At 58.9% G+C, this 57,671-nt stretch carries 37 protein-coding genes and 1 tRNA gene (2 of these 38 running past the window's edge); 27 read left to right on the forward strand and 11 right to left on the reverse strand.

The window, feature by feature from the left end; all coding sequences use genetic code 11:
- The 5 genes from ACIX8_RS19875 to ACIX8_RS19895 all read right to left on the reverse strand — a co-directional run.
- Positions 1-1,025, reverse strand: the beginning of a protein-coding gene (locus ACIX8_RS19875; RefSeq protein WP_014267177.1) for an alpha-amylase family glycosyl hydrolase. 2,710 nt of this gene lie to the left of the window's left edge; only the first 1,025 of its 3,735 coding nucleotides appear in the window; the start codon lies at positions 1,023-1,025; its stop codon lies off the left edge, out of view.
- A gap of 339 nt (positions 1,026-1,364) precedes the next feature.
- Positions 1,365-4,523: an efflux RND transporter permease subunit gene (locus ACIX8_RS19880; RefSeq protein ID WP_014267178.1), complete on the reverse strand. Its 3,159-nt coding sequence runs from the start codon at positions 4,521-4,523 to the stop codon at positions 1,365-1,367.
- 61 nt (positions 4,524-4,584) lie between these two features.
- Positions 4,585-5,808 (reverse strand): efflux RND transporter periplasmic adaptor subunit, encoded by a 1,224-nt coding sequence (locus ACIX8_RS19885; RefSeq protein ID WP_014267179.1) that lies wholly within the window; start codon positions 5,806-5,808, stop codon positions 4,585-4,587.
- Positions 5,809-5,822: 14 nt separating this feature from the next.
- Positions 5,823-7,151 carry a TolC family protein gene (locus ACIX8_RS19890; RefSeq protein WP_014267180.1) on the reverse strand — a complete coding sequence of 443 codons (1,329 nt, stop codon included), beginning with the start codon at positions 7,149-7,151 and terminating at the stop codon, positions 5,823-5,825.
- A gap of 65 nt (positions 7,152-7,216) precedes the next feature.
- Entirely contained in the window at positions 7,217-8,008 is a 792-nt protein-coding gene (locus ACIX8_RS19895) for a hypothetical protein (RefSeq protein WP_014267181.1), read from the reverse strand.
- A gap of 125 nt (positions 8,009-8,133) precedes the next feature.
- Between ACIX8_RS19895 and ACIX8_RS19900 the strand changes: the two genes are divergently transcribed.
- The 13 genes from ACIX8_RS19900 to ACIX8_RS19960 all read left to right on the forward strand — a co-directional run bounded on the left by ACIX8_RS19900 (position 8,134) and on the right by ACIX8_RS19960 (position 31,150).
- Positions 8,134-8,841 (forward strand): response regulator transcription factor, encoded by a 708-nt coding sequence (locus ACIX8_RS19900; protein WP_014267182.1) that lies wholly within the window; start codon positions 8,134-8,136, stop codon positions 8,839-8,841.
- On the forward strand, positions 8,838-10,274 hold the full coding sequence (locus ACIX8_RS19905) for a sensor histidine kinase (RefSeq protein WP_014267183.1): 1,437 nt from the start codon (positions 8,838-8,840) through the stop codon (positions 10,272-10,274). Before ACIX8_RS19900 ends, ACIX8_RS19905 begins: the two co-directional genes overlap by 4 nt.
- 382 nt (positions 10,275-10,656) lie before the next feature.
- A complete protein-coding gene (locus tag ACIX8_RS19910) occupies positions 10,657-11,337 on the forward strand; it encodes a response regulator transcription factor (RefSeq protein ID WP_014267184.1) in 681 nt (226 codons plus the stop codon).
- 9 nt (positions 11,338-11,346) lie between these two features.
- A complete protein-coding gene (locus tag ACIX8_RS19915) occupies positions 11,347-12,771 on the forward strand; it encodes a sensor histidine kinase (RefSeq protein WP_014267185.1) in 1,425 nt (474 codons plus the stop codon).
- Between the two features lie 714 nt (positions 12,772-13,485).
- Entirely contained in the window at positions 13,486-16,062 is a 2,577-nt protein-coding gene (locus tag ACIX8_RS19920) for a TonB-dependent receptor (RefSeq protein ID WP_223295396.1), read from the forward strand.
- 276 nt (positions 16,063-16,338) lie between these two features.
- Complete coding sequence (locus ACIX8_RS19925; RefSeq protein ID WP_014267188.1) at positions 16,339-18,324, forward strand: virginiamycin B lyase family protein; 1,986 nt, start codon at positions 16,339-16,341, stop codon at positions 18,322-18,324.
- A 213-nt stretch (positions 18,325-18,537) separates the two neighbouring features.
- The gene (locus ACIX8_RS19930) at positions 18,538-20,475 is read left to right on the forward strand and encodes an NHL repeat-containing protein (protein ID WP_014267189.1); all 1,938 of its coding nucleotides are present in this window, start codon (positions 18,538-18,540) and stop codon (positions 20,473-20,475) included.
- A 215-nt stretch (positions 20,476-20,690) separates the two neighbouring features.
- The gene (locus ACIX8_RS19935; protein ID WP_014267190.1) at positions 20,691-22,664 is read left to right on the forward strand and encodes an NHL repeat-containing protein; all 1,974 of its coding nucleotides are present in this window, start codon (positions 20,691-20,693) and stop codon (positions 22,662-22,664) included.
- 213 nt (positions 22,665-22,877) lie between these two features.
- A complete protein-coding gene (locus ACIX8_RS19940; RefSeq protein ID WP_014267191.1) occupies positions 22,878-24,851 on the forward strand; it encodes an NHL repeat-containing protein in 1,974 nt (657 codons plus the stop codon).
- A gap of 257 nt (positions 24,852-25,108) precedes the next feature.
- Positions 25,109-27,073 carry an NHL repeat-containing protein gene (locus tag ACIX8_RS19945; protein ID WP_014267192.1) on the forward strand — a complete coding sequence of 655 codons (1,965 nt, stop codon included), beginning with the start codon at positions 25,109-25,111 and terminating at the stop codon, positions 27,071-27,073.
- Between the two features lie 215 nt (positions 27,074-27,288).
- A complete protein-coding gene (locus tag ACIX8_RS19950) occupies positions 27,289-29,268 on the forward strand; it encodes an NHL repeat-containing protein (RefSeq protein ID WP_014267193.1) in 1,980 nt (659 codons plus the stop codon).
- Positions 29,269-29,356: 88 nt separating this feature from the next.
- The gene (locus tag ACIX8_RS26430) at positions 29,357-29,701 is read left to right on the forward strand and encodes a hypothetical protein (RefSeq protein WP_317623990.1); all 345 of its coding nucleotides are present in this window, start codon (positions 29,357-29,359) and stop codon (positions 29,699-29,701) included.
- Positions 29,702-29,722: 21 nt separating this feature from the next.
- The gene (locus ACIX8_RS19960) at positions 29,723-31,150 is read left to right on the forward strand and encodes an NHL repeat-containing protein (RefSeq protein WP_014267195.1); all 1,428 of its coding nucleotides are present in this window, start codon (positions 29,723-29,725) and stop codon (positions 31,148-31,150) included.
- A 465-nt stretch (positions 31,151-31,615) separates the two neighbouring features.
- Here the strand turns inward: ACIX8_RS19960 and ACIX8_RS19965 are convergent, their stop codons facing one another.
- The 5 genes from ACIX8_RS19965 to hemE form a co-directional block, all read right to left on the reverse strand.
- Positions 31,616-32,623 carry a ferrochelatase gene (locus tag ACIX8_RS19965; RefSeq protein WP_014267196.1) on the reverse strand — a complete coding sequence of 336 codons (1,008 nt, stop codon included), beginning with the start codon at positions 32,621-32,623 and terminating at the stop codon, positions 31,616-31,618.
- A 459-nt stretch (positions 32,624-33,082) separates the two neighbouring features.
- Positions 33,083-33,916 (reverse strand): secretin N-terminal domain-containing protein, encoded by an 834-nt coding sequence (locus tag ACIX8_RS19970; protein WP_014267197.1) that lies wholly within the window; start codon positions 33,914-33,916, stop codon positions 33,083-33,085.
- A 22-nt stretch (positions 33,917-33,938) separates the two neighbouring features.
- Complete coding sequence (locus ACIX8_RS26035) at positions 33,939-34,664, reverse strand: hypothetical protein (RefSeq protein WP_014267198.1); 726 nt, start codon at positions 34,662-34,664, stop codon at positions 33,939-33,941.
- Positions 34,661-35,191 (reverse strand): RNA polymerase sigma factor, encoded by a 531-nt coding sequence (locus ACIX8_RS19980; protein ID WP_223295397.1) that lies wholly within the window; start codon positions 35,189-35,191, stop codon positions 34,661-34,663. The genes ACIX8_RS26035 and ACIX8_RS19980 overlap by 4 nt, the downstream gene beginning before the upstream one ends.
- 460 nt (positions 35,192-35,651) lie before the next feature.
- On the reverse strand, positions 35,652-36,779 hold the full coding sequence (gene hemE, locus ACIX8_RS19985; RefSeq protein WP_014267200.1) for a uroporphyrinogen decarboxylase: 1,128 nt from the start codon (positions 36,777-36,779) through the stop codon (positions 35,652-35,654).
- A 200-nt stretch (positions 36,780-36,979) separates the two neighbouring features.
- Here hemE and ACIX8_RS19990 point away from each other — a divergent pair, with 200 nt between their 5' ends.
- On the forward strand, positions 36,980-37,945 hold the full coding sequence (locus tag ACIX8_RS19990; RefSeq protein WP_044177150.1) for a hypothetical protein: 966 nt from the start codon (positions 36,980-36,982) through the stop codon (positions 37,943-37,945).
- Positions 37,946-38,078: 133 nt separating this feature from the next.
- Positions 38,079-38,612, forward strand: a complete 534-nt coding sequence (locus ACIX8_RS19995) for an inorganic diphosphatase (RefSeq protein WP_014267202.1) — start codon at positions 38,079-38,081, stop codon at positions 38,610-38,612.
- A 480-nt stretch (positions 38,613-39,092) separates the two neighbouring features.
- On the opposite strand, the gene ACIX8_RS20000 is transcribed toward ACIX8_RS19995, so the two are convergent.
- Positions 39,093-40,406: an APC family permease gene (locus tag ACIX8_RS20000; RefSeq protein ID WP_014267203.1), complete on the reverse strand. Its 1,314-nt coding sequence runs from the start codon at positions 40,404-40,406 to the stop codon at positions 39,093-39,095.
- 158 nt (positions 40,407-40,564) lie between these two features.
- On the opposite strand from ACIX8_RS20000, the gene ACIX8_RS20005 reads away from it, so the two are divergent.
- From ACIX8_RS20005 to ACIX8_RS24850, 12 genes are all read left to right on the forward strand, one after another.
- Positions 40,565-41,551, forward strand: coding sequence for an MBL fold metallo-hydrolase (locus tag ACIX8_RS20005; protein ID WP_014267204.1), 987 nt, complete (start codon positions 40,565-40,567; stop codon positions 41,549-41,551).
- 48 nt (positions 41,552-41,599) lie between these two features.
- Positions 41,600-41,692: transfer RNA gene (locus tag ACIX8_RS20010), tRNA-Ser, on the forward strand.
- A gap of 1,326 nt (positions 41,693-43,018) precedes the next feature.
- Entirely contained in the window at positions 43,019-47,044 is a 4,026-nt protein-coding gene (locus ACIX8_RS20015; protein WP_190273706.1) for a non-ribosomal peptide synthetase, read from the forward strand.
- The gene (locus tag ACIX8_RS20020; protein ID WP_223295398.1) at positions 46,986-48,377 is read left to right on the forward strand and encodes a glycosyltransferase; all 1,392 of its coding nucleotides are present in this window, start codon (positions 46,986-46,988) and stop codon (positions 48,375-48,377) included. The genes ACIX8_RS20015 and ACIX8_RS20020 overlap by 59 nt, the downstream gene beginning before the upstream one ends.
- The gene (locus ACIX8_RS20025) at positions 48,377-49,723 is read left to right on the forward strand and encodes a condensation domain-containing protein (RefSeq protein WP_014267207.1); all 1,347 of its coding nucleotides are present in this window, start codon (positions 48,377-48,379) and stop codon (positions 49,721-49,723) included. Before ACIX8_RS20020 ends, ACIX8_RS20025 begins: the two co-directional genes overlap by 1 nt.
- On the forward strand, positions 49,720-51,132 hold the full coding sequence (locus ACIX8_RS20030; protein ID WP_014267208.1) for a condensation domain-containing protein: 1,413 nt from the start codon (positions 49,720-49,722) through the stop codon (positions 51,130-51,132). The genes ACIX8_RS20025 and ACIX8_RS20030 overlap by 4 nt, the downstream gene beginning before the upstream one ends.
- Positions 51,129-52,115 (forward strand): glycosyltransferase family protein, encoded by a 987-nt coding sequence (locus tag ACIX8_RS20035; RefSeq protein ID WP_014267209.1) that lies wholly within the window; start codon positions 51,129-51,131, stop codon positions 52,113-52,115. The genes ACIX8_RS20030 and ACIX8_RS20035 overlap by 4 nt, the downstream gene beginning before the upstream one ends.
- The gene (locus ACIX8_RS20040; protein WP_014267210.1) at positions 52,112-53,410 is read left to right on the forward strand and encodes a condensation domain-containing protein; all 1,299 of its coding nucleotides are present in this window, start codon (positions 52,112-52,114) and stop codon (positions 53,408-53,410) included. Before ACIX8_RS20035 ends, ACIX8_RS20040 begins: the two co-directional genes overlap by 4 nt.
- A gap of 46 nt (positions 53,411-53,456) precedes the next feature.
- Positions 53,457-54,248 carry an ABC transporter ATP-binding protein gene (locus tag ACIX8_RS20045; RefSeq protein WP_014267211.1) on the forward strand — a complete coding sequence of 264 codons (792 nt, stop codon included), beginning with the start codon at positions 53,457-53,459 and terminating at the stop codon, positions 54,246-54,248.
- Positions 54,245-54,991 carry an ABC transporter permease gene (locus ACIX8_RS20050; protein WP_014267212.1) on the forward strand — a complete coding sequence of 249 codons (747 nt, stop codon included), beginning with the start codon at positions 54,245-54,247 and terminating at the stop codon, positions 54,989-54,991. Before ACIX8_RS20045 ends, ACIX8_RS20050 begins: the two co-directional genes overlap by 4 nt.
- A 78-nt stretch (positions 54,992-55,069) precedes the next feature.
- Complete coding sequence (locus tag ACIX8_RS20055) at positions 55,070-56,374, forward strand: glycosyltransferase (RefSeq protein ID WP_014267213.1); 1,305 nt, start codon at positions 55,070-55,072, stop codon at positions 56,372-56,374.
- Between the two features lie 331 nt (positions 56,375-56,705).
- Positions 56,706-57,671, forward strand: partial view of an alpha/beta fold hydrolase gene (locus tag ACIX8_RS24850; protein ID WP_014267214.1) — the 5' portion only. The gene runs 39 nt beyond the window's last position; only the first 966 of its 1,005 coding nucleotides appear in the window; the start codon lies at positions 56,706-56,708; its stop codon lies beyond the right edge, outside the window.

Genomic DNA, 57,671 nt, shown 5'->3' on the forward strand with positions numbered 1-57,671 from the left:
TACTTTTTGGACAACTGCTCCAGCCAGACATAGGTGCTCTTGGCAATCAGGACAACGGTGGGCATCCAGGCCTGATCGGCGCTGAAGGCTTCGTACTCGTTCAGGGGCGCTTGATAACCTTCCGCATAACGGCGACGCTTTGTGCCGTCCGGATCGGTGATGAACTCCGAGTCGAAGCCGATAAACTCGTCTCCGACGAAGCCTTCTCCGGTGCGACCATTAGGTCCGTGGCGATGCCTGTCCGGGCCGGCCGGATGGAACCTCATCCAAATGGCGACTTCTTCTTCGCGAAGAATATCGATCGCGAGCAACACCCTCTTTAAGTCTTCGCCAAGGTACTGAGACCAGTTCTCCCGGATGAAATCCAACTGGCCGGTAAGAGAATCGGGCGAGGCAAGCATCGGTGCCCGCAAAGCGTCCAACAGGCTTCCCAGGCCAGGAGCCATCGGAGGCCGGGTGACGAAGAAGTTCGGAAGATTCGTGGTGACACCTTTATAGGCTGTCTGCTGCTTAAGTTCCCGGTCCTCAAACAACAGGCGGAAGGAAGAAAGCGCCGGATTGCTGTTTGCCAGCCAGAGGAGCATCATCTCCTCGAAAGCGGCCTCCCGGTTGGGCATCCCTTCTGTACTTCCCTGCAGCCATTGGCTGGCAGTCAACTCACCCCGATACACGGCGACAGTCGGAAACTGCTCCGTGAAGGCAAGGAGCAGCCGTTCCAGTTGGATGGGGGTAACAACCTGCTTGCCAAACCAACGAACCGCTTCGGCAAGCACAGCCGGATCTTTCTCCAGGCGATAACGGGCAACGAGCGCATGGCTCAACTCGTCGATCAATCCCATTGCGAACAGCGCGCCGGCGTTGATGATCTTTTCGGGAGAAGCCTCCGCTCCCTGGAGTTCATTCAGCTGCTGGGCGAGCTTCCGGCTGGCAGCGACGTTCGCAAAAACCACATTCCCGGTAAAACTGAACAACAGATCGTCTAAATTCAATCGTTCTCGGGTCTTTTTGGAAATGTGAAATTCCATTCAGAATGGCCCTTCTGGCGATATTTCGCCTGCTAGCTGTTTAGAGCGTCTCAGAGTCAGAGATAGTTCGGTCGCGAAGTGGGCGCGCCATAGAGCGACATCTGAGTTCCGGACAGCGATACCTATAGGTTTGATGCAAAATATGGGCCCAGACATTTCCTTCCGGAAAGAGGCTCTCCATGAGCAGTCTCTTTTTTCTACTCGATCCGGCTGGATCGTTCAGCTTACCGGCAGCCACCATCCTAATCAAACGGATGCAAGGACTGCTCCATGGTTTGCATCGAGTCACCCCGTTACGGATAAGTATTCCCGATTGTAGGGCCTTGCCCCGTGGAACCGTCAGCCCTGGACCTTAGACCGATAGACGAGGAAGAAACCGGCAGGCACGAGGAAGACGGTGAGGAGAACGGAAAGGGTCAGGCCACCGATCAACGCCTGGGCCAGTGGGGCATACGATTCGCTGCCCTCACCAAGCTTGAGCGCCATGGGCAGCAGACCGATGACCGTCGCAAGAGACGTCATCAGAATGGGCCGCAGCCGAACGCGGCAAGAGGTAATGATCGCCTCGCGAACAGCCATTCCCTCTTTCAACAGATGATGTGCAAACTCCACGATCAGGATGCTGTTGGAAAGCGCTATGCCTGCCAACATGACGACGCCCATGAGAGACATGACATTGAGCGTCGTCCCCCAGAGAAGAAGAGCGATCAATACGCCGGTGATGCCGGGCGGCAGCGCCAGCAGAATAATGAAGGGATCGAGAAACGACCGGAACTGCGCTACAAGGATGAGATACAGCAGAAGGATAGAGAGCGTAAGACCGATGGCGAAGCTTCGGAAGGAAGCGTACATGGATTCGACGCTGCCCGTCAGGGTTGCCTCCATTCCATGCGGCGTCTGGGTGGTATCGACGATGTGCTGGATCTCTCGCGTGATGTGGCCAAGGTCCTCATGCTCAGGACGCACATAGATATCAATCACCCGCCGGATCTGCGTGTGATCCAACTCGGTAGGAGCATTGAACTGCTGAATCGTAGCCACCATATCGAGGCGTGTGGGCTGCGTCACATTGACGCCATGCAGCGGAATCGCCTTGAGGTCATCGATCGATTTGACCTGGCCTTCCTTGTACATGACTGTCAGGAAGTAATTATTACCGCTGTTGGGATCGATCCAGATGCTGGGAGCGATCATCTGGTTGGAAGTCAGTGCGGTAATAACGTTTGAAACCACCTCTTTTTCCGTAAGGCCCAGTTCGCTGGCGCGAGTGCGATCGATCGACAGCCGAAGCGAGGGATAGTCGACATCCTGCGGAATATAGACATCGGCGACTCCGTGAATGGCCCGGATTCGCGCAGCGATTCCTTGCGCCACGCTGTAGTCGGCGTTTATATCGTTGCCGGCGACTCGTACGTCGATGGGGGCAGGTGATCCCATATTCAAAATGCCATCTACAAGACTGCCACTCGAAAAGAACGCTTGCAGCTCGGGCATCTGGTTAGCAATCTTGCGTTTGACCTCGTCGATGTACTTGAAGCTGCTGATCGTATGATCGGGCTTGAGCGCTACCTGCGTGAAGCCGGTGTGCATGGCCGAGTTCGGAGAATAAAGCGCCGAGAACCCGGGATCGACGCCTATATTGGAGACGATCATCCCCATATCGTGTTTTGAGACGATGCTGCGAATGAGATTTTCGAGGCGCGTGGTCTCCTGCTCGGTATCGTCGAGCCTGGTTCCAGAAGGGGCTTTGAAATTAATGACGAACTGGCCGGCATCCGTTCGGGGAAAGAAGGAGAGCCCCAACAAAGGAAACAGCAACAGGCTCAGCAAAAATAGAACACCAAAGCCAACCAGCGTAGCGCGTGGCCAATCGAGGACGCGCGCCACAAGACGGTCGTAGCGGTGCAGGAGAGCTTCAAAGGCAGCACTAAAGTGTGCGTTGAAGCGCGCGGCAAGGCCGGGTTTGACTGCCGGATCGGCGGGGATCATCTCTTCGGTCTCCGCAGATTCGTGAACAACGTCTCCATGAGCGCTCTTGATGAACCGGGCGCAGAAGAGTGGAACAACCGTGAGCGCGACGAAGTACGAGGCGAAGAGAGAGATCACGACGGCGAGAGCAAGGGCCGAAAAGAGAAAGCGGCTTACCCCATAAAGCAGCGTCACAGGAAAGAAGACGACGACTGTAGTGAGAGTGCCGGCGAGTACCGGCAGGGCGACTTCCCTTCCTCCTTTTTCGGCGGCGACCACCGGTGACTCGCCGCCTTCAAGATGCCGAAAGATGTTTTCCAAGACGACAACGGAGTTATCGATGAGACGCGACAACGCCAGTGCCAAACCGCCCAGGATCATGCTGTTCACCGAACTGCCTGCCAAATGAAGGATGAAGAAGGTAGTGAGCAGGGACAGGGGAATAGAGAAGAACACGGCGATGGTCGCACGCACGCTTCCAAGAAAGATAAGGATCATCAGGCAGGTGAGAAAAAGGCCAACCCCTCCCTCATGCAGCAATGTTTCGATGGCGGTCTTTACGAATCGCGACTGATCGAAGACGATCTTGCTTTCCAGAGAAGGCGGGACGTCGTAGAGCTTCTTGAGCGTCGTCTGTACGCCGTTGACGATAGCGATCGTATTGGAGTCTCCGCCTTGCTTGAAGATGGGCAGATAGACGGCACGCAGGCCATCGACATGCACGATGTTGTACTGCAAACCGAACGAGTCTTTGGCCACGGCCACATCGCCCACACGGACCGGCGATTGACCGACCATCTTGATCGGAACCTGCGCGATGTCGTCAGGCCCCTTCAACATGGAGTTCGTATAGATGTTGTAGTCATAACGACCGATCTGCACATCGCCCGCGGGCAGAATCACATTGGCATCGTTGACCGACCGCACGACATCCATCGGGCTAAGCTGGTTCGCCTCCAGCTTGTAAGGATCGGTATACAGCATGATCTGACGCCAGCGGCCGCCAAAGGGCTGCGGCACGGACGCACCGGGCACACCGGCCAACTGGTTGCGTACAAAGTTCTGCCCAATGTCTTTGAGCGTGCTCTCGTTCAGCCCAGCGCCACTCAGCGTCACCAGAGCAACGGGAAGACTCGAAGCGTCCTGCTTGAGAACGATTGGGGGATAGGTGCCGGGCGGCATATCCTTCATATCGCTCATGGCAAGCGTAGAGATGGACGCCGCCGCTGCATCGGGATCGGTGCCGGCACGGAAGTAAACCTTGACGAGACTTACACCCGGCAGCGAACGCGACTCCATGTGATCGATGCCGCTGGCGAGTGTGAACTGGCGCTCCAGATGATAGGTAATGTTGGTCTCGATCTGCTGCGGAGGCATGCCGGAGTAGAAGGTAGCCACCGCGACAACCGGCAGATTGATCGGCGGGAACATATCCACCGCCATGCTGCCCGTGCTGACCGTGCCGAGGATCATCACCACAAGGCACAGAACAACGATCAGATATGGGTTCTTTATCGCAAATCCCGACATAGTTCCGGCTTCCTCGCTCTGGATCGGTTAGCTGAATGGAGAGCTGAATCGAGTGGACAGTTCAGCTACGGCTGGTGCCGTTGGCCTCGTAGCTCGCGGGATGCGCGTCTACCTTTTCTCCGTCGGAGAGTCCGCTATGGCGGCCCACAACCACCTGGTCACCGCTGCTCAGACCGGAGAGTATCTCGACACGCGTGGGTGTCTGCAGACCCACTGTGACGCTCACCAGATGCAGCTCGTTTCCGCGAACGACATAGGCATGCTGCACGCTGCTGCCAAGGCCATCGATCGCATCTACAGGAACGCTAAGCACATTGGGATGATCGGCGAGATGTAGATGGACCTCCGCATACATACCGGGAACGAGCTTGCCGTCTGGATTCGGCACGTCAACCTCGGTCTCCATCGTGCGGGTCGAAGCCTGCAAGGAGTCGGCATAGCGTGTGATCTTGCCCTTGATGGTTCGGCCCAAGGTAACGACATTCACATCGACCGGTTGCCCGTCATGAATCTCGGCAACTGCGTTCACTGGTACAGGCAGCATCAGGCGAAGAAGGCTGTTCTCTGCCAGTCGCACCACCGGCATGGCCTGGGTCTGTGACGAGATGCCTGCCTGGATCATGGAGCCGGTATTGGCATAGCGCTTGGTGATGACCCCGGCAAAAGGAGCGCGGATGCTCGCATACTGAAGCATCGCATTCGTGCGAGAGAGCTCGGATTCAGCCTGCGACTTTGTCTGCAGAGCTGCATTGAGCGCCGACTGCGCACCGGCAAGCTGCGCGGCAGCCTCAAGGTCACGCGACTGCGCGACATCTACTTCCTGCCGCGGAACCAGGCCAGGCTCTCTGGTTAGAACATCCTGAATTCGCTGGAAAGAGAGATGCGTGATGTTCGCTTCAGCCTGGGCTCGCTGAATCGCTCCCCTTGCTGTAACGACGTTCGCCTGTGCCGCAGCGACACCGGCGTTCGCCTTTGCCATTTCGTCCTGTAGTTCGGGGACCTCGAGAGTGGCAAGCAGATCGCCCTGCCGAACGTGGTCGCCGATATCGACGCGAATGTTTTTGACATAGCCCGCCACCTTGGCCATCACGTCGACATCCTGGTAAGGCACAAACTCGGCCGTCAGGACCAGGTCGTTGGTCAGCGTCGCCGGAGCGACGGAGGCAACGGGAACGCCTGGCACATCGAGAGCAGCAACAGGAGTGGCCTGATGGCAAGAGGTCAACAGGCATGCGGCACCTGTAGTCAGCGTGACGAGCGCCAGCAGTCGTCGGCAAAGAGCCATGTCGAGAGGTCCTTTCAGTTCAAGAGGCCGGCCGCGTAATCCAACTCGGCGCGACGGGCGAGATAGCTGTAGTTGGAGTCGGCCGCATCGATCTCGGCGGAGGTTTCGTTCAACTGCGCTTCGTTGAGCTCCACAATGCTGCCCAATCCGGCACCATAGCGAGCCTGTGCCAGACGCAGAGCTTCCTTACTCTGGGCTACGAGCCGTGCGGAGACATCGAGGCTGCGAAAGGCTTCGTTGGCGCGATACCAGCCGTCCCTCACCTGCTCGTTGACTTCGAGCTTTACCTCGTCGGCATCGCGTGCACGCGCATTGGCCTCAAGCTCGGCCTCGCTACGGCGAGCCGCAAAGAGGCCTCCGTTGAAGACCGGAATGTTGAGATTGAAGCCCGCTGCAGCGTAGTTATCGTGCAGGGTATGGTCGCGGAACGGCACCTCCCCGGCAGATCCCACCGCGCTGAGCGTGGGATAGCTCAACCGTTTCTCCGAGAGTGCAAACTGGACCGCGGCACGCTGCTGGGCTTGCGCTGCGTTGAGGTCGGCGCGTTGCGTGTCTGCGAGAGAGAGGAACGAAGCAGGATCGGGAGCGAGCGACGCAGGCAGGTCTACCTCTTCCAGAGGGGCAACGACAGGCTGTTGCTGTCCCATCGCACTTGCCAGATGAGCGCGTTGCTGTTCGACAGTGCTTTCGGCCCGCACGACTGCCAACTCCGCTTCACTTTGGAGGACAGCCGCAAAGTTCACATCAAGGGTCGAACGAAGTTCGCTTTGAGCCAGTGCTCTGATCTGTCGTGAGATCAGTTTGCGATTGTCGAGCGCCTCGCGTGCTGCATGCAGCACGGCCTCTGCGCCGAGCACCTCGAAGTACGCCTCGCGGACATTCAACCGCACCTGTGCTGTAGTCAGCGTTGCAAGGTCACGCTGTGCTTCTGCGGACGATCGCGAGCTGGCAATCAACGCACTGGTTCTGCCGAAATCCGTAATCAGTTGGACGAGGCTTCCACCGTAGGCAAAGCGGTCGGAGATCGACGAAGTAGTGATTGCGCCTGCTGCCGTCGAGGTGCCTGTATCGGCGACTCGAACACCCGTGGCGTTGAATCCAACCGTGGGCAGAAGAGCGGAGCGGGCCTGGCGGATTCGTTCCGCAGAAGCACGCGCTCGCAGTTGAGCAGCAAGCATCCGGGGCTGATTGGCGAGAGCGATCGATTCTGCCTGCCCGAGTGTAAGCGGCGGAGCAGCAACCACGGGAGCTGGCTGCTGTGCATGCCCTATCGCGAAGAGGAAGCAGAGGAAAATTGTGGTGGCACTCTTCAACAGAGTGTCACCCTGTTTTGCAATAGGCATCAGGACAAAACCTTTTCGGCAGTAAGTCTCCAGATTCGTTGAAACGCAAGCTCTGCGATAGCGGCCTAGCGCGTGGCTACTACCTGGTCTTGCGACAGAACCTCCAGTAAAGCCGTGCTGTTCTTCCAGACTTTGGGCGCGACACGGTTGGAGGTCAGCACGAGGGTCGAAGGCTCCCCAGTCTTTCCGGTCTGCTGCAGCCTGGTGCCTGTGAAGCCGTACAAACCGCAGGCGGACGCGGAGTAGATTCCCACCGATACTTCCGTGTCACTGCCGTCGCATCCGTTCGGAGCGTTTCCGGAGGCTGCGATGAGATGGGCATACACACCACCGCGCCGATTGTAGCCAACGATATCTCCGTCCTGCGAGACGACCTCTGATTGCGAGGGAGTCAACACGTCGCCGCCAATCTGCGTGACGGTGGCCAGCGTGTCGTCAGTGCCTGTCGATTCTCTTGCGCCCCAGGAGGTGACAGGATCCGCGATGGCCCGAACGTACACATTCAGGGGGAAAGTGGCGGAGTTTGAGCTGATGGTGTCGAATCGAATCGAAAGGCTCGACTGCTTTTGCACGGCATAGGGTGTTTTATCTAAAGCAAAAGCATTAGCGGCAATTACGTGCCCTGTAACCTCAGCACCGGCAGGCAGGACTTTCCCGTCGGAGAGCGCAACGCTCTGAGTCGTTCTGGCATGCACCACGTCGCCTGCATGTGCATGGTTGGCGTCCAAACCACTTTTGAAAACGATAGGCAGCGTCGTCTTTGGAGACAACGTTCCCGACGTTGCTGCATGGCCGGTCTGTGCAATCAACACAGGGGTGAAGCAAAGGGAGGCTGCGATTAGAAAATGAAGTTTCATAGGTCAACTCCGTCCTTTCAACACCCTGAGTTGACCACGCAATCCCCTTACATCCTGCTTACAACTCCCTGACATTTCGTGCCATCTACTTGCTCCTGAGAGATGGGTAAGACATCATCGTCATAGTGGAGAAAGACCTGACAACGCGGCGCGTCCTGGTAGTTGAAGACGACAGGAAGATGGCGGATGCGCTCGTCAGCGGCATCAAGGCAGCCGGATATGACGTCAGCGTGGCACGCACGGGAGAAGAGGGATTTTTTCTGGTGCATAAGCTCTTCCCCCATCTCCTGGTGCTGGACCTGCATCTTCCTCAGCGCAACGGTCTCGAGATCCTGCAGCAGATTCGCGCGCAGGCACTGGATATTCGCATCCTGATCCTTACGTCCAACAACACTCCCGAGGACCGGGTAACAGGCCTGAATGCGGGCGCGGACGATTATCTCGGCAAACCTTTTTCATTCCCTGAACTACTCGCCCGCATCGGTTCCCTTCTGCGTCGTATGCCGCTTCCCGCATCGGCTGGACTGTTGCGCATCGCCGATCTTGCCCTGGACACCGAGAGCCGCACGGCCAGCAGATCGGAGGTCCGCCTCGACCTCACTACTCGCGAGTTCGACCTGTTGCTTTATCTGGCGGAAAATCGCGGACGCGCCGTGTCGCGAGAGATGTTGGCGAAGGATGTGTGGAAGGAAAATTCAAGATTTACACCACTCGACAACGTCATCGACGTGCAAATGACCCGGCTGCGCCGCAAGGTGGATGACCCGTTCACGACCAAGCTCCTGCATACCATTCGCGGCGTGGGTTTCATTCTGCGGGAGCCCAAGCCATGAAGATGCTGGCCTCCAGCCCTATTCGGACACGGCTTACCGTGTGGTACGTCGCCCTTCTGGCAGCGATTCTCGTGGTCTACATCTCGGTCGTATTTATCTTCCAGTACGGGTTGCTGGAACACCAGATGTTTCACGATGAGGTCCAGGATGTCGAGACCGTAGAAGGTCTGCTGTTCTTCGACGCGCAGGGACAGCTCCACCTGCAGCAGGACTACTACTCGCATCCCCGCTCGCACCTGCTGGTAGATCGGTTGATGGAGGTCCGCGATCTGTCCGGTGTCGTGCTTTATCGGACCGATACCCTGAATGGTCTTTCGCTCGGCGGTCCCTCCCGGCCTAATGAAGGAGGAAATGGGTTCGACGAACGCGCCATCAAACTCGCCGATGGAACGCATGTGCTGGTCATCAGCCACCTGCATCCTATCGGAGGGAGACAGGTGCTCATCCGGCTGGGGTACAGCCTGGTGCCTCTCCGCGACCGGATGTTTCAGTTCTTCCTGCTCCTGCTGGTGGCCATGCCGGTCGGCCTGGTGATCGCGGGATTCGCGGGCTATAGCATCGCCAAACGTGCGTTCCTTCCGCTGGACCTGATGGCCGCACGCGCGGAGCAGATCACGGCCAGCAATCTGCAGGAGCGCGTCGTCGTCGAGAACGAGCACGATGAACTCGGCCACATGGCGAGAGTCCTCAATCACCTGCTGCAACGCTTAGAACAGGCCTTCGCTCAGCTACAGCGGTTCACGGCAAATGCGGCCCACGAACTCAGAACACCTCTAGCTTCTCTTCGCGCTGCCGGAGAGATTGCGCTACAGGAAGCTGAGGATCAAGAAGGCTATCGCGAAGCCATCAGCAGCATGCTTGAAGAGACGGTTCGTCTCGATCAGACGATCGATGGGCTGCTGATGCTTTCGAAGGCTGAAGCCGCACAGCTTGAGGCGATGGACGAGTTTCTTCTGCCTGATCTTGTAGACGAGATTCTATTGCTGCTGGAGGTCGTTACCGACGAGAAGCAGATGATCGTGGAGCAGGAGCAGGATGACCATGCACGACAGGTCATCTTCGCGGACCGCAGCCTGGTGCGGGTGGCGTTGTTGAATGTATTGCATAACGCGGTAAAGTTCTCGGGCGTTGGTTCCACGCTCCGCATTCGCTATTCGCGGGTGCAGTCGTCTGCTGTTGAGATGGAGCGGGTGTGCATTCATGATTCCGGTCCCGGCATCTCTGCGGGGGAGCATCAACGAGTGTTCGAGAGGTTCTTTACCGGGAAATCGAAGAGGGTATCTCCGAATAGCGGGGCGGGGCTTGGGCTTTCTATCGCCAGGCTTGCGGTGGAGCGGAATGGCGGGAAGATCTTCTTCGATGAGGCTGTTGCGAGTGGGGCGCGTTGTTGTGTGGATCTGCCGATCATGCGGCAGGCGAAGAAGAGCGTTTAGAACGAAGCCAGGATAGATGTTTCATGTTCCCCAACGAGGCGTCATCCTGAGCGTAGCGCCTCGCGCTTTTTTGCGAGGCGCGGAGCCGAAGGACCCCGGGAGACTTTATCTTGCCTATGGTGTCAGGACCTTTTCTAGCACACAGATCCGAGCTCGAACGCTTGAGGTAGAAAAGGTGCAAGAGATATAGGCAAGATTGCAACCCTCGGGGTCCTTCGACTGCGCAGCTCGCAAAGTGCGCGAGCTACTTCGCTCAGGATGACGTTTCTGTGGGGGATCGAAGATGTTATGGGTGGCAATCCCTGTATGCCCTCCCCTGAACGTCGTTCACACGATTTTCATATTCGTTTGGCAGCTGTGACATAGCTTTAACAGTAGCCCTATGAATGTGCTGGTCATTGAAGACGATAAGAGGATCGCGGGACTGGTCGAGCGCGGTCTGCGAGAGAACGGGCACGAGGTCGTCCTGTCCCATAATGGCAGGGAAGGCGCCGAGATGATGTTGAACGGAAGATACGACGCCGCCCTGCTCGATATCTATCTGCCCGGCATGGATGGCTTCGAGGTTCTAGAGCAGGTGCGGGCGCGCCGCTGCAAGACCCCGATCCTGATGCTGACCGCTGTGGATGCCGTCCCCAAGATCCTGCAGGCCTTCGATATGGGCGCTGACGATTACCTAATCAAGCCATTTCTGCTGGAGATTCTGCTGGCGCGCGTAAGCGCCATCGCACGGCGCATGCAGCCTGCGGTCGAGCCGCCAGTGGTGCTTGCCGGAGGAATTACCCTGGATCGAAGCCGCCGCGTCGCGATACGTGGCGGAAAAGAGATCTACCTTACGCGCAAGCAGTTTGAGCTGCTCGATGCCCTGATGCGGCGCAGCGGCATGGTGACCTCACGAGACCAGTTGATTGAAGCAGGTTGGGGATATCTGGCGGATGTAAAGGAAAATACGCTCGACGTCTATATCCACGGACTGCGCGCCAAGCTTGAAGACAAGACGCACGATAAACTTCCCCTGATCCGAACCATTCACGGCACGGGTTATATGTTCGTGACGGAGTAGAGGGACACGATGCGCGATTTTTCCGTTCGAGCACAACTCACTCTGTGGTATCTGCTGGTGACCTTTACGGGCCTGCTGCTCTTCGGTGTGCTGTCCTACGGCGCGCTGCGGTTTGCGCTGTTCCAGGGAAAGAAGTCGCACCTGCAAGGGCGTGAACAAAGGCTGACCCAGTTCCTCAAAGAGAACAAGGTTGAGGGGACTCCCTCGCCTCTGACCGAGCAGCTCAGGAAGTATGCGATCGCGACGCATGAAGGCAACCTGTTCGAGATTCGCAACCCGGATGGGAGCCTGCTGTTTCCGCTCGACGTCAATAAGGAAGACAGAATCTCCCCGGGGAGTGACAGCTGCGAGCAGACGGTCTACTTCTTTCAGACCCTCGAGAACAAACCCGCGATGGTGATGTGCCACCTGGCTCTGTTGAATGGACGGCAGGAGCGCCTCTACATCGGCGGCGCGCTGGATGAAGAGTTTTACATGCTGCAGGTCTATCGCAATGCCCTGCTGCTGTTGACGCCTGTGCTGTTGAGCCTCTCCGCCATCAGCGGGTATTTCCTGAGCCGCAAGGCGCTGAAGTCGGTAGACCGCATGACGAGGGCAGCGGTGAATATCGGCATCGGTAACCTTTCCGCGAGACTGCCTGTGCCCTCGGCGCAGGACGAGATCCAGCATCTGGCCGTGGCCTGGAACCAGTTGCTGGGCAGGCTGGAGACGGCGGTCTCGCGACTCAGCAAGTTCTCGGCGGATGTGTCGCATGACCTCAGGACTTCGATCACGGTGATCCTGGCTACAGCCCAGCTCTCGCTGCATCAGCGCCACTCGGAAGAGGAGTATCGCGAAGACCTGAACAAGGTGGTGATGGAGTGTCGCACGGCTTCCACGCTGCTGGATGCCCTGCTCTCGCTGGCACGCAGCGAGACGTTCAGCCATGAGGTCGCGTTCCAGCGAATCAATATCTGTGAACTGGTCGTGAATGGATGCAGGCGCGTCGAAGACCTGGCGGAGTCGACCGGGATCATGCTCGACTGGCATCTTCCGGATGAAGCGATGTACATCGAAGGCGATGAGCTGCTGCTGCAACGGCTGCTGGGCATTCTGCTGGACAATGCCATCAAGTTCACGCCGGCGCACGGAGAGATTGGGGCGGCGGTGTCGCGCACCGAAAGCGAGATCGTCGTGACGGTGCGCGATACGGGCATCGGCATGTCGGAGGACGTGCGGCAGCGTGTCTTCGAGCGGTACTACCAAGCGGATCTACGCGAGAGAAAGACGCAGGCAGGCAATGGGCTGGGGCTGGCGATTGCGCGCTGGATCGCGGATGCACACCAGGCGGAGTTGACGGTCGAGAGCATGCCGTTGAACGGCTCCGTCTTTCAGATCAGGTTTCCGGCAGCGGCGGGATTGCAGGCGGCGATGCCGAAAGTGCAGACAGTTTAGTGTCTGACAAATCGGGGACGATATATCTTATTCCCTTATAGAGACGTCATCCTGAGCGTAGCGCCCCGGCTTTTGGGGACGCGCAGTCGAAGGACCCCGAAGGATTTGATCTCGCCCAAGAGGTTGGGATCTTTTCCAGCACGAGAGTCCGGGCTCGAGCGATCGAGGTAGAAAAGGTCCGAAGGATATGGGCAAGATAGTAACCCTCGGGGTCCTTCGACTGCGCGTCCCCAAAAGACGGGACGCTCCGCTCAGGATGACGATTCTGTGGGAGTACAAACAAAAGCTGATGACGCTTCTGTGGGGAAATGAAAGACAAAAGCTATGCGTGCAGAGAGCTTGGTTTCGCTCCAAACCGCTATCTCCGATTCGTCAGACAATACTTAGCGTGCGTGATTCATTCCTCCGTATTGCTTCTTAAGAAAAGCTGAAATCCATCTGAAGGAAAGCTGAAGGCCGACGGGATGCACCGCTCTTCCCGCGCCTGGATTTCATGCCACCAACGACACGAGACTGCTGCTCAGCACGAAGCAAAAAGGCCGTGGAATCAGGTTTTTTTGCATCTCCTGCCAGATCCGGTCACGATCTTGAAAAGAGAGCGGTTGCGATCTGCCCCCGCGCCAAAGTCACAGCAGACCGAATGTAACTCCAAGTTCATACTCTGCGGCTACGTTTGCGAAACCAAGACGTTTATTGGTGTTTTTGGAGGAGACCTTGAAATTGAAACAGGATTTGGTAAAGCTTTGGCGCTGCGTCGTAGTTGCAAGCCTATTCGTGATTGTTTTCGCGGCAAGCCCCATCCGCATGTCGGGACAACAGGGACCGGATACAACTCTTACGGGAATTATTCTGGACCCGCAGGGCAATGCGGTACAGAACGCTACTGTGACCGTAAAGAATGAATCGACCAATGCCGTTCGTAAGCTCACTGCCGATGCCCAGGGACACTTCTCCTCCCTCGATTTGCCTGCAGGCAGATATACCGTTGAAGTCACAGCGCCAGGCTTTGGCACCACCGACCGCACCGGGCTGCTCATCACGGCAGGCCAACCGCAGGACATTTCGATCAACCTGAACGTCGGCAATGTATCGCAGCAGGTCACAGTCGACGGCTCCGGGGCCGACTCGGATTCCATCGCCGCTCAGGCCTCGCCGGTTCAGTCCCTTCTGAATGCCCGCTCCGCGCGATCGGAGATCAGCTCCGAGTTCATTCAGCAGTTCACGTCTCCGGTGGCGGACTATACCGAGATCATTCAGATCGTTCCCGGCACCTTCACCATCAATACCAACGGAGTCGGCCTCGGCCAGGCGACCACTTCATTCCGCGGCTTCCAGGATGGCGAATACGACATTACCTGGGACGGCATTCCCTTCCAGGATACGAATACTCCGAGCCACCACTCGTGGGCCTTCTTTCCGGGCCAGTGGATCGGCGGAGTCGACTTCGACCGCAGCCCCGGCTCCGCCTCCACCATCGGGCCTACCCCGTTCGGCGGATCGGTGAATCTTCTCTCCAAAGAGGTACCGGTGCAGCATGCGGTACGGGGCACCGTCTCCTACGGCTCGTTCAATACTCTTCTGCTGGACGGTGAGTACGACTCGGGCAGCATCGGCGCCAATCGCAAGACCAGCCTCTCGCTCGATGTGCACCGGCTGACCTCGGATGGCTTCGAGACCTTCAACCATCAGGAGCGCAACGCGGGAGAGATCAAGGTACGGTACCAGTTCTCGGATAAGACGGTCTTGACCGGATTCAGCGGCGTCCTCATCCTCGATGCGAATACTCCGGACGCAAACCTGCCGACGCGAGACCAGGTAGCTCAGTTCGGATACAACTTCCTGCTGAACGATATTCCCAACGACCCTTCCAACTACCACTACAACAAGAACCATGTGCCTACCGACTTCGAGTATGTCGGAGTGAAATCGCTGTTCGATCATGGCTGGAGCCTGGACGTAAAGCCCTACACCTATAGCTACAACAACCATCAGCACTATACAAACATCGGATCGATCACCACTCTCACGGATACGCCGACCGCCGCCGATCCGAATGGATATTGCGCGACGATTCAATCCAACGGCAGGCTGCCGTGCGGCATCGACAAGCTCAACAGCTATCGCCAGTACGGAGAGACCAGCACGATCAGCCAGACCTCGAAGTACGGCGTCTTCCGCACAGGGCTCTGGTACAACTGGTCGACTACTAATCGCTTCCAGTTCCCTTCCGATCCGCTTACCGGCCTCGACCAGACCTTGCCGAACTTCCATGAGACGTACTACACCAACATCTATCAGCCTTATGCGGAGTACGAGTATCGCGCTATCCCCAGGCTCACGCTTACCGGTGGCTTAAAGTACGCCTACTACAACCAGAACTTCACGCAGTTTGCGGATGATGGCAAGACGGTTGGAAACCTGAACGGCGCGGCGTCGATCAACAATGTCGCGGGGTATCACTCCTATCTGCCCTCGGCGGATGCCAACTACCGCATCATGAATAACTGGTCGGTCTATGGCCAGTTCTCCAAGGGCAGCATCATTCCTCCGACCAGCGTCTTCGATGTGTCGACGGGAAAGGTCTCGGACCTGCCGAAGCCAACGGGAGTCTCCACGTACCAGACGGGTTCGGTGTTGAAGCTCAAGCGGCTGATGCTGGACGGCGATTTCTACTACATCAAGTTTCAGAACACGTATAGCGCCTTCAACCCAACCGATGGCCAGGGGGATACCCTCTACTTCCTCGGTCCTGACTCCATCAGCAAGGGTGTCGAACTCGAGACCAACGTGTCCCTGTGGAAGGGTCTGAGCTTCTATGCGAATGGAACTGTCGGCTCGGCAACCTACACGGGTGCAGGCGTGCCTTCGGGACTTTGGGTCACCAATACCCCGGCGAATACGCAAGGATACGGATTGACCTACCAGGATAAAAATATTGACCTGGGAATATTCGATAAGCGTATCGGACCGCAATGGAACGATAACGGCTCGTATCACAACCAGGTCTACACGGACTCCTTCAGCACCGTGAACCTGTTCCTGAACTACACGGTCAAGAATCATTCGCGATTCAACGGCACAAAGGTGGGGTTGAGCTTCAATAACCTGCTGAACGCGCACGATATCGTCGGCGTCATTCCAGCGGCATCCCCAAACCCCTTGATCCTGCCCGATGGAACCATGTCGCCGTATCTTGCGACGACGGCTATCTCGGGAGGAGATCAGTTGACGCAAACCCCTGGGCGCAGTGTGATGCTTACGGTCACGTTCGGCTATACCGGCAAACGATAGACCATATCCCTCAGCGGTACGAGGTGAAGAGCCTCTTCATCGCGGCTGGTTGAGGCAAAAATGGAAGGGCAGGGGTTGATCCCCTGCCCTTCCGTTTTTGTTTGCAGCAGAGTGTTTGCGCTCTGCGAGGCGGTGTCTCGATCGCCCATGGTTCAATTTCCCGGTGGAATTTTGATAAAAGTGCAGCCGGTCTGCTGATAACCTATCTGGGATTCCCGGGCCCCGTTCTGCATATGTTTTACGCATAAGACCACCGTTCCGGTGTGGGAGAATTTCGTGAGAAATCGTTGTCTATTTTTTTCGTCTGTAGCCAGCGTACTGGGCGTGGCTTTTGCTCTGGGGCTGAGCGGCTGCTCGGCGAACTTCGGGGACGTCTCCACGGCCTCGACGCAGACCGCGATGCACATTCGAGGCGTGGTTCATGGCGGCCAGCAGCCGATCAGCGGCTCGCATGTGTATATGTATGCCGCCAGTACGGCCGCTTATGGCGGGAACGGCATCGCCCCCACTTCCGGTGCTACCGGCAATGCGTCAACCTCGCTGCTGACGGCAGCAACGGGAAATCCAGCGGATACGAATGGGAACTTCTACGTCACCACGGATACCTTTGGCGACTTCGATATCAATGGGGCGTTTGCCTGCACTTCCGGGCAGCAGGTCTACCTGTACTCGACCGGCGGCGATCCGCAGTTGGCCGGAACAGGAGTTGCCGGGACACCGAATCCCGCAGCCTCGCTGCTGGCTGTTGTGGGCGATTGCTCCAGCTCGGCCTTCCCGGGGGTTACGTCCGTAGCCATGAACGAGATCACCACGATGGTCGCGGCCTACACGCTGGCGGGCTTTGCGACAGACCCGCTGCACATCGGAGCGCCCAGCGCGGTAACTGGGCATGCGCTCTCCGGGACCGGGTTGGCCAACGCTTTCACTACCGCGCTGAATGTTGTGGACCAGGCCAGCGGAACGCCTCATGCGACTTTCCCGGACAATAACCAGGTCACCGTTCCAGTGGAGAGCATGAACACCGTGGCGGACTTCCTGGCTGCCTGTATCAACTCCACCGGAGCCAGCTCGTCGGGATGCAGCACGCTCTTCGCCAACACGAATAACGGGACGGCTCCCACCGACACCGCAACGGCGGCCATCCACCTCGCGCAGAATCCAACCAGCAACCTCAGCGCTCTGCTCAATCTCGCGACCAACGCCAGCCCCTTTCAGCCGTTCTCTACCCGTGCCAAAACCCTGGCTCTCACGCTCAACTACTCCGGCGGCGGCTTGAATCAGCCAGATGCAGTTGCGATCGACGGGGCGGGAAACGCCTGGGTCACAAATTCCGGAGGTAGCTCCGTGACCGGGATTTCCAGCAACGGGACCTATCTCTCCGGGGCCAACGGCTACGCCGGCGGCGGCATCAACAACCCCGAGGGGATTGCGATCGACGGTGCAGGCAACATCTGGGCAAGTAGTTTCCCAAGCAACTCCGTGACCAAGCTCTCCAATGACGGAGCATTCCTCTCCGGAGCCAATGGCTACACCGGTGGCGGCCTGAACGGGCCCGGTGGGATCGCGTTCGACGGCGCGGGCAACGCCTGGGTCACGAATACCGAAGGTGTCTCCATGACCGAGTTATCCAGCACCGGAACAGTTCTCTCTGGAGCCAACGGCTACATTGGCGGCGGCGTGAACGGCCCCTTTGGGGTCGCGATTGACGGCTCGGGCAACGCCTGGGTCGCGAATCTCGGAGAGAACTCCGTAGTCGAGCTTTCCAACACCGGGGTATTCCTCTCCGGAGCCAATGGCTACACTGACGGCAACCTGTTCGACCCCTTTACGGTGGCAATCGACAGCTCGGGCAACGTCTGGGTGGTAAATCTCGGAGGGAACACCGTGACCAAATACTCCAATACAGGGGCAGTCCTCTCCGGGGCCAAGGGCTACATTGGCAGTGGTCTGAGCGAGCCAAGTGGGATCGCGATCGACGGCGCGGGTAACGTCTGGGTCGCAAATTCCGGACATAACACCGTGAGCGAACTCTCCAGTTCCGGAACCATCGTCTCCGGGACCGGCTTTTATACCGACAGTAGCCTGTCCGAGCCCTATGCAATCGCGGTCGACGGCTCAGGCAACGTCTGGGTCGCAAATGCCCAAGGCAACTCCGTGACGGAGATAGTCGGCGTTGCTGCCCCTGTGATTACTCCGCTCGTTGCCGGCCTGCCCGTTGTACCGACGAAGGACGGAAGCAGCAACCTGGGCACGCGCCCGTAGCTTATTCGGCTTCGGGCTCTACCCGGCGCTCATTCCTGCGTGTTCTTTGCGCAGGAATGGGCGCCATCGTTCGTTAGGCGCAGGCTGATTTTCCGGTGAAGTTTACCCCTTGCTATTCAAAGTGCTGTTTATCTGCTGTTAGGCTATCTGGAGTTCAAGAACAGTTCTGGGTAAGTTTCAGCAGGAAACCACCGTTCCGGTGTGGGAGACTTCGTGAAAAACCATCGTCTATCCGTCTCGTCCGTGGCCAGCGTACTGAGCGTGACTTTTGCTTTGGGGCTGAGCGGTTGCTCGGCAAACTTCGGAACCACCTCCGATACCGCAACCCAAACCGCGGTACACATTCAAGGACGGGTTCATGGTGGCCAGCAGCCGATCAGTGGCTCACATGTGTATATGTATGCCGCCAGTAACGCTGCTTATGGCGGTAATGGCATCGCTTCGACCGCAGGCGCTACCGGCAATGCGTCGGTCTCGCTGCTGACTTCCGCGACGGGGAACCCGGCAGATACGAACGGGAACTTCTACGTCACCACAGATGTAAACGGAAACTTCAGTATCAATGGAGCGTTTGCCTGCTCTTCCGGCCAGCAGGTCTATCTGTATTCGACCGGCGGAGATCCGCAGTTGAATGGCGTAGGAGTAGCTGGGACGCCAAACTCCGCGGCATCGCTGATGGCGGTTGTCGGCGATTGCTCCAGTTCGACCTTTCCGGGGGTTACCTCGGTGTTCATGAATGAGGTCACCACGGTGGCTGCAGCCTATGCGCTGGCGGGATTTGCTACCGATCCCCTGCACATCGGCGCGCCCAGCGCGGTGGCGGGCCATGCGCTTGCCAGAACTGGATTTGCTAATGCCTTCAATACTGCGCTGAACATCGTGAGCCAGACCACCGGGGTTCCCAATGCAACCTTGCCTCTGAACGCCACCGCCGCCGTTCCCGTGACTACGATCAACACCCTTGCGGACATACTCGCGGCCTGTATCAACTCCAACGGAGTCAGTTCGTCTGGATGCAGCACGCTCTTCACAAATACAAACTACGGCACGATGCCCACCGACACGGCAACAGCGGCCATCAACATCGCGCAGCACCCGGCAGCCAACGTCAGCGCGCTGCTCAACCTGGCAACCAATGCCAGCCCCTTCCAGTCCATCCTTACCTCTGCCAACGACCTGACCCTCGGAATCCAGTACACCGGCGGCAATCTGAGAAGACCACAGGCAGTAGCCATCGACGGGGCGGGCAACGCCTGGGTGACGGATAACACAGGGAACTCCGTAACCAAAGTCTCCAGTGGCGGGGCATTCCTCTCCGGGGCCAGCGGCTTCTCCGGCCTGAATGGGCCCTTTGGGATTGCGATCGACCTCTCGGGCAACGCCTGGGTGACGAATAGCCTGGGCACCTCCATCACCGAATTCACCAATAACGGGGTCGTCCTCGGCAGCTACTCCACTGGCAATATGCAGGCGAGGTCGGTCGCGATCGACAGCGCAGGCAACGGCTGGGTGGCCAATTTTATATTCGACAGTGGCGTCTTGAATAAGTTCTCTCCTAGCGGGACACCGCTTAAAACCTACAACGGCCATGATCTGAATGAGGCCGATGCGATTGCCCTCGATGGCGCGGGGAATGCGTGGGTGGCTAGTACCCCCGGCGAAGTGACCGAGTTCGCCAACGCCACGGCACTCCCCTTTGCTCTGATATCCGCCCCAGACCTTCCAACCGGGATTGCGATCGACAGCGCAGGCAACGCGTGGACGAGTGATTTCGAGAATGCCGTGATCGAGTACTCCAACGCAGGGGTGGTCCTCAATACTTACACTGGCGCCGGCTTGAACAACCCAGAGGGGATCTCCATCGATGGTGCGGGCAATGTCTGGGCGAGTAATTTTATGGGGAACTCGGTGACTGAGTTCTCCAAGACCGGGACGGTCCTCTCCGGAGTCAACGGCTACACCAGCAGCGGCCTGACCTTTCCGGAGTCGATTGCGGTCGACGGCTCGGGCAATGTCTGGGTGCCTAGCTTAGGCGGCAACTATTTGACTGAGCTCATCGGCATCGGTGCTCCTGTGATTACTCCGATCGCTGCAGGTCTGCCTGCTGTTCCAACGACGGACGGAAGCAGCAAGCTGGGCACACGCCCGTAGCTTCTTCGGCTTCGGGGCTCTACCGGCGCTCATTCCTGCGTGTTCTTCGCGCAGGGTGGGCGCCTTCGTTCGTTAGGCGCAGGCTCATTTTTCGGTGAAGTTTTATACCTTGTCTTCCAACGTACAGCCGATCTGCTGTTAACCTTATTTGCAGTTCAAAAATCAGCACTGGGTAAGTTTCAGCACAAAGCCACCGTTCCGGTGTGGGAGTCTTCGTGAAAAAACATCCTCTATCTTCTTTCTCGTCTGTGGCCAGCGTACTGAGCGTAGCTTGTGCTCTGGGGTTGAGCGGTTGCTCGGCAAACTTCGGAGATGTTTCCGATACCACAACCCAAACCGCGGTACACATTCAAGGACTGGTTCATGGTGGCCAGCAACCGATCAGCGGAGCGCATGTGTATATGTACGCGACCAGCACAGCCGCTTATGGTGGTAACGGTATTGCTCCGACAAAAGGCGCCACCGGCAATGCGTCGACCTCGCTGCTGACCGCCGCGACGGGGAACCCGGCAGATGCGAACGGGCACTTCTACGTCACTACGAACACCTTTGGCGACTTCAGTATCAATGGGGCGTTTGCCTGCACGTCCGGCCAGCAGGTGTATCTATACTCGACCGGCGGCGATCCTCAGTTGGCCGGAACAGGAATTGCCGGCACGCCGAATCCCGCGGCCTCTCTAATGGCAGTGGTAGGCGACTGCTCCAGCTCGGCCTTCCCGGGGGTTACCTCGGTGTTCATGAATGAGGTCACCACGGTGGCTGCAGCCTATGCGCTGGCGGGATTTGCTACCGATCCCCTGCACATCGGCGCTCCCAGCTCGGTGGCGGGTCATTCGCTTGCCAGGACCGGCCTGGCCAATGCGTTCCATACCGCGCTGAATCTCGTGAACCAGACCAGCGGTGCAGCCAATGCAACTTTTCCCCTCAACAGCCGGGCCGTAGTTCCCGTGACCACGATCAACACCCTGGCGGACATACTCGCGGCCTGCGTCAACTCCAACGGTGTCAGCTCATCGGGCTGCAGCACACTCTTCTCCAACACGACCTACAGTACAGCTCCGACCGACACAGCAACGGCAGCCATCCATATCGCGCAGCACCCGGCAGCCAACGTCAGCGCGCTGCTCAGCCTGGCAACGAATGCCAGCCCCTTCCAATCCATCCTTACCTCTGCCAACGACCTGTCCCTCGGGGTCCGCTACACCGGCGGCGGATTGAACTCGCCCTTCAGGGTCGCAATCGATGGCGCGGGCAACGCCTGGGTGCCCAATCTCGGAGCCAACACCGTGACCGAGATTTCCAGCGCCGGGACATTTCTCTCCGGGACCAAAGGCTACACCGACGGTGGACTGAACTTACCAGAAGGCATTGCGATCGACCTCTCGGGCAACGCCTGGTTGCCTAATTTCTTAGCGAACTCCGTGACCGAACTCTCCAGCACCGGGGCAGCCCTCTCCGGGAGCAATGGCTACACCGGCGGCGGCATGAGCTTTCCAGAGAGGATCGCGATCGACAGCGTGGGCAACGCCTGGGTTGCCAATGAAGGTAGCACCGTAACCAAACTTTCCAGCACCGGAGCATTTCTCTCCGGGCCCAACGGCTTTACCAGCGGCGGACTGAACGTTCCTTTTGGAATCGCGATCGACGGCGCAAACAACGCCTGGGTGCCTAATGAGGATGGTAACTCCGTGACCGAGTTCTCCAACGCCGGGGCGGTCCTCTCCGGGATCGGGGGCTACATCGGCGGCGGACTGAACTCGCCAGAGGGGATCGCGATCGACAGCGTGGGCAACGCCTGGGTGTTTAATTTCGGAGGTGGCTCCGTGACCAAGTTCTCCAACGCCGGGGCAGTCCTTAACGACTACACCGGCGGCGGCCTGAGTTTTCCAACTGGGATCACGATCGACGGCGCGGGCAATGCCTGGGTCATTAATCAAGGTAACTCCGTAACCGAGATTTCCAACTCCGGGGTATTCCTCTCCGGAGCCAAAGGCTACACCAGCGGCGGCCTGAGCTCGCCCGTTGGGGTCGCGATCGACGGTTCGGGCAACGCCTGGATCACGAATTTACAAGGCAACTCCGTGACTGAGATGATCGGTATAGGTATCCCCGTGATTACTCCAATCGTTGCCGGTCTGCCCGTTATCCCAACCAAGGACGGCAGCAGCAACCTGGGCACACGCCCGTAGCCTCTTCGGCTTCGGACTCTACCTGGCGCTCATTCCCGCGTGTTCTTTGCGCAGGGAGTGGGCGCCATCGTTCGTTGGGTGCGGGCTAATTTTCCGGTGAGTCTACACCTTGCTATTCAAGGTGCTGTTTCTCTGCTGTTAAGCTATTTGCAGTTCAAGATCAGCTCTGGGTAAGTTTCAGCACAAAGCCACCGTTCCGGTGTGGGAGACTTCGTGAAAAACCATCGTCTATCCTTCTCGTCTGTAGCCAGCGTACTGAGCGTGGCTTTTGTTCTGGGGCTGAGCGGTTGCTCGGCAAACTTCGGAACTACCTCCGATACCGCGACACAGACCGCGATGCATATTCGGGGCATCGTTCATGGAGGCCAACAACCGATCAGTGGCTCTCATGTCTATATGTACGCCGCCAGCACAGCCGCTTATGGCGGCCGGGGCATTGCTCCCACTACCGGCAATGCGTCAACCTCGCTGCTGACCGCCGCGACCGGAAACCCGGCGGATTCGAACGCGAATTTCTACGTCGTTACGGACACCTTCGGCAACTTCGATATCAATGGGAACTTTTCCTGCACTCCGAATACCCAGGTCTACCTGTACTCGACGGGCGGCGATCCACAGTTGGCCGGTGCAGGAATCGCCGGCACACCGAATCCTGCAGCTTCGCTGATGGCTGTCGTGGGCAACTGCGCCAGTGCAACGGCCAGCGCGGCCTTCCCGAACGTAACCTCTGTATTCATGAATGAGGTCAGTACGGTGGTTGCGGCGTTTGCCCTGGGGGGCTTTGCTACGGACCCCCTGCACATCGGCGCGCCCAGTGTGGTGTCGGGTCATGCACTCTCCGGTATCGGTCTTGCCAACGCCTTCAACACCGCACTGAATATCGTGAATCAGGCCAGCGGAGTTGCCAATCCGACCTTCCCTACCAATAGCAGCGTTACTGTTCCTGTGACGAGGATCAACACGGTGGCGGACTTCCTGGCCGCCTGCGTCAACTCCAACGGCGTCAGTTCCTCGGGTTGCAGCACGCTCTTGTCCAATACAACATACGGCACAGCCCCTATCGATACGGCGACGGCGGCCATCAACTTCGCGCAGAATCCGAGTGGCCACATCAGTGCGCTGTTCACTCTGGCGACCAACGCCAGTCCCTTCCAGCCCTTCTTCAGCTCGGCCAACGACCTGTCTCTCACCCTCAACTATGCCGGCGGCGGCCTGAACCAACCAGAGGCGATCGCGATCGACGGCTCGGGCAACGTCTGGGCGGCGAATGCCGGACGTGGCTCTGTAACCGAGATCTCCAGTGCCGGGACCTTTCTCTCCGGAGCCAACGGGTACACCGGCGGCGGCCTGAGCTCCCCAGAGGCAATCGCGATCGACGCCGCAGGCAACGCCTGGGTGGGGAATGTCTCAAGTAATTCCGTGACCAAACTCTCCAGCACCGGGACAGTTCTCTCCGGCACCAACGGGTATACCGGCGGCGGCCTGGCCGCGCCAAAGGCGATCGCGATCGACGCCGCGGGTAACGCCTGGGTAGCGAATACCGACGGTAATTCCGTGACCGAGATCTCCAGCGCCGGGGCATTCCTCTCCGGAGCCAACGGCTACATTGGCGGCGGCCTGTCCGATCCGGAGGGGATCGCGATCGATGGTTCGGGCAACGCCTGGGTGAGCAATTTCGGCGGCTCCGCCGTGACCGAGTTCTCCAATGCCGGGGCATTACTCTCCGAGCACACCGGCGGCCTGAGCTTTTCAGAGGGCATCGCGATCGATGGGTCGGGCAGCGCCTGGACGCCAAATGGCTTAAGTGACACGGTGACGGAGTTCTCCAATGCCGGGGTGCTCCTCTCCGGGAACGGCTACACCGGCGGCGGCCTGAACGAGCCCTTTGGGATCGCGATCGACGGCGCGGGCAGCGCCTGGCTGCCGAATTTCAGCGGCAACACCGTGACCGAGTTCTCCAGTACCGGAGCCATCCTCTCTGGGACCGGCTTCTATACCGGCGGCGGCTTGAATGGGCCTGAGGGGATCGCGATCGATGGCTCGGGCAACGTCTGGGTGCCGAATTTCAACGGCAACTCCCTGACCGAGCTGGTCGGCGCCGGTGCCCCCGTGATTACTCCGATCTCTGCAGGCCTACCCGTGATCCCGACGACGGACGGAAGCAGCAATCTTGGCACACGGCCGTAGAACGGCGCGAAGGGTAACGCTGGTTCTTTAACGAACTGAAGACTCAGCACATTAGTCTCTTCGTTATCCGGCTCCCATTCCTGCGTGTTCTTTACGCAGGAATGGGAGCCTTTTCGTCGGATACGGGCCAACTTTTCGATGGAGTTTATCCCTTGCTAGCCAAAGTGAGACGGAGCTGCTGATAACCTAACTGGACTCGGCCCCCGTTCTACATAAGCTGTACGCATGAAACCACCGTTCCGGTGTGGGAGATTTTCGTGAGAAATCGTTGTCTATCCTTTTCGTCTGTGGCCAGCGTACTGAGCGTGGCTTTTGCTCTGGGGCTGAGCGGCTGCTCGGCGAACTTCGGAACCACTTCCGATACCGCAACGCAGACTGCGGTGCACATTCATGGCATCGTTCATGGAGGTCAGCAGCCGCTTAGTGGCGCGCAGGTCTATATGTATGCGGCGAGCACGTTCGGTTATGGCGGTAACGGCATCGCTCCCTCATCGACCAATGCATCGACCTCCTTGCTGACTGCAGCCACGGGAAACCCGGCGGATGGGAACGGGAACTTCTACGTCACGACGGATGCCGCGGGCAACTTCGATATCAATGGAGCGTTTGCCTGCAGCCCGGGGACAGAGGTCTATCTGTATTCGGCGGGCGGCGATCCGCAGTTGGCCGGCATAGGAGTTGCCGGCGCATCGAACCCTGCGGCCACGCTGCTGGCGCTGGTCGGCAACTGCGCCAGCGGGACGCCCGGTGCCGCCTTCCCGACCGTTACGTCGGTGGCGATGAATGAAGTCAGCACGGTAGCTGCAGCGTATGCCCTCGCAGGCTTTGCCACCGATCCGCTGCACATCGGCGCGCCTACCGCATCAGGCGATACGCTCGCCGGGACCGGCCTGACCAACGCCTTCACAACCGGGTTGAATCTAGTGAACCAAGTCACCGGCTTGCCCAATCCGACCTTTCCTCTGAACAGCAACGCTGTCGTCCCCGTGACCACGATCAACACCGTGGCGGATGTTCTGGCTGCCTGCGTCAACTCCAACGGTGTCAGCTCGTCCGGTTGCAGCACGCTCTTCGCCAACACGACCTACGCCACGACGCCCACCGATACGGCAGCAGCAGCCATCAACCTCGCGCAGAACGCGGGGACCAACATTAATTTTCTGGTCCAGTTGGCAAATAACGCCAGTCCCTTCCAGCCCTTCAACAGCTCTCTCATCGACTTCTCCCTCGGGATCAACTACACCGGCGGCGGCCTTAGCTTCTCCAATGGGATCGCGATCGATGGCTCGGGTAACGTCTGGGTTGCGAATTCCGGAACGCTCTCAGTGACCAAGATCTCCAGTACCGGGACCTATCTCTCCGGAGCCACTGGCTACCCGACCGCAGCCGGGAATATCGCGATCGACACCTCGGGCAATGCCTGGGTCACCAGCGGTAATTTTTCCGTAACGAAGCTCTCCGGTACCGGGACAGTCCTCAGCGTCGTCAACGGCTCCTCCGGCGGCGCCCTGGACGAGCCACAGTCACTCGCGATCGACGGCTCGGGGAACGTCTGGGTGAATGATTTTGAGAATAACTCCGTAACCGAGATCTCCAGCACCGGGGTAATCCTCTCCGGGAACGGCTACACCGGCGGCGGCCTGAACGAACCGGATGGGATCGCAATCGACGGCGCGGGCAATGTCTGGTCGGGGAATTTCACTGCTAACTCCGTGACCAAGCTCTCCAATGCCGGGACAATCCTCTCCGGAGCTAACGGCTACACCGGCGGCGGCTTGACAACGCCCGAGCAGATCGCGGTTGACGGCTCGGGCAATGCCTGGATAGCGGGTGGAGGGTTCTCTGTCGCCGAGATCTCCAATACCGGGACATTCCTCTCAGGGAGCACCGGCTACTTCGCCGATGGGACCGTGAACGAGGCCAGTGGGATCGCGATCGACGGGGCGGGCAATGCCTGGGTGGCCAACACCTTCGGCTCCGTGGTCGGGATCTCCAGCACCGGGGATACTCTCTCCGGTTTCAGCGGCTACACCAGCGGCGGCTTGAATGGGCCCATGCAGATCGCGATAGACGGCTCAGGCAACGCCTGGATCACGAATTTCCAAGGCAGCTCCGTGACCGAGATGATCGGCATCGGTGTCCCTGTCATCACTCCGATCGCTGCCGGTCTGTCCGCGTTCCCTACTCCGGACGGAAGCAGCCGCCTGGGCACACGCCCGTAGCTTCTTCGGCTTCGGGACTCTACATGGCGCTCATTCCCGCGCGTTCTTTGCGCAGGGGGTGGGCGCCTTTGTTCGTTACACCCGAACTAACAATTTCCGGTGGAGTTTACCCCTGCTATTCAAAGTGCTGTTTCTCTGCTGTTAAGCTATTTGCAGTTCAGATCAGCTCTGGGTAAGTTTCAGCACAAAGCCACCGTTCCGGTGTGGGAGACTTCGTGAAAAACCATCGTCTATTCGTCTCGTCTGTAGCCAGCGTACTGGGCGTGGCTTTTGCTCTGGGGCTGAGCGGTTGCTCGGCGAATTTCGGAGATGTTTCCAATGCCGCAACGCAAACCGCGATGCACATTCGAGGTGTGGTGCATGGTGGTCAGCAGCCGATCAGCGGCTCGCATGTGTACATGTATGCCGCCAGCACAACCGCTTATGGCGGCCAGGGCATCGCTCCCACTTCAGGCAATGCGTCGACCTCGCTGCTAACGGCAGCGACCGGGAACCCGGCGGATTCAAACGGGAATTTCTACGTCACCACAGACGCCTTCGGCAACTTCGATATCAATGGAGCGTTTGCCTGCACTCCGAATACCCAGGTCTATCTGTATTCGACCGGAGGCGATCCACAGTTAGCGGGCGCAGGAATCCCCGGCACACCGAATGCCGCGGCTTCGCTGATGGCTGTCGTAGGCAACTGCGCCAGCGCGACAGCCAGCTCGGCCTTCCCGCACGTGACCTCAGTGTTCATGAATGAGATCACCACGCAGGTTGCGGCGTTTGCCCTGGCAGGCTTTGCCACGGATCCCCTGCACATTGGCGCGCCCAGCGCGGTGACCGGCCACTCCCTCGCCGGAGTCGGCCTGGCTAACGCCTTCAATACCGCGCTGAACATTGTGAATCAGGCCACCGGAGTTCCCAATCCGACCTTTCCCAACAACAGCAACGTCGCAGTTCCTGTGGAGAGGATCGACACCGTGGCGGACTTTCTCGCGGCCTGCGTCAACTCCAACGGACCAAGCTCGTCGGGATGCAGCACACTCTTCGCCAACACGAACTACGGCACAGCGCCCACCGATACGGCCATGGCCGCCATCAACTTCGCCCAGAATCCGAATGGCAACGTTGGAGCTCTGCTCACCCTGGCCACCAACGCCAGTCCCTTCCAACCTTTCTTCACCTCGGCCAACGACTTGTCTCTTACGCTTAACTACACGGGTGGCGGCCTGAACTTTGCAAAGGGAATCGCGATCGACGGTGCGGGCAACGCCTGGGTGACAAATCAGGGTGGCAGTTCCGTGACCGAAATCTCGAGCAGCGGGACATTCCTCTCCGGAGCCAACGGTTTCACCGGCGGTGGCCTGAATGCGCCCATTGGGCTTGCGATCGACGGTGCGGGCAATGCCTGGGTGGCGAGTGACTCAGGTAACTCCGTAACCGAGATTTCAAGCTCCGGAGCGTTCCTCTCCGGAACCAGCGGTTTCACCGGTAGCGGCCTGGGCAGCCCCTTTGCGATCGCGATCGACAGCCCTGGCAACGTCTGGGTGGTGAATGCCGACGATGGCTCCGTGACCAAGCTCTCCAGCTCTGGGGCAGTCCTCTCCAGCTACACCGGCGGCGGCCTGGATGGACCCATTGGGATCGCGGTCGACGGTGCGGGCAATGCCTGGGTGACGAATGACTCAGGTAACTCCGTAACCGAGATTTCCAGCTCCGGAGCGTTCCTATCAGGGACCAACGGCTACTTTGGTGGCGGCCTGACTGCACCAGCGGAGATCGCAATCGACGGTACAGGCAACGCCTGGATAACGAACAGCCAAGCCACTTCCTTGAGCGAATTTTCCAACTCCGGGACGGTCCTATCAGGGACCAACGGCTACTCAGGCGGCGGCCTGAACGCGGCAATCGGGATCGCGATCGACGGTGCGGGCAACGTCTGGGCGGCTAATTTACTGGGCAACACCGTGACCAAGCTCTCCGGTACCGGAACGGTCCTTTCCGGTACCGGTTTCTATACCGGCGGTGGACTGGACGAGCCCTATGCGATCGCGATCGATGGCTCGGGCAATGTCTGGGTGTCCAATCTCATAGGTAAGTCTCTGACCGAGATCATCGGCGCGGCTGCTCCTGTGATTACTCCCATCGTTGCCGGGCTGCCTGCTACTCCAACGCCGGATGGAAGCAGCAACCTGGGCACACGCCCGTAGAGCGCAGCACAAAACCACCGTTCCGGTGTGGGAGAATCTCGGGAAAAACCGTCGTCTATCCTTTTTATCTGTGGCCAGCGTACTGGGCGTGGCTTTTGTTCCTGGGCTCAGCGGCTGCTCCGCGAACTTCGGAGATGTTTCTACGGCCTCGACGCAGACGGCCATGCACATTCGGGGCCTGGTCCATGGAGGCCAGCAGCCGATCAGTGGAACACACGTCTACATGTATGCAGCCAGCACGGTTGCTTACGGGGGTAGCGGCATCGCCCCCACCTCCGGTCCTACCGGCAATGCGTCGACCTCGCTGCTGACCTCCTCGACCGGGAACCCGGCCGATACGAACGGGAACTTCTACGTGACCACGGATGCGGGAGGCACCTTCGATATCAACGGCGCGTTCGCCTGTTCTTCCGGCCAGCAGGTCTACCTGTAGACGACAGGCGGCGATCCGCAGTTGGCAGGGGCGGGCGTTGCCGGTACGCCGAATCCCGCAGCCTCACTGCTGGCGGTTGTAGGCGATTGCGCCAGCGCAACAACCGGAGCCGCCTTTCCGGGGGTTACGTCGGTGGCGATGAATGAGATCACCACGGTGGCTGCGGCGTATGCGCTGGCAGGCTTTGCGACTGATTCTCTGCACATCGGCGCTCCCAGCGCGGTAAAGGGCCATGCACTCTCCAGAACCGGGTTGGCCAATGCTTTCACCATCGCGCTGAATCTCGCGAACCAGGTCAGTGGAGTTCCCAATGCGACTCTGCCCCTGAACAGCAACGCTGTCGTGCCGGTGACGACGATCAACACCCTGGCAGACATCCTTGCTGCGTGCATCAACTCCAACGGGGTTAGCTCGTCGGGATGCAGCACGCTTTTCGCAAACACGACCTACGGTACCGCTCCAACCGATACGGCAACGGCGGCGATCAATATTGCCCAGCACCCCGGAGCCAATGTCAGCGCGCTACTCAACCTGGCAACCAATGCCAGCCCCTTCCAGCCGATTACCTCGGTCAACGACTTTTTCCTCGGCATCAACTACACCGGCGGCGGCCTGAACAATCCACAGGGAATCGCGATCGACGGCGCGGGCAATGCCTGGGTGGCTGAGTCCTCCGGTAATTCTGTCATTGAGTTCTCAAGCGCCGGGAAAGTCCTCTCCGGAGCGGCCGGCTACACCGGCGGCGGCCTGAATGGCCCCCTTGCGATCTCCATCGATAGCTCAAACAACGTCTGGGTGGCGAACAGCTCAGCCGCCAGCGTGACCAAGTTCTCCAGCAGTGGGGCGGTCCTTTCGGGAACCAGCGGCTACACGGGCGGCGGAGTGAGGTTTCCACAGGGAATCGCGATCGATGGTTCAGGCAATGCCTGGGTTATTGGCTACTTTAGTGATGGCCTGGACGAGTTCTCCAGTACCGGTGCAGTTCTCTTCGGGAGCGGCGGACTGAACGTGCCAGGGGGGATCGCGATCGACGCTTCCGGCAACGCCTGGATACCGAATGGGGGGCGCAACGCCGTAACCGAGTTCTCCAACGCCGGGGCAATCCTCTCTGGAACCGGCTACACCGGCGGCGGCCTGAGCCAGCCCTTAGACGTCGCGATCGATGGCGCGGGCAATGTCTGGCTGGCGAATAACTCAAGCGATAGCGTGACCGTGCTTTCCAACACTGGAGCGGCTCTCTCCGGAACCGGCGGCTATACCAGTGGCGGCCTGATTTTTCCCCTCTGGATAGCGGTCGATGGCTCGGGCAACGTCTGGGCGACAAATTACCAGGGGAATTCCGTGACAGAGCTGATCGGCGTAGGTGCTCCGGTAATCACTTCCATCGCTGCCGGTTTGCCGGTTATCCCAACGCTGAATGGAAGCAGCAAGCTGGGTACACGACCGTAGCGTCCGCGCCCGACACAACTAGCAGCATTGCTGCACGTAGCGCCTTCTAACGGCGGGGCTTACAGGTCGCAGAAAAGTTCGTACTTGAGCTTTAGGGCCAAGGGCCCGTTTCATACCAGCCTGGGGCTATGCTTCCCGAGCCAGCACGCGACAGCGTGGTAGCTCGGGAAGCGTAGCCCCAGGTTACGTGCAGGAGAAGAAGTTGAGGGCTGTAAGCCCTATTCATCGTGCCTGCACGATGAGTCGGGCTTACAGCCCTCTGATTTTTTACAGACCCTGTACCTGGGCCTACGCTTGCAGCGAGCTAAAAACCGCTCGCTGCTGCGCTCCACCCCAGGCTGGTATGAAACGGGCCGTTGGCCCTAAAGATCAAACGCTCTTGCAGCCATAAGACGTTGCTTTGAACGGCGGGGCTAAAGCTCCGCCGTTCAGACAAGAGATCTTCCAGATCTAGAACAGCTCTCCTCAGGAACGCGCTAACACCTGCTCGATGGCGCGCACCAGTGTTGGCGAGTCGTTGAGGCTCTCCGGGCGCCAGAGCTGCATGCCCAGTCCGCGTGCTGCGTCCCGGAAGTGGATGTCGATGTCATAGAGAATCTCGACGTGGTCACAGAGGAAGCCGATGGGTTGAATCACGACTCCCTTGTGGCCTTCTTCAGCCAGGGCTTTCAGTGTGTCCTCTACGGTCGGGCCGATCCACGGAGCTCCGGCGACGCCCTGGCTCTGGAAGGCAAAGAACCAATCGGCATCGGTAAGACTGACGAGCGAAGCGACACGCGCAGCGGTCTGCTTGGCTTCGACAGGATAGAGGTCGGGCGTGGAGGTGGCTCCGTAGTTCTGAATGCCGTCGGCGGGGACAGGGGCTCCGGGCCGGGAGCTTTCTCCAGCAGTAGCGAGAATCGTGCGGCAAGGAACCGAGTGCGCAGTGAAGACGACAGGAACCTGCGTGCCGAGTGTGGCGCGGGCTTCCGCCAACGTTGGCTTGAGCTTCTCCGCGAAGGCCTGCGCGAGCAGCGGTTCGTCGGCCCAGCCGGCGATGAAGTCATAGGTGAACGCGCCGTCGAGGGCAGACTCCAGAGCGCGGCGATAGAGGCCGGTAGAGGTGCGCGAGTTTTGCGGCGCGAGGCAGAGCACACGGGCGTGGGTGACTCCATCGGCCTTCATCTGCGCGACGGTGTCGGCGATATAGGGATGCCAGTTGCGCATGCCCACGTAGACCTTGGTGTCCATCGCCTCTTGCAGCATCTCGGCCTGGCGCAGGGTCCAGCGTGTGAGAGGAGGGCCCTCGGGCAGCGGCTCGTTGCGCAGGCCGATCTCGGCATAGCGGTGCTGTAGCTCTTCGATGACGTGCTGCGGCATGGGGCGGCCGCCGGTTACCTTGTCGAGATAGGCGGCCATCTCGTCGAGCTTGTCTGGAGTGCCGTGAGCGAGGAGCAGGATGGCCGAGCGACCGGCTGTCGGGGTCTGATTCATAGTCTTATTTATGGTACCGCTCTCGCGAGGTCGCGGCGCCCATCACGAAGAGGTCGATGCTATTCGAGATATAGCTTGAGCGGTCTAGATAACTTCGTGTGGCAAGACCCGGAAGGCCGGCTTCAGCCGGGCCGCAAAAGCCGGATTGTGGAACAAGACCTCTCTGCCGAAGGCTGGAACGAAGGCATAGCCGGAGCGACGGAATTGCCTTCCTCAGTGCCGCCAAGACTGTGCAGGGCTCACGAAGGCTGTATCCGTGGCGAGCATAGCTGTTTCGACACGGCCAAGGAAAGCAATTCAGTCGTTACGGCTGCGCCTTCACTCCAGCCTTCGGCAGAGTGGTACGGGCCTTTCGGCCCGACCTTTGCGGCCTGGCTGAAGCCAGGCCCTTCCGTCTCTTGCCTCAAGAAGACTGCTTGCACAGTTCGACTTCACTCAAAAGCAATTTGACGGCAATACCTACGGAATGAGTTCGGCGACAACTTCTACGTCCAGGTGGCGGGTGCTGCCAGGGACATCGATCTGGCCGAGAGCCAGGGGTTTACCAAGCGTGACATTGAAGTTTCCCTCGAGGACTGACTGGCGGATGACAGGTTCTTGCGCCCCTTGGATGGTCTGGGTTTCACCGACGCCGGATTGCTCGACCTTGGACTTAAGACGAAGTCCGTTGGCAACCTGGTTGATCGTGCTGTCGATGTTTATGCCGACATCAAGGTAAGTGAACTGCACCTGCGTGCCGTTTTTGCCGCCGTCGTACTGGCCGGTGGCAACAGGCACCTTGCTACCCTGCTTGAGGCTGGTGCGCTGGCCGTCGACAGCGACGACGGAGAAGTGCTCGACGCCGATGCGCTTGCCCGAGTCAGAATCGGTGAAGGTGTAGGTGAGTCGATAGGTCTTGTGGGGCTGGTCCAGATCTTTGATGAGCTTGTTCGCAAGAGCGATCTGGTCTGGTGGCCCTCCAATGGCGATGGCGTTTTGCGAGATGACCAGATAGATCTTGACGCCTGGGTCGAGCATGTTCCGTAATGCGACCATGATCTCATTGGCGTCGTTCTGCTGAGTAACGTTATTGAGATAAATCATATGGGTGGATTCGACCGAAGGAATGCGATAAGGGGCCAGGTATTCTTCCCTGCTCTTGGGCTTCGGAGTAGCAGCGGAGGTGTCTTGCGCTGACTTCTCCTGCGAGGGAGCGGAGTCCTGCGCATGAGCGGTGAAGCCCAGCGGAAGGATCGTGAGAGCGAGAGCCAGGAGGGTTTGAGAACCGATGCGGTGGATGTGAGTTTTGGTCATAAGAGAGGACTCCATTCGAGCGTTAGTTGGAAGAAGGTGCAGGAGGGTCGGGTACGGGAGAAGGTGGAGGCTCATCCGGCTTCGGAGAAGCGCTTGTGGGATGCATGGATTCGGACAGGGCAAGAGGGCCGAGGAGAAGCTTGGCGTACTGCTGGATATCGCTCTTTTTGCGATCTTCAGCAGCGGCGCGAAGCGAGGAGGCATAGGCGGGTTCAAGCTCGGCGACTTCGATGGGATCGCCCTTGCGTGCGGCAGAGAGAAGAAGCCTCTCCTCCGCGGTGAGAGGCATGGGTGGGGCGGGATGGCTGGGAGCGTTGGTGTCATCCAGCGCCTGCCGATCGGCAGCCGCAAGAGTCGATGAGGTATCCGGCAGGGTGGACTTTGGAGTTCTCTGGATGCCAGAGGATTTGGAGCCTCCCGGATTGTTGGTGGCGTAGACCGCTTTGTGCGCGGTGTTGTCCGCGGGAACAACGCGAGGCAGTTGCGACTGCGACGTAATGGGCGTGGCGATCGTCGTGGGGCGGTGATGCGTGATGAAGTAGGCGATGGTGGCAACAAGCACCACCGAGACCGCGGCAAACTGCCAGTTCCATGACGGCAGGCTGAGGACGTGACGCCACAAGGGAGTAGGGGCAGTGGCGCGTTGCCGCAAGGCGGCGAGAAGACGCTGCTCCATACCAGCGTCGGGCTGGGCTTCTCGGATTCCGGTGAGGGCCTGCTGGATGAGCTCTTCTGAAGTTCTCTTCATGCATTGCCTCCTTTTTCGAGACGGGTGCGAAGGCGTGAGCGCGCACGAAACAACAGCGCCCGAACGGCTGATTCGCTTCTTGAGACGACCTGCGCCATCTCGGCTGTGTCGAGTTCTTCCAGAGCGGAGAGCAGCAGAACCTGGCGCTCCGCCTTCGGCAATCTTTCGATCTCACGAAAGACGGCCTTCATTCTCTGCGCCTCATTTAAAGCAACGTCGGCGGGCATGTGATGGGCGACGAGGCTTTCGGCGAAGATCTCGTCCATCTGTTCAGGACGGATGCGGCGACGGCGATCGAGGGAGAGATTCCACGCGACACGAACAAGCCACACGCGCATGTCACGCACCCCAGGCAAGGTGCGACGGTGCTCCAGGACGCGAACAAAGGCGTCCTGCACTACGTCTTCAGCCTCTGCCTTGTTGCGCAGGACGGAGTGAGCGACACGAAAGAGCAGCGCTGAATATGCCTCCACAAGAGCCGCAAGATCGATCTCCGATCCGGCGGTCTGCGCAGACAGCAAGTCCAAGCTGTATCCCTCTGACAAAATCACGTTGCCCTTCTATTCGGACAGACGCGCGATTGCGGGGATCGCTCGAAAATATTTTCAGGGGGTAGGGACAGTTGGTGAAATCAAGCTCGATGCACTCATAGCTTTTGTTTTGTGTCTCTCCACGAAAGCGTCATCCTGAGCGTAGCGTCCCGGCCTTTGGGGACTCGGAGTCGAAGGACCCGAGGGCTGCAATCTTGCCCACGTCCTTCGCACTTTTTCTACCTCGAGCGCTCGAGCCGGGACGTTCGTGCTGGAAAAGATCCTGACCTCTATCGGCGAAATCAAGTCCCTCGGGGTCCTTCGACTACGCGCCTCGCAAAAGCGCGAGGCGCTTCGTTCAGGATGACGCTCCTGTGGGGTTTGAAAACATTTGGTTAAGTTCGTTACTACCGATTGACCAGACGCCCCTCGGTCGAGATGACAATTCTGAGGTGAGTTACCTGCCCGCGTGCGGCTTGATGACGCCGTACTCCTTGACCCATTCGACAACGCGGATGACGTTGTCTACAGGAGTGCCGGGGACGATGCCGTGTCCGAGGTTGAAGATGTGTCCGGGGCGGCCGTTCGCGAGGTTCAGAACCTCCTGCACACGGTCGCGGAGAACGTCTTCCGGAGCGAAGAGGGTGATCGGGTCGAGGTTGCCCTGCACCGCGCAACCTGCGCCCGCAGCACGCCAGCCTTCGTCGAGCGGAATGCGCCAGTCGAGGCCGAGGACGTCTGCCGTGGTCTCGCGCATGGTGGGCAGCAGCGACGCGGTGTCGACACCGAAGTAGATCACCGGAACGCCGAGTGCCTTGACGCGGCGCACGAGCTCCGTGGTGGGAGCGAGGCAGTACTGGCGATAGTCGCTAACCGAGAGCGCACCAGCCCACGAGTCGAAGATCTGGATGACGTCCGCGCCCGCTTCGACCTGCTGCTCGGCGTAGGCGACGAGGACCGTGACGAGCTTCTCCATCAGCAGCGCCCAGGTCGCGTCGTGCGAGTACATGATCTTTTTTGTCTCGACGTAGTTGCGTGAGCTGCCGCCTTCGATCATGTAGCTGGCCAACGTGAAGGGAGCGCCGCAGAAGCCGATGATGCCGAGCGTGTCGCCGTCGGGGCGAGGCGCGTTGAAGTGCTTGGCGACCTTCTCAATCGCGCTGGCGACGTAGCGTAGATCGTCCGTACGGTCGGTGCGCAGCGCCTGCACGTGCTCTAACGAGCGCACGGGCGTGTTGACGACGGGGCCTTCCCCGTTGACGAACTCGAAGTCGAGGCCCATGGGAGTAAAGGGCAGCAGAAGGTCGGCAAAGATGATCGCCGCATCAACGCCAAGGCGCTCGGCAGCGGTAATCGTGACCTCCGAGGCGATCTCCGGGGTTCGGCAGATGTCGAGCAGCGAGTGATGCTTGCGCACAGCCATGTACTCCGGCATGTAGCGTCCGGCCTGACGCAGGAACCACACGGGGGTGCGATCCACGGGCAGGCGCAGACAGGCGCGAACAAAGCGGCTTCCGCTGGTTTCCGGCAAGGAGGTCTCGGTCTCTAGGGCATGGTTACGTGTGTTTTCGGGCAGATTTTCCATGAATGTAGTCAACGTATTAAGGCTAGCACCTTCAGCGACGATTTCCCCTCGTCCAATCCTGTGGGGATGCCCTGGGCAGCAAAAGTTCATCTGCCGCTGCATACGGCCAGGACTGCCAGGGGTCCATGCGCTGCACCTATGATGAAGAGGAAGGAACAGTAAGAGAATTGGGGAAATCGATAAACGACCGGATACATCCATTGAAGTCCTGGAAGTCCCAACACAATATCGCAGTCCTTGCTTTGCTGGGCATCGTGGGGCTGCCTGGCGTACCAGCCAGGGCGCAGACGAGCGTGGCGAAGAAGAGCCCGTTTGTGGGCGCCTATCATCATGATGAAGCCGACTCAGCGGAAGACCTTGCGATCCTGCCTGATCGGAAGTTCTGTTTTGAGCTCAGCGATGGCACGGAAGAGCACCTGACCGCCGGGCGATGGAAGCCAACCGAACACGGCATCGTTCTTGAAGAGGTGAAGAGGCCATCGAACGGTATCTTCGCTGGAGTGATGCCCCACTGGCAGAGCCAGGAGGAGAGTTCGGGTCCTGTCAGTGTGAATTTTCTCTTTGATGGCCAATCGCTTGGCAGCCAGGGAACGTTTGTCTTTGGATTCTCGGAAGACGAAGCGCTTCCGAAAGAGATGCGCCCGGTGTTCGCCGCAACGGCGAATAAATTCAGCGAGCAGTACGCGCTGCCTCCCGTCACAGGTCCAGTTAAGAGCTTTTTTATCGCCTATCGAGAACACCCTGAAGGTCCACGCACGCGGTCGCGAATGTATCGGGTACTGCAGTTTCACCTCCCCGAGGTAAAACCGCCCGCAGAACTGAACGATCCAACGGCACGCCTGGTTTCGATGGACATCGCGATCGGTTTCGATTCCGAGAGTACGCAGCCGCCTCTGCACTTTAACTCCGAGATCAAGGATGGAGTTCTTTTCGTCGATGGAGCCAAATTCGGAGACCGCCAGGAATTGCCTGACGAAATGAAGGCGGATTCGCCTGAATGCACAAAACTGATCGAACAAGCCGAAAAAAAGGTATCCACGGAGCCCGAGCTCATGGAGGATGGCTCCCTGCAGCTTAAGCCGGTCCGCAGCTTCGACCAGGAACTTCATGTCGAGGGTGCGAAGCCGTATTTCACAACTCCCAGCGACGATAAAACCGCAAAATAAGCCTCCTTGAGGGGAGTGCACAATCCGGGAATATAGACTATTGTTGGCCCATTTCCGCGTGCGATCGCAAAACCCTGTGCGCTGAGTGGCTGTAGTTTTCAAACTTTTGCATCGAGAAGAGAAGCCACACGCTATGACGAATTACCTGACACTGCCCATAGGCCCTAAATCGCCTGAGCTGGTGAACGCCGTTATCGAGATTCCCCTTGAGGGCATCAGCAAATACGAATACGACAAGGAGCTGCATGTCTTCCGGCTCGATCGCAACCTCTTTTCGCCGGTCCATTATCCGGGCGACTATGGCTTTATCCCCAGCACCCTGGGAGACGACGGCGATCCGTTGGACGTGCTGGTGCTGGTAGATACACCGAGCTTTCCGGGATGCGTGCAGGAAGTGCGCCCCATCGGCGTGCTGGAGATGATCGACCAGGGCCAGGGCGACGAGAAGATTCTCGCCGTGGGTGAAGGCAATCCCCGCTATAACGACGTGAACGAGTATGCCGACATTTATCCGCACATCCTGAAGGAGATCACCCACTTCTTCTCGATCTACAAGGATTTGGAAGGCAAGAATGTAGAAGTACGCGGCTGGCGCGATGCGACGTTCGCACGCACCGTCATTCTGAAGGCGCAGCAGAACTACATCGACAAGCACAGCAAGAAGTAGTGGGTTTGCAGGAAACTGGGCGCGTTTTTCTCGGCATACGTTGAGAAGAACGCGCCCAGTTTTTTGCTGGCGTGGATTTAGAAAGTGCTGGCGAATCGGGAACAACAACTTTATCCCCACATCTTGCTCCCCCACAGAGACGTCATCCTGAGCGTAGCGCTTCGCGCTTTTTGCGAGGTGCGCCCGTTCGGCTACGCTCAGGGCCGAAGGACCCCGGGGACTTGATCTCGCCTATGAGGTTGGGATCTTTTCCAGCACGAAGGTCCGGGCTCGAACGCTTGAGGTAGAAAAGGTTCGAAAGGTGCGGGGCAAGACTACAACCCTCGGGGTCCTTCGACTTCGCGTCCCCAAAAGCCGGGACGCTCCGCTCAGGATGACGCTTCTGTGGAGAAGGACAGAAACAAAACGTTATGGGCGCATCGATCTTGATTTCAGTGACTTCCCAATTCGTCAGACACTACCTAGAACACTGAAAAGGCTCTAGCTCATGACAGGCATGGATGGCGTCTTCGCCTTGCGCCGGACAAACTCCGCGACAGCATAGACCAGGGCTCCGGCGACTCCAACCAACGCAGCGAAGACCAGGGCGGGCAGACCGAGCACCTGCTCGCTGCGTGCGGTCCATAGAGCAAACGCAATCAACAGCGCGGGACAGATGCCAATAGCAATCGCTCCTGCCATGCCGCCGGGAAGGCAGAACGGCCGTGCCAGCGCGGGCTCGCGGTGGCGCAGCACAATAAAGGCGACGAACTCCAGCAACAATGCAGCGCCGTAGAGTACGAGGTCGATCGAGATCAGGCGCTCGAAGCTGAAGCGCAGTGCCAGCGCCCAGATCGCGGCACAGAACAGGATGCTGATCCAGGGAGCGCCGCGGCGATTTTCGCGAAGGAACAGGCGCGGCAGCAGGCCGTCTTCAGCCATCGCATAGGGAACGCGCGTGTAGCTCATCATCAGTGGATTGAACATGCCGGCTCCGTTGATCATGCCGCCGAGCACCACGGCGAGCCCCAGCGCCGGGCCAACGATGGTGCGAGCTGCATCGGTCCAGGCCCCGGTTGAGAACTGATCGGCTGCGATGCCCGCCAGCCCCACCGCAGCCAGCGGCAGGATGTACGTGATCGCGACCAGCGTGACCGAGCCCAGCATCGCGAGCGGATAGTTGCGCTGCGGATTGTCGACCTCCTGCGCGACGGTGCTGGCGTTGTCCCAGCCCATGTAGTTCCAGAGCGCGACCGAGACAGCTCCTCCCATGTCTGCATGGGTGACCGGATGCAGCATGACTCCGGCGCCCTGCCCATGCCACCGCCAGAGAGCGACGGCAACCAACACGACGAAGGGCGAGAGCAGAAGGCAAAACATTGCCACGGAGCCCTCGCCGACGGACTTTGCTCCCTTGAGGTTCCACAGCGCACAGCCAACGATGACGGCCAGGGCCCACAGCGTTCCGCGATAACCTTCGGTCCAGCTCGGAGCGACCCGGCTGAGATACAGCACGAACGTCACGGGGTAGAGGGCCATGTCGAAGACGCTTGCAGCGAGCGAGAGCCACGCCTCCTGAAAGCCCCAGAACCGGCCCAGCGCCCGGCGCACCCAGACGTAATAGCCTCCCTCTTCAGGGATCGCGCTGGCTAGTTCGCCGACCATCAAAGAGGTCGGCAGGCTCCATAGAAAGGGGATGATGGCGAGCAATAGCAGCGCGCGTCCGTAACCGGCTTTGCCAATAATGTCTTCGAGCCCATAGGGGCCACCCGCAACCATGAAATAGGTTGCGCCGATAAGCGGCAGTAAGCGCATCTTGTTCTTGCGCGCGATGTTGGCGATAGCCGTAGGCTCCTATCGATGAAATGTGTTTTTACTGTATCGCCAAGTGCCGGGATTCAGAAGGAATCCGTCTTCAGATCGTCAGGTTATAGGATCGAAGTGTCCCTGAATTCAACCCTGGAAGAAGACCCTTGAACCTCTCTGTGGCCTCGAAGCGAAACTCTCTTTTTACCGCAAGCCTTCTTTTAGCGGCAATCTTCTCTTCCGGCTCGATTGCCAGTGCCGCAGCGCAACAGCCCAGGGTTGCAGATGGTTTTTCTACCGATTGGGCGAACCTGAAGATCGATGTCCGTGAACTGGCTCCGCACGTGTATCTGCTGCACGGTTCCGGAGGCAATACGGTGGCGTCGATTGGGCCCGATGGCACTCTGCTGGTGGACAGCGAGTTTGCCCAGGTTGCGCCGAAGCTCACGGACGCGCTGCAGAAGCTGGGGGCGGGACCGGTGCGGTACGTCGTGAGCACGCATTACCACTCGGACCACACCGGAGCGAATGCCGCCTACCACAAGGATGGCGCGGTGATTGTCGCGCAGGAGAACTGCCGCCTTCGCATGATGCAGACGCAGTTCAGCCAGTTCTGGAACAGGTCTTCCCCGCCGGCTCCTGCGGAGAGCCTTCCGACACTGACGTTCGACCGCAAGCTGACGCTGTTTCTCAATGGCGAGGAGATTGGGGCCTTTCACAATCAACCGGCGCACACGGACGGCGATGCGATCGTGTACTTTCATCACGCCAACGTCATCCATATGGGCGATGTCTTCGTGAACAATCTTTACCCGTACATCGACCTGGGTGCGAAGGGACGGATCGACGGTTATTTCCCGGTGATCGACGAGGTACTGGAGAGGATCGACGACCATACGCAGGTCGTCCCCGGACATGGCCCGATCGCGACAAAACAGGAGTTGAAGGCCTATCGCGACATGCTGCACACGGTACGCGACCGCGTGGCCGCCCAGATCGCGCAGAACAAGAGCCTGGAGGAGATTCTGTCCAGCCATCCGACGCGTGAGTTCGACCGGCAGTATGCAACCGATCGTGTAGGCGGCGACGGCTTTACGGTGATGGTCTATCAGAGCCTGACGGGAAAACGTCTCGATTGGCATCCGGCATCTTGATCGGGACGCCAAGGCTCAGGCTATAATCAAAAGCAGTTCTACCTCGCAGGAGAGTTGGCCGAGTGGCTGAAGGCGGCGGTTTGCTAAACCGTTATAGGATCAAAAGTTCTATCGGGGGTTCGAATCCCCCACTCTCCGCCAGTTTGATGTAGCTGTATCGAGTCTCTACAAAGATGATGCACAAAAGCCCGCCAATCGCGGGCTTTTGTGCGTCTGGATGTGAGTAGAAGCGGACTGGAGAAGCCTCTGCTAAAGCAAATCTCCTGTAGGTGTATAGCAAAACCACAACACTTTTGGCCGTTTTCCCCAGAAAAACGGTGCTGTAAGCCCGATTCAACTACCCCGTAACAGGAGATTGGCTCTGACACATTTGAGCCAAAGCGAGCGAAGCTAGCACCCGATTCAACTTCTGCTTGGCTATCAAAACCGCCGATTCGTGGGAGAGATGCGCCATGCAAGGAAATCCAAGCCCGGGATCTCATACATCTGGAACATCGAGAAACGATCAAGGGCGGAAGGTTCCCTCTTTATGAACAACTTTAGCTTTTGAATCGGCACTATTCGGAATTTATTGCTCTTATAAAAATCAGCACTATCTGGAATTTATTGCTCTTACGAAAATCAGCACTGCCTGGGATTTATTGCTCTTACGAAACCTCAATCGGCAGCATGCCATTCCGAAGAATGAATCACCATACTACCTGGCATTGGTGGAAAAGGTGTGAGCCCCGGCCAGTGCCAGAGCATTGTCGAGACTATGAATGCTCGTGCGCTCGCGAGCTGATTATCGACTAAATTCTGCCCAAAATCCTTCAATTTGCTTTCATCCATACCAGAGCCGACGAGCGTCACTAACGAAACGGGAATACTCGCATCATCCTGCTTCAGGATGATGGGCGGATAGCTTTTCAGCCTTCCGGGCCACCTTATTACATTGGGAACAAATTGTTACGGGCGGAACATTATGCGCGAATCTTTATTGCGGCTTTACCCGATTCATGCCAATATCTATTTGAGCACTACTAACAATCAACACTAACAATTCTCCTGGCTAGTCGACTGCTGAAGTTCGAGCGCTTCCCCTCGAGGGTCTACTCGCTACGTTTCTGAAGCAGATCGTTCTAGTTGAGCCGATCTACGCGCCGATCCCATGTTAAGGACCGGCCTCAGGGAACAGTAGATCAGTACCTTTTCGATTTTTTGGGGGATGATGTTGGGGCACGAGTTTCTCATACTCGCAGATAGGAGCAATCGAGGCGGGACTTCCGCCAGTTCGATTTTTTCGGCTGCCTCCTCAATCGAAGCCTCTGCCCCATCTCCTCATACAAATTATCAGGGCCCTGTCGAACAGTTCGCTACTTCTCTTGCGACGGAGAGTCCTCCACGACAACAGGACGCTTTCTGCCTCGCACGAACCATGGCCATATTTTCTGGAACAACTACCCCCTTGAGAGTTACGGGATGGCGATGAATCAGCGTACTTCCTATCCATTGACGTCGGCCCAGCGTGGTCTTTATTTCAGCCAGAAGATTGCGCCAGCGGCGAATATGAATCTTGCAGAGGCCGTCGAGATTTGCGGCCCAGTGCAGCCGGAGATCTTTCAGCGAGCATTTCGCCAGATTGTTGCGGAAGCAGAAGAGCTGCGCATTCGTATCACCGAAGAGGACGGACGACCAGTACAGGTGGTGCAGCCGGTCGTCGAATGTGAGTTTCCCTACCTCGACATGAGTCAAGAGGCCGATCCACATGCCGCGATTCAGGTCTGGATGATGGCAGAACTGGCTCGTCCGGTGGACGTTGCCAAGGATGCTTTGTGGACGTTCGCTTTGCTGAAGGCTGCCGACGATCGCTACTTCTGGTATCACCGTGCCCACCATATTGTAGAAGACGGTTACGGCGGAGGTTTGGTTGCCCGGCGTGTCGCCGAACTATACACCGCCTACGCGCAGGGGCATGAGCCTGCGCCGCACTCGTTCTGCACCGTGAAGACTCTGGTGGAGACTGAGGCGAATTACCGCAGCTCCAACCGCTTCGAGCGTGACCGCGAGTATTGGCACCAGCAGCTGGAGCAGATGCCCGAGGCCGTAACCCTTTCGAGCAACCGCCAGCAGCATGGGCTGAACAGTGCCCTGCTGCGCAGCACCGGCCATCTGTCGCCAGAGGTAGCGCGGCAGCTCACGGAACTGGGCAAAACATCCGGCGCCAGCTTGCCACAGGTGTTGATCAGCCTGGTGGCGGCCTACTATCAGCGTGCGACGGGCGTCAGCGACCTGGTCTTCGGCATGCCGGTCTCCGGACGGCTGAGCTCGGCGCTGCGCAGCTCAGTCTCGGTTTCGGCGAATATCGTACCGATCCGCGCGAGCTTTACGCCGCAGATGACGATAACGGATCTGTTCCTGCAGATCTCCCGCGCGGTGCGGCAGTCGCTGCGTCATCAGCAGTATCGCTACGAGGATCTGCGCCGCGACCTCGGCCTGCTAGGTCGCGACCAGAACATCGCGTGGCTGAACGTGAATATCGAGCCTTTCGACTACAAGATCGACTTCGATGGTGCACCGGCAATCTTGCATAACTTGTCGAATAGCTCGGCGGAAGACCTGATGGTCTTCGTGTACGACCGCGGCACCGATACGGGTCTGCGCTTCGACCTCGACGCCAACCCGGGACTCTACACCGTGACGGAGCTGAACGAGCATCGGCGCAGGCTGATCCGGATGGTCGAGCAAGTGCTGGCTCATCCAGATGTGCCGCTGCAGCAGTTGGACGTTATGGGCGACGAGGAGCGTCAGCGCCTGTTGATGGATTGGAACGCCACGGCTGCCGATCTGAGCTTCACCAGCCTTCCGGCGATCGTCGCCGAGTGGGCCGAGAGGACGCCGTACGCTCCGGCGGTGATCTTCGAAGACACGACGGTCAGCTATCGCGAGCTGCATGAGCGCAGCCTGCGGCAGGCATACCAGCTTCGCGCACAGGGCGTTGCGCCGGGCGATATCGTCGCCGTGGCGCTGCCGCGTAGCGAGCAGCTTATGGTCGCCCTGCTTGCCATCATGCGGACCGGCGCTGCCTATCTTCCGATCGACCTGGATAGCCCCATTGAGCGGACGATGCTTGTGCTGGGAGACGCGGCACCGGTTGTGCTGATCGCCCAGCCTCAGGTGCATGCGCACTTCTCGCATGGCAGCTTCAAACTAGTGCAGCCGGAACAAAGCGATGTGTCCTTGAGCATGCTCGATCCGAGCTTCGACCGCAGCGCGCCGGAAGCCACGGCCTATGTGCTATATACCTCAGGCTCGACCGGAAAACCGAAGGGCGTCGAGATTACGCACTATAATCTCGCCAACTTCCTCGAAGGTATGCAGCGCCAGTTGAAGCTGACGCCGAACGATCGCTTCCTCGCGGTCACCACGGTCATCTTCGATATTGCGGGGCTGGAGTTGTATCTCCCGCTGATGGTGGGGGCGCGTGTGGTGATGGCGAGCGGCGAGGCGGCACACAATCCGCCGTCGCTGGCACGTCTAATCCGGCAAAGCGGCTCGACCCATATGCAGGCGACGCCGTCGCTTTGGCGCATCCTGCTGGGCTGCGCCGATATCAAGCTCGACGGTATCCACGTAATGGTGGGCGGCGAGGCCCTGAGCGCCGATCTGGCAGACCAGTTGAAGATGATGGCCGCGCGTGTCACGCAGTTCTATGGCCCTACCGAGACGACGATCTGGTCAACGGCCTTCGAGTTGCTTCAAGGAGGCGCAGGCGTGCCGCCCATTGGCCGCCCGATCCTCAACACGCAACTCTATGTTCTGAACGAGGAGCGCCAGCCGGTGTTTACCGGAGCCATCGGAGAGCTGTACATCGGCGGTGCGGGCGTGGCAAAGGGGTATCTGCGTCGCCCGGAGCTGACGGAGCAGCGCTTCCTCGCGAATCCCTTCTCCGGCGACGGCGGCAGGATGTATCGTACCGGCGACCTGGTGCGCTGGAACAACGATGGTCTGCTGCAGTTCATCGGTCGCGCCGATGACCAGGTGAAGATCAACGGACATCGCGTGGAGCTGGGAGAGATCGAAAGCCTGCTGCAGCAGAATGAGGCAGTCGCAGAGGCCGCGGTCATCGCAGAAAAGAACAGCAAGGGCGCAATCTCACTGGCGGCATACATTGTCGCGCAGCATCACGCTACCGCTGATCTCGATGCACTGCGCATGTTCCTTACAGGACGCCTGCCCGGCTACATGATTCCCGCGAACTTCATGGCGCTCGACGCCATGCCGCTGACGCCGAATGGCAAACTCGACCGCAAGGCACTGCCTGCTATTGAAGAGGCGCGCCGCGATATCTATGTAGAACCGGTTACGCCGACTGAGAAGAAGTTGGCCGTGCTGTGGCAGAAGATCCTGAAGGTCGATCGCGTGGGCCTGCACGACGACTTCTTCGACCTGGGCGGCGACTCGCTCAATGCAGCCGAGATGATTGCGCACTTCCCGTCGCAGTTCGAGATGGAACTGCCGCTGGGCAGCCTGTTCGAGGCTCCCACCATCGCGCACCTCGCAACGCTGGTGGAGCGCCTGAGCCACGAATACTCCGACACGCTGAGCGTGGTGCTGCCGCTGCGCAAGGTGACGAAGAATCCGCAGCGTCCGCTGTTCTGTATCCATCCCATCTCGGGCATCAGCCTTGGCTTTTCCGGGCTGCTGCGGCACCTGGATCCGGCAATTCCAGTCTATGGACTACAGTCGCGCGGGCTGCTCGGCGGTGCGGGCCTTTCGGCAAGTATCGAAGAGATCGCCAACGACTATCTGACACAGATTCGCCTTATTCAGCCCAAGGGGCCATACCGCCTGGTGGGCCGCTCCTTCGGCGGCCTGATCGCCCACGCCATCGCGGAGCAGATCGAGGCACAGGGGCTGCAGGTGGAGCTGCTGGCGATGATCGACAGCCATCTGTTCACCACAGGCAATCTTTCTCGTACTTTGACGAAGGCCGAGGAGGTGCGCGCGGCACTAAGCTTCCTCGATATCGACCTTGAAGAGAGCGAGCTGCCTGCGACGCTCGAGGACCTGGGCGAGCTGTTATTGCATCCTGACAACACACGCTCGGCCCCACTGACGCAGGGCATCATGAGGCTCTCGACGGAGATCATGAAGACCAGCCCGGAATTTATCCGCCATATCTCGGCGGTGATGCTCAACAACCTGAAGCTGGCGCGCCAGTATGTGCCGGGCACGGTGAATCACGATCTGGTGTACTTCCATGCGACGGAGATGACCGGCAACGTGGAGGGCATCCTCGACCGCAACCCTGCGTCGTGGCGTCCGTTCATTGGCCGCAAGATGGAGGTCCACGAACTGGCCTGCCATCACGAGCTGGTACTGGAGCCTGTATTCGCGGCGCAGATCGGCAGAGTGCTACAGCGGCATCTTGCGTTCCGCATGGAACGCCCCCTTGAAATCTCTTCGCTCGCTCATGAAACGATGGAGTCAATCGCACCTGCTTATGGCTGAAACATCCAGCACCCCTAAACCTATCGTGATCTTTGCCATTGGCACGCAAGGCGACATTCGCCCCTGCGTGGCTCTAGGCCAGGGTTTGCAGCGCGCCGGCTATCCGGTACGCATGGCCACCAGCAGCAACTTCGCAGAATTAGTGCGCGAGTCGGGACTCGAGTTCTTCCCGCTGACGGCAGACTTTCAGGCGATGCTTGAATCGGACCGGTCCATCGGCGACAAGGGCATGAACATCCGCGCCATGATCCGTATCTTTCGCGAGCGCTACTCGAGCTGGGCGGTGAACTGGGTGCAGGAAGGGCTGGCTGCCAGCGAGGGCGCCGGGCTGCTGATTGGCGTCAGCAACAGCATCATGCTGGCCAAGGCGCTCTCCGAGGCACGAGGTATTCCGTTTGCGATTGCGAGACTGACGCCATGCACAGTCTCGAAGTTTCTGCCGCCGATTATGCTGATCAGCTCGCAGAAGAAGCAGATCGGCGCCGTGAGCCTCGCGGCCCATTATCTGCTCTTCAAGCTGCTGTGGGATGTGATGCGTCCTGCGATCAACGGGCTGGTGCGACCGCAACTGAAGCTGCCGCTGTATCCGTGGTACGGCCCGTACTTCGGCGATCTGCATCGGTCCAAGGTCATCAACGGCTACAGCCGTCATGTGCTGCCGCGTCCGTCGGACTGGACCGAGGACTCGCAGGTCAGCGGCTATTGGTTTCTGGACCAGGGCGAATGGCAGCCCTCCGATGAGCTGCGAGAGTTTCTCGCGGCAGGACCGAAGCCTATCTACATCGGCTTCGGCAGTATGGTAAGCAGCAACGCCGAGGCATTCACGAAGACGATTCTTGACGCCGTGAAGCTGAGCGGGCAGCGTGCCGTGCTTGCGACGGGATGGGGCGGTCTGGACGGAAAAGAAGGGCCGCATGACGAGCAGATCTTCTTTCTTCACCATGCGCCGCACGATCGACTCTTTCCTCTGATGTCCGCAGCCGTGCATCACGGTGGAGCGGGCACGACCGCAGCCGCGGTGCGTGCGGGAATTCCTTCGGTCATCGTGCCGTTCTTCGGCGATCAGCCCTTCTGGGCGGCCCGCCTGAACAGCCTTGGCGTCGCGCCTCCGGGCTTGAAGCGCAAGCTCATGACCTCCGAAGAGCTGGCTGCGGCATTGACCGCGACACAACAGCCCGCGATGATCGAGAAGGCCGCGGCGCTGGGACGCGCTGTGCGTGCCGAGGACGGCATCGAGACAGCCATCGAGTATCTGCGTTCGTGGAATTTATTACCGCCAGCAGCACAAAAGGCTACGAATGAACCGTTGATGGCCACCGCTGGAGACGCGTAATGATGAAGCGGCCCATGGCGATGTTCGAACGCGCAATGTATCTGGAAGGCAGCCTCCATGTAAACGTGACGGTGACGGCACGCCTCTGGGGTCGCATCTCCGAGCAGCGTCTGCGGCAGGCTCTCGATCGCGTTCAGGCCAAGCATGGCATTCTGCGTTGCCTGCTGGTGCGGGAAAACGGCCGGCCCTACTTTGTCGAGCAGGCCACCCCACCACCGATTCCGTTGCGCATCGTTGAACGCAAGAGCGATGAAGACTGGTTCGATGAATCGACCAGCGACTCGCTGCAGCGGTTCGATGGCAGTCTTTATCCTCTTGCACGGCTGGTCTGGTTGCGAAGTGAGCTTGAGAACGAGCTTCTACTTGTCTGCAGCCACGCGGTCTGCGACGGCAAGTCTCTCATGCTGTTGTTGCAGGAACTGCTACTGCTGTGTGACCAGCCCGACGCCAGCATCGGCACACCGACGACCCTCAATGGCATGGAAGAAGTCTTCCCTGCCAAGGTGCTGGCCGACCGCAAGCTGCGACGCTATATCCGTTGGCGTGTAGCGCTGCTGAAGTTCATGATGCGCTTCTCCAGGTCCAGCAAGAAGAGATGGACGTACGGCGCGATCTACCGCAACCTGTGGAGGCTCGACGAGCAGGCCTCGCAGGTGTTCGTCGCACGCTGCAAGGCGGAGGGCGTCACCGTCTTTGCCGCGTTAAGCGTCGCGATTCTGCAGGCATTTCATAAGGTATGCGGACCGAAATACATGGAGAAGTTCGAGGCTCCCGTCGACTTCCGCCGCTACCTTCCCAACCTGCGCGAAGACAGTCTGTTCGCGGTTGCGCCGACCATCCAGTTGTCGTTGGACAAGCTGCCCGGCGTCGATCCCGAGGGCACCGGCTTCTGGGCCCTGGCCCGCGCCATGAAGACGGACATCACGAAGAAGATCGACGGGTTGGAGACGTCGATCTATCCCTTGTTTCTGGGCATGGAACAGCTGCACGACGTCTACGACAAAATGTTCGCGCAGGCACAGTCCCAGCGTGCCGGCCGCCAGGTTTCGCTGAGCTATGTGGGCAGGCTGGACATGACGCAGAGCTTCAACGACTTCCGTGTGCAGGAGATCTGCGACATCACGGCGATGATGTCACCCACGCCCGCAAACCTGGTTGTGATCTACAGCTACGGCGGCCGCTTCTACTTCTCGATCTCCTCGGATGAATCGTCGCTGTCGCGCGTACAGGCGGAGCAGATTCAGCAGCAGGTGACGGAGACGCTGCTGCAGTGTGCTGCCCCCGTGGAAAAGCCTTTCGCCGTCGCGAACAGCATCCCGTCTGCGGCCCATGCGGAGGTCTCGTGAAGAAGAGCTCTCAAGAGAACGCAGAGGGAGTCTCCGGGCAGGCAGGTCGTCGCTCGCGACGCCTGTTGCTGCTGGAACGAACGATGTATCGCGAAGGATGCACGCCGTTCACCTCTGTCTTCCCTCTCCATCTGGTTGGAACGTTCCAGGAGAACCGGCTGCGGAACGCACTGGCTCGCGTGCAGGCGAAGCATCCGCTGCTGCGTTGTGTCGTCGAGGAGAAGACCAACGGCCCTTGCTTCGTGATGCAAGACCAGCCGGCACCGATCCCGCTGCGCGTGGTGGAGCGCCAGAGTGAGGACCACTGGCAGGTTGAAACACGACGGGAATGGACAAAACCCTTCACGCAAGAGGAGCCGCTGGTGCGGCTGGTGTGGTTGCGGGGAGATGGAGTGCATGAGCTGATACTGCTCGCGCATCACTGTATCTGCGATGGGCACTCGGGGATTCATCTTCTGCACGATCTGTTGCGCGTATATGACGAGCCGGAACAAGAGTTGGGCTCGTATGAGGCGCTCGGTACGGTGGAGGATCTCGTTCCCGCCGAGGGACTGCGGGACCGCAAAGTGCGCAGCCAAGCACGGCGCAATGTACTCATCCTCCGCACGCTCTCCCTGTTGAAGCGGTTGCTTCCGCAGAAGCCGGCTGCGCCGCAGGTCGCGCCGGAGCAGATTTACTTTCATCGCTGGAGTGTCGATCGCGCCGCGGTAGAGGGTTTAACGGAACGTTGCCGCGCAGAGAACACGACGATACTTGCAGCAGCAAGTATCGCGTTTATGCAGGCGTTTCGCGATGTGCGCGGCGTTAAGGCGCTGAACAAGACCTACACGATGGTAAACGCGCGGCGGTTTCTGCCGCGGCTTGGCACCGATGCCTTGTTTGGGCTGGTGCCCGGGGTTCCGCTGCTGATGAAGGATCTGCCGCAGCCGCAGGAGATGGGCGCAGAGAGCTTCTGGCAGCGCGCGCGCTCGGTGAAGACCGCCATGACGGCGCAGATGGACCGGCTAGGCGCGGGCCTTTACGCCACACTGCTTACGCTGGAAGCCATGCATGACAGCTATGCCAGCATGGTTACCGACACCGAGCGTGCCGCTGTAGCGCGGCATGTCACGCTCTCCAACATGGGACGGATCGACCTGCCGCAGCAGTATGGCGATTTTCGATTGGAGAGAATCTATAGCCCACTGGTGATGGTCTCACCAACGCCTGCGAATACGGTGGTGCTTTCCAGCTTCGGCGGCGTGATGGAGTTCGCCATCATCTCGGATGAGCACTCCCTTCCTCACATGCAGGCGACGGCAATCGCGGAACGGGCGATGCAGATTCTCCGCGCCGTGGCTCCCGCACAGGAACGGCACGCTGCGGTTGCCGCCCATCAACCCTCGGCGATGCAGGTAGTGACAACATGAGAAACTTCGGCCTGATCTTTGTGCTCTATCATCCGACGGAAGAGTTTCTGGAGAATCTCTTCAAAGCGCGGGTTGTCTGCAAAAACCTGGTGGCCGTCGATAACTCGCCCGAGGCAGACCTGCATCTGCATCAACTTCTGCGCGGGCAGGGCATGCAGGTCATCTTCAACCACAACGAAGGCGGACTGGCCGGTGCGTATAACCGCGGCACGGAGCTGCTGTTGGACCAGCAGTGCGAGGTGATCTTTCTTCTGGATCAGGATTCGGACATCGACGCATCCTTCTTTGAGGACATGCTGCGGGACTGCAACGCTCTTGGCGTGGAGGAGTTCCTGGTCGGGCCGAAGGTCTACGAGGTGAACCTTCAGAGTTGCATGCCGGCCTTCCAACGCGAAGGCAATAAGGGCATGCCAAAGCGTGTCCGCATAGATGACGAGGTGAAGGGGATGATCCCTGCCCTGTTCGTCATCTCGTCGGGCTCGGCGTTCTCTGCCTCGGCGTATCGCAAGCTGGGCCCCTTCCGCGAGGACTACTTCATCGAGTACATCGACATCGAGTATGGACTGCGCGCCGTGAGCCAGAATGTGCCGGTTTACATGAATGCCGCGGTGACGATGCGACAGACGACAGGCAAGATCGAACGGCATGGCAAAACATACACAACCAACCACGGCGCGGGACGACGCTACTACAGTGCTCGCAATGCCGTGCATTGCATCTATATCCATCGCAAGTACTGGGGACCGCAATGGGTGAGCACGCTGTTAATGGTTTTACAGGTGCTGCGCGTGCTGCAGTATGAACCGCAAAAGCTGAAGAAGGTGACGGCGCTCCTGTGCGGCTATGGAGATGGAATCTTCGGCAGGCTGGGCTCTTTTGAGGAGCGGCATCCGCACATCGCGGCGTTCTGTAACGGTTCAAAGCAGCAAAAGGTTTTAGCGAATAACAGCACGCCAGACATGGCACGAGAGGAGCAGGCATGAAGCGAAAACTGTCTGCCATCGAGTGCATGATCGACGGCAATATCGTCTACATGGTGCGGCTGGAGGGTAGTTTCCAGGTAGACCGTCTGCGCGAGGCGCTGGCTCGGGTGCAGCGCAAGCATCCGGCGCTGCGCATGGTGCTTCGCAAGCAAAAAGACGGCCTGTACTACGAAGAGAACTGCGCGCCGGATGTTCCGTTGCGCATCGTTCCGCGCATCGCCGAGGACGACTACAAGCGCGAGAGCCTGACAGAGTTGGGGACGGCTTTTGTGGAAGATCGGTCGCTGCTGCGTGCGGTGTGGCTGCCTGCTGAGACGGAGAGCGATCTGCTGTTGGTGACCTCCCACCGCATCTGCGACGGCATGAGCATGTTGACGATCGTCCGCGAGGTACTGTTCGCGTTGCATAGCGACCAAGAACTGGTTCCGTACGAACCGATCACAGCCAAGGTGATGATCGGCGACTACGAGCCGCCGCAGCCGTGGAAACGCAAGCTGATCGCGAGCCTGCTGAATAACGCGCTGCGTCTGCTTCCGGCCTCGCGCCGCCCGCTGGAGAACAAGGAGTATGCGCTGGAGTGGGGTGTCGGCCAGGCATTGACCGATGCGCTGAAGCAGCGCTGCAAAGCAGAAGGTGTCTCGATCCATGCGGCGCTGGTGATTGCGCTGGACCGTGCCCTGCTCCAGGTCCTGGGAGAGAAGAAGCTGCCGGGTTGGATCGAGAGTCCGATGGATGCAAGGCGCGGACGTCTGGCGTCGCTGAAGAGCGACATGCTTTTCTTTGGCGGGGGCAGTTTGAAGATGCGCACGGGGCAGGCCTCGGAGGAGGAGTTCTGGACGAAAGGGCGCTCCGTCCACGAAGAGATTCGCCGTATGATCGACCAGGAGATGGAGGCTATTCCGGGGCGGTATTCCTTCAACGAGTTACTTCGCCCCGTGCCACACGGGCGAATACAGACGATGGTGCAACTGGGCGATGCGCTGAAGGTGAACGGAAGCTGGAATCGTATGGCCCTCTCTAACCTCGGCAACGTTGCGGTCAGCGATTCCTCTGCACCATTTCGCGTGAAGGACCTTCGTCTGTACGTGCACTCCTTCAACTTCAGGCTGCTGGGCATCGTTGCCTACGCCTTCAACGGCGAGATGCGCTTCTACTATGTGGGCGATGAGAAGTGCCTGAGCGTGGAGCAGGCGAACGCGTTGAAGAACGAGTTCATGACCCAGCTGCAACGCCAGGTTGCACCCTTGCAGGAAGCTGCGAAAGAAGTCCTGCACATGGCAGGTACGACGGCCTAATGACGCGCATAAATAATCTACACACTGTACTTAATGATGGAGAGCGATGATTCGCGTAAACGATCTGACGAAAACGTTTAAAGACTTTACAGCTGTGAAGGGAGTCTCCTTCCACGTCGCTCCGGGGGAGATCTTTGCCTTCCTCGGGCCGAACGGCGCGGGCAAGACAACCACGATCAAGATGCTGACGACGATTCTTCGCCCAACCAGCGGGACCGTGGAGTTGGATGGACTGAACCCTGCGAAGGACAAGATGGGTGCTCGGAAGAAGTTTGGCATCGTCTTCCAGGACAGCAGCCTGGACGTCGAGCAGAGCGCCTACGAGAACATGGAGATGCACGGCGTCCTTTATCACATGCCGAAAAAGGAGCGCGTCCAACGTATCGAGCTCATGCTGAATACCTTCGAGCTGTGGGACCGCCGCAAGGAGTATGTGAAGAAGTTCTCCGGCGGCATGAAGCGCAGGCTCGAGATCGCGCGTGGCCTGATGCACAGCCCGAAGATCCTTTTCCTGGATGAGCCGACCCTGGGTCTCGATCCGCAGAGCCGCAACCAGCTTTGGACGCACGTGAAGCAGTTGAATGAGATCGAGAACACAACGATCTTTCTGACGACACACTATATGGACGAGGTCGAGCGTGTAGCGCACCGCATCGGCATTATGGACCACGGCGGGTTGATCGCCCAGGGAACAGCGGCCGAGTTGAAGGAGCAGACGAACACAGCCTCGCTCGAAGATGCGTTTCTCGCACTGACCGGATCTTCGCTGCGCGATGAAGAATCCAGTTCCACCGACCAGTTACGCGAGTATGCCCAGATACAAGGGAGCGGCAAATGATAGTGATTTATATGTTGTGGCTGCGCGAACTGAAGCGTTTTCTTCGTTCGCCGGTACAGTTGGTGGGCTCTCTCGCGCAACCGGCGTTTTTTCTGGTGGCTCTGGGTTTCGGCTTCAATCCGGTCTTTGAGCAGGCGGGACGCGGCAACTACATGCAGTTCATGGCTCCGGGCATGATCGGCATGACCGTGCTGATCAGCGCGGCCTTCTCCGGTGTTGCGGTTCTTTGGGATCGCCAGTTCGGCTCGCTCAAGGAGACGCTGGTTGCCCCAGTGCCTCGCATCTACATCATGCTGGGACGCACGCTCGGCGGTGCGACGGTAGGCGTGCTGCAGGGCGTGCTGATTCTGCTGCTCTGCATGGTGACGGGCTTCCGTCCGCAGCACTGGTACGCCGTGGTGCTGGGCTTCGGCTTCGTCGGCATGATCTCGATCACGTTTGCCGCGCTTGGCATGGTCATCGGCTCCACGCTGAAGGATATGCAGAGCTTCAACGTCGTGGCAAACTTCATGGTGATGCCGATGGTCTTCCTGTCGGGTGCGTTCTATCCGCTGGATCATCTGCCGCTCGCGTTGAGCTTGATTACACGCATCAATCCACTTTCGTACGGGGTGGATGGTCTGCGCGGAACCCTTGTTGGACAGTGGCACTTCAATTACGTGCAGGATATGGGCCTGCTTGGCTGTGTCGGCGTGCTGTTCCTGATCGTCGGGGCTTACTGCTTCTCAAAGATCGAAATCTAATCTTTACGATGCCTTGGGGAGTAGCGATGCTTCTCTGCCACCCCCAAGGAATTTGAAAGCCGGACCGGGGAGGTCAACATGCAGTCCGTTCACCAGACGACCTCGGTAAGGATGAGAGCGATCATCTTTGCGGCCGGGTCGGACGGCGAGATTCATCCGCACCTTGGCATCGGCCGTGAACTGATGGAGCGTGGACATCACGTGACCTTCATCACCACGTTCGACTATGTCGATGTGGCGCGTGCGTGCGGCTTTGAGGTGCTGAGCTTTTTAGGCAAAGACGAGAAGCAGGATTTCCTGCGCTCGACAGAGAGGCTTGGAACGATTGCCAAGCTGAAGAGCTACTCCGGATTTCTGACCGGCAAGGCAGCGGAGCTCTGCAACATGGTTGCGAGCAGGCTGGATGAGCAGAGCATCCTCATCGCGCCGCCGTTTTTTTACGTCATTGCAAGACTGCTGCATGCACGTTTTGGGACGCCGTATGTTTCGACGGTGCTGGTACCGGCTCATCTGTACTCGATCAAAGAACCACCTACGTTCAAATCGCTGCAGTGGTTTACCTGGCTGCCGTATTCGTTGCGGAAGCTTGTGTTTCGCGTCGGGGAACGGCTGGTGGTCGATCCATTTTTTCGGATGGTGTTGAAGGAACCATGCCGTCAGTTGGAGATACCGCGACCTCGCCACGTCATCAGTGAGTGGTGGTACTCTCCGCAGCGTGTTCTGGCACTGTTTTATGACTGGTTCTGCCCTGCTCCCGCAGACTGGCCGAAGCAGGTGGCGACGACGGGCTTCCAGATGTTTCTTCCGAACGAAGAGACGCAGCAGCTATCGAACGGATTGTCGAAGTTTCTGGATGCCGGCCCTGCGCCGATCGTCTTCAATCCGGGGACAGAGACTCAGAATCCACGCGCCTTCTTTGAGATTGCGTTGAAGATTGTCGAGAAGTTGGGCGTGCGCGGTGTCTTTCTGACGCGGCTCACAGAGCACCTGCCGGAGCTTCCGGAGACGGTGTGGCACGAAAGCTATCCACCGTTTCATCTGCTGCTGCCAAGAGCGAGTGTGCTGGTGCATCATGGCGGTGTTGGAACAATTGCGCTCGCGATGCGCGCCGGTGTGCCGCAATTGATTCTGCCGGGATGGACCGATCAGGTGGACAACGGCCAACGCGCGGAACGGCTTGGCTGCGGTCTGGTGCAGCAGAATCCGCTGGACAGCGACGCTTTGCTGGAGAAGCTGCAATACCTGCTGCACTCTCCCGAAGTAAAAGACGCCTGCCGCCTGGCGCAGGAGAGGATCGAGCCGGGAGCAGTCGTAAGAGGCCGCACGGTCGACATGGTGGAAGAGATCTTTCATAGTACTGCGAAGATTGCGGTGCTGGCCTAAATCAGCCTCTTCCTTTGCGAGGATGTTCGCCGTATCGAGTCTCTACAAAGATGACGCACAAAAGCCCGCCAATCGCGGGCTTTTGTGCGCCTGGATGTGAACGAAAGCGGCCCGGAGCATCCTCTGTTTTGGGCGGCGATGGAATATTTGCTCCGAGACTGCGTTAACAGAGTTAGACCTGTGCTGGAACGACAACCGGCGCTCCAGCATAGGCAGCCTGCGGACCGTCAATCCATTGACAATCTCTAACCTGGCGGCATGATTGCCGGGGACGACCTTACCCGTACAACGAGTAAGTCCATCGCGTTTCTTATTACTAAGGGGATACATCATGTTGAAGAGAAGGATGCTACCGCTGCTGGTGCTAGCCGCGGCGACAATGAGTGCTGTACTTCCGGCACAGACGACACAGACCTTACCGCCGACGGCGAGCGAGACGCAGCTTCCGGCGATTCAGGGCATCGGACGCTATGTGACCTCGTCCGACGGCACGATGATCGCAGTAACGGACTCGGGGCCGAAGCTCTCACCAGTGACGATCCTGCTGGTGCATGGGTTTCTGCATAACAGCCAGGTTTGGTTCAAACAGATCAACAGCCCATCCTTGGCGGCGTTTCGCATTGTGACGATGGACCTGCGCGGCTTTGGTTACTCCTCCAAACCCACAGACCCAACGGCCTATTCCGATCTGAATCTGCAGGCAGATGATATCGAGGCGGTTATCCATCAGCTTGGCCTGGTAAAGCCGGTGCTGACGGGGTGGTCGCTGGGTGGGATTGCCGTGCAGGGCTATCTGGAGAAGTATGGCGACAATGAGCTTTCGGGCGTAGACATGGTGGACTCGATCGTCTGCCCGGATACGGCGTGTCAGCAAACGATCTTTGGCGGACTGGCGAACTTCCCTTCCGTGGATGAGTCGGTGAGTACCGACGCAAGCACGGCACTAGCGGGAGAAGAAGGCTTTGTGAACCTGGAGACGGGTGGAACAGAGCAGCCAAGCCCAGTGTTGAGCGCGACGGACAGACTGGTGCTGGAGGAGATTGCGCACACCTCTCCACAGTTTGCCCGCGCGGCTGCGTTGAATGGAGCCGCAACGGACCTTACGCCACGCCCGGAGATTCTTGAGAATCTGCATGTGCCTTTGCTGGTGCAGCATGGAACCAACGATCCCATCTTTCCAGCGAGCTTGATCCCGAACGAGGTGAAGCTGGTAAAGAATGCAACAGTAAAGACGTATGCAAACGTAGCGCATATGCCGTTCTTGCTGGCTCCCAACGCCTTCAATCTCGATTTGCAG

Source organism: Granulicella mallensis MP5ACTX8, assembly GCF_000178955.2.
Lineage (GTDB): Bacteria > Acidobacteriota > Terriglobia > Terriglobales > Acidobacteriaceae > Granulicella > Granulicella mallensis.

Excerpts from the sequence above, each read along its gene's own strand:
- ACIX8_RS19885 (WP_014267179.1), bottom strand. The coding sequence starts at position 5,808 with ATGGCTCTTTGCCGACGACTGCTGGCGCTCGTCACGCTGACTACAGGT.
- ACIX8_RS20050 (WP_014267212.1), top strand. The coding sequence starts at position 54,245 with ATGATAGTGATTTATATGTTGTGGCTGCGCGAACTGAAGCGTTTTCTT.
- ACIX8_RS19890 (WP_014267180.1), bottom strand. The coding sequence starts at position 7,151 with ATGCCTATTGCAAAACAGGGTGACACTCTGTTGAAGAGTGCCACCACA.
- ACIX8_RS19995 (WP_014267202.1), top strand. The coding sequence starts at position 38,079 with ATGACGAATTACCTGACACTGCCCATAGGCCCTAAATCGCCTGAGCTG.
- ACIX8_RS19905 (WP_014267183.1), top strand. The coding sequence starts at position 8,838 with ATGAAGATGCTGGCCTCCAGCCCTATTCGGACACGGCTTACCGTGTGG.
- ACIX8_RS20055 (WP_014267213.1), top strand. The coding sequence starts at position 55,070 with ATGCAGTCCGTTCACCAGACGACCTCGGTAAGGATGAGAGCGATCATC.
- ACIX8_RS19895 (WP_014267181.1), bottom strand. The coding sequence starts at position 8,008 with ATGAAACTTCATTTTCTAATCGCAGCCTCCCTTTGCTTCACCCCTGTG.
- hemE (WP_014267200.1), bottom strand. The coding sequence starts at position 36,779 with ATGGAAAATCTGCCCGAAAACACACGTAACCATGCCCTAGAGACCGAG.
- ACIX8_RS20000 (WP_014267203.1), bottom strand. The coding sequence starts at position 40,406 with ATGCGCTTACTGCCGCTTATCGGCGCAACCTATTTCATGGTTGCGGGT.
- ACIX8_RS19965 (WP_014267196.1), bottom strand. The coding sequence starts at position 32,623 with ATGAATCAGACCCCGACAGCCGGTCGCTCGGCCATCCTGCTCCTCGCT.
- ACIX8_RS26035 (WP_014267198.1), bottom strand. The coding sequence starts at position 34,664 with ATGAAGAGAACTTCAGAAGAGCTCATCCAGCAGGCCCTCACCGGAATC.
- ACIX8_RS19910 (WP_014267184.1), top strand. The coding sequence starts at position 10,657 with ATGAATGTGCTGGTCATTGAAGACGATAAGAGGATCGCGGGACTGGTC.
- ACIX8_RS19970 (WP_014267197.1), bottom strand. The coding sequence starts at position 33,916 with ATGACCAAAACTCACATCCACCGCATCGGTTCTCAAACCCTCCTGGCT.
- ACIX8_RS19915 (WP_014267185.1), top strand. The coding sequence starts at position 11,347 with ATGCGCGATTTTTCCGTTCGAGCACAACTCACTCTGTGGTATCTGCTG.
- ACIX8_RS20040 (WP_014267210.1), top strand. The coding sequence starts at position 52,112 with ATGAAGCGAAAACTGTCTGCCATCGAGTGCATGATCGACGGCAATATC.
- ACIX8_RS20035 (WP_014267209.1), top strand. The coding sequence starts at position 51,129 with ATGAGAAACTTCGGCCTGATCTTTGTGCTCTATCATCCGACGGAAGAG.
- ACIX8_RS20045 (WP_014267211.1), top strand. The coding sequence starts at position 53,457 with ATGATTCGCGTAAACGATCTGACGAAAACGTTTAAAGACTTTACAGCT.
- ACIX8_RS20025 (WP_014267207.1), top strand. The coding sequence starts at position 48,377 with ATGATGAAGCGGCCCATGGCGATGTTCGAACGCGCAATGTATCTGGAA.
- ACIX8_RS19880 (WP_014267178.1), bottom strand. The coding sequence starts at position 4,523 with ATGTCGGGATTTGCGATAAAGAACCCATATCTGATCGTTGTTCTGTGC.
- ACIX8_RS20015 (WP_190273706.1), top strand. The coding sequence starts at position 43,019 with ATGAATCAGCGTACTTCCTATCCATTGACGTCGGCCCAGCGTGGTCTT.